The 57355-nt window shown below is 64.4% G+C and carries 51 protein-coding genes (1 of these 51 cut by a window edge); 33 read left to right on the top strand and 18 right to left on the bottom strand.

What is annotated here, in order from left to right:
• Positions 1-715: the 3' portion of a ribonuclease PH gene (gene rph / locus BI344_RS11550; protein ID WP_071113101.1), read on the top strand. Its footprint begins 2 nt before the window's first position; only the last 715 of its 717 coding nucleotides appear in the window; only part of the start codon is in view: it crosses the left edge, with 1 base visible at position 1; the stop codon is at positions 713-715.
• Positions 716-763: 48 nt separating this feature from the next.
• On the opposite strand, the gene BI344_RS11545 is transcribed toward rph, so the two are convergent.
• The 14 genes from BI344_RS11545 to ffh all read right to left on the bottom strand — a co-directional run bounded on the left by BI344_RS11545 (position 764) and on the right by ffh (position 22174).
• A complete protein-coding gene (locus BI344_RS11545; protein ID WP_071113100.1) occupies positions 764-1582 on the bottom strand; it encodes a trypsin-like serine peptidase in 819 nt (272 codons plus the stop codon).
• A gap of 88 nt (positions 1583-1670) precedes the next feature.
• Positions 1671-2603 (bottom strand): hypothetical protein, encoded by a 933-nt coding sequence (locus tag BI344_RS11540; protein WP_071113099.1) that lies wholly within the window; start codon positions 2601-2603, stop codon positions 1671-1673.
• A 133-nt stretch (positions 2604-2736) separates the two neighbouring features.
• Positions 2737-4011, bottom strand: coding sequence for a two-component system sensor histidine kinase RstB (gene rstB, locus BI344_RS11535; protein WP_071113098.1), 1275 nt, complete (start codon positions 4009-4011; stop codon positions 2737-2739).
• Between the two features lie 6 nt (positions 4012-4017).
• A complete protein-coding gene (gene rstA, locus BI344_RS11530; RefSeq protein WP_071113097.1) occupies positions 4018-4737 on the bottom strand; it encodes a two-component system response regulator RstA in 720 nt (239 codons plus the stop codon).
• A gap of 100 nt (positions 4738-4837) precedes the next feature.
• A complete protein-coding gene (fdhE, locus tag BI344_RS11525) occupies positions 4838-5728 on the bottom strand; it encodes a formate dehydrogenase accessory protein FdhE domain-containing protein (RefSeq protein ID WP_071113096.1) in 891 nt (296 codons plus the stop codon).
• A gap of 25 nt (positions 5729-5753) precedes the next feature.
• Positions 5754-6371: a formate dehydrogenase subunit gamma gene (locus tag BI344_RS11520; protein WP_071113095.1), complete on the bottom strand. Its 618-nt coding sequence runs from the start codon at positions 6369-6371 to the stop codon at positions 5754-5756.
• On the bottom strand, positions 6368-7246 hold the full coding sequence (fdxH, locus tag BI344_RS11515) for a formate dehydrogenase subunit beta (RefSeq protein WP_071113094.1): 879 nt from the start codon (positions 7244-7246) through the stop codon (positions 6368-6370). Before fdxH ends, BI344_RS11520 begins: the two co-directional genes overlap by 4 nt.
• A 12-nt stretch (positions 7247-7258) precedes the next feature.
• Complete coding sequence (gene fdnG / locus BI344_RS11510) at positions 7259-10315, bottom strand: formate dehydrogenase-N subunit alpha (RefSeq protein WP_083370185.1); 3057 nt, start codon at positions 10313-10315, stop codon at positions 7259-7261.
• Between the two features lie 310 nt (positions 10316-10625).
• The gene (locus BI344_RS11505; RefSeq protein ID WP_158021062.1) at positions 10626-12041 is read right to left on the bottom strand and encodes an efflux transporter outer membrane subunit; all 1416 of its coding nucleotides are present in this window, start codon (positions 12039-12041) and stop codon (positions 10626-10628) included.
• 5 nt (positions 12042-12046) lie between these two features.
• Positions 12047-13204 carry an efflux RND transporter periplasmic adaptor subunit gene (locus BI344_RS11500; RefSeq protein WP_071113092.1) on the bottom strand — a complete coding sequence of 386 codons (1158 nt, stop codon included), beginning with the start codon at positions 13202-13204 and terminating at the stop codon, positions 12047-12049.
• Position 13205: 1 nt separating this feature from the next.
• Positions 13206-16397 carry an efflux RND transporter permease subunit gene (locus BI344_RS11495; RefSeq protein ID WP_071113091.1) on the bottom strand — a complete coding sequence of 1064 codons (3192 nt, stop codon included), beginning with the start codon at positions 16395-16397 and terminating at the stop codon, positions 13206-13208.
• A gap of 398 nt (positions 16398-16795) precedes the next feature.
• Complete coding sequence (locus BI344_RS11490) at positions 16796-18973, bottom strand: hypothetical protein (RefSeq protein ID WP_095210814.1); 2178 nt, start codon at positions 18971-18973, stop codon at positions 16796-16798.
• A gap of 286 nt (positions 18974-19259) precedes the next feature.
• Positions 19260-20630: an adenylosuccinate lyase gene (gene purB / locus BI344_RS11485; protein WP_071113089.1), complete on the bottom strand. Its 1371-nt coding sequence runs from the start codon at positions 20628-20630 to the stop codon at positions 19260-19262.
• A gap of 188 nt (positions 20631-20818) precedes the next feature.
• Positions 20819-22174, bottom strand: a complete 1356-nt coding sequence (ffh, locus tag BI344_RS11480) for a signal recognition particle protein (RefSeq protein ID WP_071113121.1) — start codon at positions 22172-22174, stop codon at positions 20819-20821.
• 111 nt (positions 22175-22285) lie between these two features.
• Here ffh and BI344_RS11475 point away from each other — a divergent pair, with 111 nt between their 5' ends.
• The 9 genes from BI344_RS11475 (at position 22286) to yacG (ending at position 30828) form a co-directional block, all read left to right on the top strand.
• A complete protein-coding gene (locus BI344_RS11475) occupies positions 22286-23107 on the top strand; it encodes a cytochrome C assembly family protein (RefSeq protein WP_071113088.1) in 822 nt (273 codons plus the stop codon).
• Between the two features lie 56 nt (positions 23108-23163).
• Positions 23164-23463: a ComEA family DNA-binding protein gene (locus BI344_RS11470; protein WP_071113087.1), complete on the top strand. Its 300-nt coding sequence runs from the start codon at positions 23164-23166 to the stop codon at positions 23461-23463.
• Between the two features lie 414 nt (positions 23464-23877).
• The gene (locus BI344_RS11465; protein ID WP_071113086.1) at positions 23878-25107 is read left to right on the top strand and encodes a porin; all 1230 of its coding nucleotides are present in this window, start codon (positions 23878-23880) and stop codon (positions 25105-25107) included.
• A 208-nt stretch (positions 25108-25315) separates the two neighbouring features.
• A complete protein-coding gene (gene pilB, locus BI344_RS11460) occupies positions 25316-27022 on the top strand; it encodes a type IV-A pilus assembly ATPase PilB (RefSeq protein ID WP_071113085.1) in 1707 nt (568 codons plus the stop codon).
• Positions 27023-27092: 70 nt separating this feature from the next.
• Entirely contained in the window at positions 27093-28316 is a 1224-nt protein-coding gene (locus BI344_RS11455) for a type II secretion system F family protein (protein WP_071113084.1), read from the top strand.
• A complete protein-coding gene (locus BI344_RS11450; RefSeq protein WP_071113083.1) occupies positions 28316-29236 on the top strand; it encodes a prepilin peptidase in 921 nt (306 codons plus the stop codon). Before BI344_RS11455 ends, BI344_RS11450 begins: the two co-directional genes overlap by 1 nt.
• Positions 29221-29874 carry a dephospho-CoA kinase gene (coaE, locus tag BI344_RS11445; protein WP_071113082.1) on the top strand — a complete coding sequence of 218 codons (654 nt, stop codon included), beginning with the start codon at positions 29221-29223 and terminating at the stop codon, positions 29872-29874. Before BI344_RS11450 ends, coaE begins: the two co-directional genes overlap by 16 nt.
• The gene (zapD, locus tag BI344_RS11440) at positions 29871-30629 is read left to right on the top strand and encodes a cell division protein ZapD (protein ID WP_071113081.1); all 759 of its coding nucleotides are present in this window, start codon (positions 29871-29873) and stop codon (positions 30627-30629) included. Before coaE ends, zapD begins: the two co-directional genes overlap by 4 nt.
• Positions 30630-30633: 4 nt before the next feature.
• A complete protein-coding gene (gene yacG, locus BI344_RS11435) occupies positions 30634-30828 on the top strand; it encodes a DNA gyrase inhibitor YacG (RefSeq protein ID WP_071113080.1) in 195 nt (64 codons plus the stop codon).
• Positions 30829-30895: 67 nt separating this feature from the next.
• On the opposite strand, the gene BI344_RS11430 is transcribed toward yacG, so the two are convergent.
• Together BI344_RS11430 and tsaE are read right to left on the bottom strand one after the other, a co-directional pair.
• Entirely contained in the window at positions 30896-32137 is a 1242-nt protein-coding gene (locus tag BI344_RS11430; RefSeq protein ID WP_071113079.1) for an N-acetylmuramoyl-L-alanine amidase, read from the bottom strand.
• The gene (gene tsaE / locus BI344_RS11425) at positions 32095-32583 is read right to left on the bottom strand and encodes a tRNA (adenosine(37)-N6)-threonylcarbamoyltransferase complex ATPase subunit type 1 TsaE (protein ID WP_420837173.1); all 489 of its coding nucleotides are present in this window, start codon (positions 32581-32583) and stop codon (positions 32095-32097) included. The genes BI344_RS11430 and tsaE overlap by 43 nt, the downstream gene beginning before the upstream one ends.
• Positions 32584-32587: 4 nt before the next feature.
• On the opposite strand from tsaE, the gene queG reads away from it, so the two are divergent.
• Positions 32588-33664, top strand: a complete 1077-nt coding sequence (gene queG / locus BI344_RS11420; RefSeq protein WP_071113077.1) for a tRNA epoxyqueuosine(34) reductase QueG — start codon at positions 32588-32590, stop codon at positions 33662-33664.
• Between the two features lies 1 nt (position 33665).
• Here queG and BI344_RS11415 read toward each other — a convergent pair whose 3' ends face one another.
• Complete coding sequence (locus tag BI344_RS11415) at positions 33666-34082, bottom strand: MaoC family dehydratase (protein WP_071113076.1); 417 nt, start codon at positions 34080-34082, stop codon at positions 33666-33668.
• Positions 34083-34319: 237 nt separating this feature from the next.
• Between BI344_RS11415 and BI344_RS11410 the strand changes: the two genes are divergently transcribed.
• The 20 genes from BI344_RS11410 (at position 34320) to BI344_RS11315 (ending at position 55484) form a co-directional block, all read left to right on the top strand.
• Complete coding sequence (locus BI344_RS11410) at positions 34320-35069, top strand: electron transfer flavoprotein subunit beta/FixA family protein (protein ID WP_071113075.1); 750 nt, start codon at positions 34320-34322, stop codon at positions 35067-35069.
• A 3-nt stretch (positions 35070-35072) separates the two neighbouring features.
• Entirely contained in the window at positions 35073-36005 is a 933-nt protein-coding gene (locus BI344_RS11405; protein WP_071113074.1) for an electron transfer flavoprotein subunit alpha/FixB family protein, read from the top strand.
• A 153-nt stretch (positions 36006-36158) separates the two neighbouring features.
• Positions 36159-37940 carry an acyl-CoA dehydrogenase gene (locus BI344_RS11400; RefSeq protein WP_071113073.1) on the top strand — a complete coding sequence of 594 codons (1782 nt, stop codon included), beginning with the start codon at positions 36159-36161 and terminating at the stop codon, positions 37938-37940.
• A 294-nt stretch (positions 37941-38234) separates the two neighbouring features.
• Positions 38235-38858: a hypothetical protein gene (locus tag BI344_RS11395; RefSeq protein ID WP_071113072.1), complete on the top strand. Its 624-nt coding sequence runs from the start codon at positions 38235-38237 to the stop codon at positions 38856-38858.
• A gap of 9 nt (positions 38859-38867) precedes the next feature.
• Positions 38868-41003 (top strand): type II secretion system secretin GspD, encoded by a 2136-nt coding sequence (gene gspD / locus BI344_RS11390; protein WP_071113071.1) that lies wholly within the window; start codon positions 38868-38870, stop codon positions 41001-41003.
• A complete protein-coding gene (gspE, locus tag BI344_RS11385; protein ID WP_071113070.1) occupies positions 41000-42460 on the top strand; it encodes a type II secretion system ATPase GspE in 1461 nt (486 codons plus the stop codon). Before gspD ends, gspE begins: the two co-directional genes overlap by 4 nt.
• Position 42461: 1 nt before the next feature.
• Positions 42462-43673, top strand: a complete 1212-nt coding sequence (gspF, locus tag BI344_RS11380) for a type II secretion system inner membrane protein GspF (RefSeq protein WP_071113069.1) — start codon at positions 42462-42464, stop codon at positions 43671-43673.
• Positions 43674-43784: 111 nt separating this feature from the next.
• Positions 43785-44228: a type II secretion system major pseudopilin GspG gene (gene gspG, locus BI344_RS11375; protein ID WP_071113068.1), complete on the top strand. Its 444-nt coding sequence runs from the start codon at positions 43785-43787 to the stop codon at positions 44226-44228.
• Between the two features lie 24 nt (positions 44229-44252).
• Positions 44253-44726, top strand: coding sequence for a prepilin-type N-terminal cleavage/methylation domain-containing protein (locus tag BI344_RS11370; protein ID WP_071113067.1), 474 nt, complete (start codon positions 44253-44255; stop codon positions 44724-44726).
• On the top strand, positions 44723-45103 hold the full coding sequence (gene gspI, locus BI344_RS11365) for a type II secretion system minor pseudopilin GspI (RefSeq protein ID WP_071113066.1): 381 nt from the start codon (positions 44723-44725) through the stop codon (positions 45101-45103). Before BI344_RS11370 ends, gspI begins: the two co-directional genes overlap by 4 nt.
• Positions 45100-45684, top strand: coding sequence for a type II secretion system protein GspJ (locus BI344_RS11360; protein ID WP_071113065.1), 585 nt, complete (start codon positions 45100-45102; stop codon positions 45682-45684). The genes gspI and BI344_RS11360 overlap by 4 nt, the downstream gene beginning before the upstream one ends.
• Positions 45681-46670 carry a type II secretion system minor pseudopilin GspK gene (gene gspK / locus BI344_RS11355; RefSeq protein WP_158021061.1) on the top strand — a complete coding sequence of 330 codons (990 nt, stop codon included), beginning with the start codon at positions 45681-45683 and terminating at the stop codon, positions 46668-46670. The genes BI344_RS11360 and gspK overlap by 4 nt, the downstream gene beginning before the upstream one ends.
• Positions 46627-47817: a type II secretion system protein GspL gene (gspL, locus tag BI344_RS11350; protein WP_071113063.1), complete on the top strand. Its 1191-nt coding sequence runs from the start codon at positions 46627-46629 to the stop codon at positions 47815-47817. The genes gspK and gspL overlap by 44 nt, the downstream gene beginning before the upstream one ends.
• On the top strand, positions 47817-48326 hold the full coding sequence (gspM, locus tag BI344_RS11345; protein ID WP_071113062.1) for a type II secretion system protein GspM: 510 nt from the start codon (positions 47817-47819) through the stop codon (positions 48324-48326). Before gspL ends, gspM begins: the two co-directional genes overlap by 1 nt.
• The gene (locus tag BI344_RS11340; RefSeq protein ID WP_083370183.1) at positions 48323-49072 is read left to right on the top strand and encodes a type II secretion system protein N; all 750 of its coding nucleotides are present in this window, start codon (positions 48323-48325) and stop codon (positions 49070-49072) included. Before gspM ends, BI344_RS11340 begins: the two co-directional genes overlap by 4 nt.
• 205 nt (positions 49073-49277) lie before the next feature.
• Positions 49278-50405, top strand: coding sequence for a glutamine-hydrolyzing carbamoyl-phosphate synthase small subunit (gene carA, locus BI344_RS11335; RefSeq protein ID WP_071113060.1), 1128 nt, complete (start codon positions 49278-49280; stop codon positions 50403-50405).
• A 13-nt stretch (positions 50406-50418) separates the two neighbouring features.
• Positions 50419-51072: a leucine efflux protein LeuE gene (gene leuE / locus BI344_RS11330; protein ID WP_071113059.1), complete on the top strand. Its 654-nt coding sequence runs from the start codon at positions 50419-50421 to the stop codon at positions 51070-51072.
• A 72-nt stretch (positions 51073-51144) separates the two neighbouring features.
• A complete protein-coding gene (carB, locus tag BI344_RS11325; RefSeq protein WP_071113058.1) occupies positions 51145-54354 on the top strand; it encodes a carbamoyl-phosphate synthase large subunit in 3210 nt (1069 codons plus the stop codon).
• 144 nt (positions 54355-54498) lie between these two features.
• On the top strand, positions 54499-54975 hold the full coding sequence (gene greA / locus BI344_RS11320) for a transcription elongation factor GreA (RefSeq protein ID WP_071113057.1): 477 nt from the start codon (positions 54499-54501) through the stop codon (positions 54973-54975).
• Positions 54976-55052: 77 nt separating this feature from the next.
• The gene (locus BI344_RS11315) at positions 55053-55484 is read left to right on the top strand and encodes a DUF4149 domain-containing protein (protein WP_071113056.1); all 432 of its coding nucleotides are present in this window, start codon (positions 55053-55055) and stop codon (positions 55482-55484) included.
• Positions 55485-55560: 76 nt separating this feature from the next.
• Here the strand turns inward: BI344_RS11315 and yhbY are convergent, their stop codons facing one another.
• Positions 55561-55881, bottom strand: a complete 321-nt coding sequence (yhbY, locus tag BI344_RS11310) for a ribosome assembly RNA-binding protein YhbY (RefSeq protein WP_071113055.1) — start codon at positions 55879-55881, stop codon at positions 55561-55563.
• 157 nt (positions 55882-56038) lie between these two features.
• Here yhbY and BI344_RS11305 point away from each other — a divergent pair, with 157 nt between their 5' ends.
• Both BI344_RS11305 and BI344_RS11300 read left to right on the top strand, forming a co-directional pair.
• Positions 56039-56656, top strand: coding sequence for an RlmE family RNA methyltransferase (locus BI344_RS11305; RefSeq protein ID WP_071113054.1), 618 nt, complete (start codon positions 56039-56041; stop codon positions 56654-56656).
• Between the two features lie 81 nt (positions 56657-56737).
• The coding region (locus tag BI344_RS11300) for an ATP-dependent metallopeptidase FtsH/Yme1/Tma family protein (RefSeq protein WP_193430976.1) at positions 56738-57355 on the top strand (618 nt) is incomplete at its 3' end.

Here is a 57355-nt window from a genome sequence, read left to right as displayed (position 1 = left end):
GCGACCTTCCCAACGTAATCCCGACGCGATGCGCGTCGTGCGTCTGACCCGTGGCTACACCAAGCATGCCGAAGGCTCGGTGCTGGTGGAGTTTGGCGACACCAAGGTGATCTGCACCGCCAGCGTGGAGGAGACGGTTCCGTCCTTCCTCAAGGGCAAGGGCCAGGGCTGGGTGACGGCGGAATACGGCATGTTGCCGCGCTCGACCGGTAGCCGCATGCGCCGCGAGTCGGCGGCCGGCAAGCAGTCCGGCCGCACCCAGGAAATCCAGCGCCTGATCGGCCGCTCGCTGCGCGCGGTGATAGATCTGGCCAAGCTGGGAGAGCGCCAGATCGTCATCGACTGCGACGTGATCCAGGCCGATGGCGGCACCCGCACCGCCAGCATCACCGGCGCTTACGTGGCGCTGGCCGACGCCATCGCAGGCCTGATCCGCGCCGGCAAGCTGGACGCCAGCCCGCTGCGCGACCAGGTGGCGGCGATTTCCGTCGGCATTTATCAGGGCCAGCCGGTGCTGGATCTGGATTATCCGGAAGATTCCGCCTGCGAAACCGACATGAACGTGGTGATGACCGGCAGCGGCCGTTTTGTCGAGGTGCAGGGCACCGCCGAGGGCGAGCCGTTCAGCGAAGAGGAGATGCTGGCGATGCTGGCGCTGGCGCGCAAGGGCATAGGTGAGCTGTTGCAGCTGCAGCGCCAGGCGCTGGCGGGCTGACGCCGCCTGCTCGACGCATGAAACAAAGCCGCCCATCGGGCGGCTTTTTCATTTCCTGGCAGGTTTGCCGGACTTGGCGATGAAGGCCTGCAAGGCCTGGCGGAACATGGGCGCGGACACGCTCATATTGTCTTCCTGCTTGCGGCGCGCCGCCGGCGGCGCCGAACTTTGCACCGCGACGATGGTGGCTTGGCCCTTGGCGTCGATGATGAAGATCGGCGAGCCGCTATTGCCTTCCAGCGTGTCGCAGCGGTGGGTCAGGCGGCCGTCGTCGCGCAGCTTGGTGGCTTTGCAAGCGTGGTGCACGCGCAGGTGGCGCTGGTCGTCCACCGGGTAGCCGCCCTGGGTGACGGTCCAGTTCTGCCGGGCCAGCAACTGGCCCAGTTGCGCGCGGTCGCCGGAGAATACGGGAATGGTGCCCTGACGGTTGCCCAGCGGCGTGGCCAGCCGGACGAAGGCGAAGTCGCGCGGCGCGATGCGCGGCGGGATGTACAGTCCGTCGCGCTTATGGATCAGTCCTTTCAGGAAGGCCTTGTCCACCTGGACTTCCTTGACCCGGCTGAGCGCCTGGTATTCATTGCCCCACAGTCCAACGGTGAAGCTGACGGCGGGGTCGAAGCGGCCTTTTTCATCGACGAAGCAGTGGCCGGCGGTCAGCACCACGTCGGGCGCCACCAGGGTGCCGGTGCAGATGGTCTGGGAGCGGGTTTCCAGCTGGCCGACGGTCTGCCACGGCATGTGGTCGGGGCGTTCCAGCACCCGGTCGTCCTTGCCGAAGAACAGGATGCGGTGTTCCTTGCTGAGGGGGGCTGCATGGGCGAGGGTGGACAGCAGGGCAAGACAGAGGGCAATGCGTGGCAGCTTCATCGGATGGCACCTGGCAATGAAAACGGGGCGCATAGCGCCCCGTGCAATACAATGCCGCAGCTAGTAAGCCGCGGCGTCCGCGCCTGAATTACTTGGCGGCGGAAGCAGCGGCTTTCTTGCCAGCGTGCTTTTTAGCTTTCTTGGCCGGAGCGGAAGCGTCTTTCTTGGCTGCTTGGGCTTTCTGAGCAGCGGAAGCTTCTTTCTTGGCTACGTGCTTTTTAGCGTGCTTGTGGGCAGCTTTTTTAGCCGGAGCGGAAGCGTCGGCCTTGGCGGCTTGGGCTTTTTGAGCAGCGGAAGCTTCTTTCTTCGCAGCGTGCTTTTTAGCGTGGTGCTTGTGAGCCTTCTTGGCTACCGGAGCGGAAGCGTCGGCCTTGGCGGCTTGAGCTTTCTGAGCGGAAGCTTCTTTCTTGGCTACGTGCTTCTTGGCTTTTTTAGCCTTCGGAGCGGAAGCGTCGGCCTTGGCGGCTTGAGCTTTCTGAGCAGCGGAAGCTTCTTTCTTGGCAGCGTGCTTTTTAGCGTGGTGCTTGTGAGCCTTCTTGGCTACCGGAGCGGAAGCGTCGGCCTTGGCGGCTTGGGCTTTCTGAGCGGAAGCTTCTTTCTTGGCTGCGTGCTTCTTGGCTTTTTTAGCCTTCGGAGCGGAAGCGTCGGCCTTGGCGGCTTGAGCTTTCTGAGCAGCGGAAGCTTCTTTCTTCACGGCGTGCTTTTTAGCGGCGTGCTTGTGAGCCTTCTTGGCTTTCGGAGCGGAAGCGTCGGCCTTGGCGGCTTGGGCTTTTTGAGCAGCGGAAGCGTCTTTCTTGGCTACGTGCTTTTTAGCGTGCTTTTTGGCAGCTTTTTTAGCCGGAGCGGAAGCGTCGGCCTTGGCGGCTTGAGCTTTTTGAGCAGCGGAAGCTACTTTTTTCTTTTCAACTTTTTTGGCCTTGTGGATGGCCGGAGCGGAAGCAGCAGCTTTTTCAGCGGCGAAACCGTTGGCGGATACCAGGCTGAAAGCAGCGGTCAGGGCGAGCAGAGCCAGCTTTTTCATTTACGAAACTCCTAAGTTTCTTTCGATTGGGGTGAAACGGACCCGTAAAAGTCCTAATTCAGGCCGTGATGCTATCGGTGGCAAGGGGGGAGCGTCTAGGGGAGGCATGTATCTCAATGTTACAAAATGTACATCAGGCTGTTGGCCAACGCAGCAGGAAGCGCGCGCCGCCCATTGGCGAGCTCTCCACTTTGACGCTGCCGCCGTGGGCGCGGGCAATGCCGGCGACGATGGCCAGGCCCAGCCCGTGGCCGCCGGTCTTGCGGCCGCGGCTCTCGTCCAGCCGCACGAAGGGGTCGAATACCCGATCGCGGTCTTCCTCCGGAATGCCGGGGCCGTCGTCGTCGACGATGATGCAGTAGTCCTGCTTGTCGATCAGGATATGGGTGGCGACGATGGAGTTGGCGTGGCGGCGGGCGTTGGATAGCAGATTGTCCAGCGCGCGGGTGATCAGGTGCTCGTCGGCTATGATTTCCAGCGCTCCGCCCACCGGTTCTATCCAGTGGATTTCTTGCGCCAGCGCAGCCTGGCCGGCGATGCGGTCCAGCGCCCACGGTATCGCGTTGAAGCTGGCCAGCCTGAGCGGCGCTTCGGGTCGGTCCAGCTTGGCGTGGAACAGCAGCTCTTCCACCAGTTTGTCGATGGCGGTGAGGTCGCGCTCTATCGCCTGGCGCTCCGGCGACTCCTCATCGCCGTCCAGCAGCGCCATTCGGTAGCGCAGGCGCGCCAGCGGCGTGCGCAGCTCGTGCGCCACGGCATTGGTCAGCGTCTTCTTGCTGTTGAGCAGGATGGAGATGTTGTCCGCCATGTGGTTGAAGGCTACGCCCAGATGGTGGACGCCGGAGTGCGGCGGCAGGTTGACGCGGGCGCTGAGGTCGCCGTTGGCCAGCCGGCCTGCGCCGCGCTCCAGCGCCACTAGGTCGCGCCAGTGCGGCCGCATCCACAGGAACACCGGTATGGCCAGCGACAGGCCCAGCAGGCCCAGCAGCGCATAGTCGAACCACTTCAGCCGGTGAAGGAAGAACAGGTAGCGTAGCGGGCCGGCCACCAGCAGGTAGTTGCTGTCCTGCAGCTTCTGCAGGAACAGGTACTTGTCCTCCAGCATCACGATCTCGCCGCGGTCCAGCGCCTGGCGCGATTCGTCGTCCAGGATGTAGTTGCTCATCTTTTCCACTTTGACGCGGAAAGTGAAGCCGTAGTCGGCGTTGGCCAGCGTCTCGCTCCAGCGGTCCTCCGGCACGCCGCGCAGATCGGCCTCGATCAGCGACAGCGTGGTGCGCAGCAGGTCGGCCAGATAGCGTTCGCCGACGTCGTCCACCGCCTGCTTGTAGACCACGCCCACCATGATCACCGCCACCAGGAAACAGGACATCAGCAGCAGGTAGAACTGGATGAAAAGACGGCGCATCCGCGCTTACTCCCAGCCGGACAGCGAGAACAGATAGCCGCGGTTGCGCACGGTCTTGATGCGGAACGGTTCACTGGGGTTGTCGCCCAGCTTTTTGCGCAGCCGCGAGATCGCCACGTCTATGCTGCGGTCCAGGCCGTCGTAGCTGACGCCGCGCATTTCCTTCAGCAGCACGTCGCGGTTCAGCGTCTCGCCGGCGTGGCTGGCCAAGAGCCACAGCAGGTCGAAATCGGAGGTCGACAGGGGAATCTTTTCGCCTTCCAGCACCACGTCGCGGCTGACCGGGTCTATCGACAACTGGCCGAACACCGCCTTGCGCGAAGCCTTGGAGGCCTGCTGGGCGTCCGCCGCCGGCTGCGCCGGGCGCAGATTGCGCAGCTGGGCCCGCAGCCGCGCCACCAGCACCGACGGCGGGGTGGTCTTCAGGATGTAATCGTTGGCGCCCAGCTCCAGCCCCAGGATCTGGTTCATGTCGCTGTCCAGCGAGGTCAGCATGATGATGGGGCCGTCGAACTTGGGCCGTAGCTCGCGGCAGATCGACAGGCCGTCCTTGCCGGGCAGCATGATGTCCAGCAGCACCATGTCCGGCGCCTCGCGGGCGATGGTGTCCAGCGCGGCGTCGCCGCGCGGCTCCACCACCACTTCCATTTCATGGCGCGACAGGAAGTCGCTGATCAGTTCCGCCAGATCGGCGTCGTCTTCTACAAATACGATGCGGTGGGTCATGCGTGGGTCCATGCGATTGATTACCGGTTTGCCGGCAAGTATCTCGCGCCCAAGGCCGCGGCTCAAGTGCGGCGGCCCACGCTGTGGATCGGCAAGCGGCTTAGCCTGGGGCGCGGCCGGGCAGGAACAGCGGATTGAAGCCGATGCGCGCGAAGCCGGCTTCGCCGGCCAGCAGGTCCAGCGCCAGGCTGGCCAAGTCGTCGGCGCCGGCCTCCGCGCCGGCGTCCAATAGCTGCGATATCTGCTTGAGCGCGCCATGGCACTCGCCGCAGGCCTCCACTTCCCGCGCGCCGCGCGCCTGGTGCGGCTGCTGATGGTCGGGTTCGGCGGGGGCGCGGTCCTGCGCCGCCAACGAGTAGTAGAGGAGGTCGCGGCTGTTGCCGCAGGACAGACAGCGCACCCGGCCCACCGGCCAGGCGTGGCTGCACATCGAACAGACCACGTAGCGCTGGGCGTGGCCGCTGTCGCCGCGCTGCAGCAGCGAGGCCAGCGGCAGGCCGCCGCAGCATGGGCAACGCGCGCCCTGGCTTTGCGGCGCGGGCAGCGGCCGCTGGCGGATGCTGCGGGTGGCCTGCGCCTGCAGCGCGGCGCCCAGCAGCGGCAGCGCGGCGAACAAGGGGCCGTCCGCCGGATAATCGCCATTGAGCAGATTCTCCGCCAGCCGGCTGAGCGCGACGGTTTCCAGCGCCAGCACCGCGGTCAGCGCGGACTGCACCGGCGCTGGCAGCTGCAGGCCAAGCGACTGGGACAGCCGCAGCATGGCCGAATGCGGATCTAGCCGGGAGGCGTCGTGCAGCGCCTGTTGCTGATGGCAGACCGCGGCGCACAGCCGCAGGAAGTCGGCCATGGCGTGGCCTTCCGCCAGTTGCCGCAGGCGGTCGGCGCGGCGGGAGAAGATGTCGGCGGCGGGCCGCAGGATGTCCGGGTGGAGCAGGGGAGCGTGGTCGGCCTGGATTTCCGCCGCCGGCAGCATCGGTTGGCTGTGGTTCATGTGGTGGATGGGCGGAAGAAGGATTTCATTTGCGGCCCATCATCTGCTTGTACCAGCCGGGATGGTGTTTTTTCGCCCAGGCATGGGTGACCATGCCCTCCACCATTGCGCGTATGGTGCCCTTCACCCACAGCGCGGCGTAGATGTGGACGATGATGCTGGCGATCAGCAAGGTGGCGGCGCAGGCGTGCAGCAGCAGCGCGATCCGGATCAGCGGGATGGGGAAATAGCCGGCGAAATAGGGCCGCCAGGCGATGACGCCGGTGATCAGCATGGTGGCCACGCACAGCGTCATGATCCAGAACATTGCCTTCTGGCCGGCGTTGTACTTGCCGGTTTCGCCCACCTCGCGGCCCTTGAGCACGCTTTTCACCGCCCGCAGCCATTTGAGGTCCTCGCCGTTGAACAGGTTGTGGCGCCAGTAGCGGAAGAATTGGCGGAAAAAGCCCAGGAACATCAGCACCCCGACGAAGGGATGGATCATCCGCGCCAGCTGCGGCGTGCCGAACACGCCGGTCAGCCAGAAGAAGCCCGGATAGAACAAGCCCAGGCCGGAGAGGGTCAGCAGGATGAAGCAGGCGGCGACTATCCAGTGATTGATGCGCTCGGCGACATTGTAGCGTTGAATCAGCTGTTCTTTCATGACTTATCCTCCGGATGATCTTCTTCTTCATCGGCGCGGTTGGGGCCGACGCTGAGGTAGTGCAGGAAGCCGAACAGGCCGGCGGCGGCGATGCCCAGGGTGGCCAGCGGCTTGAGCCAGCCCTTCCACAGCTGCACGGTGGGGCTGATCGCCGGGTCTTTGGGCAGGCCGGAATACTGTTCCGGTTTGTCGGCGTGGTGCAGCACGTACATCACGTGGGTGCCGCCGACGCCTTGCGGGTCGTACAGGCCGGCATTGTGGTAGCCGCGCTGCCTGAGGTCGACGATCCTCTCCTCGGCCACTTCCTTCATGTCTTCCTTGGAGCCGAACTGGATGGCGCCGGTGGGACAGGTCTTGACGCAGGCCGGCTCCAGGCCGACGGCGACGCGGTCGGAGCACAGCGTGCACTTGTAGGCTTTGTTGTCTTCCTTGCTGATGCGTGGAATGTCGAACGGACAGCCGGCGATGCAATAGCCGCAGCCTATGCAGTTTTCCTGGTGGAAATCGACGATGCCGTTGCTGTACTGCACGATGGCGCCGGGCGACGGGCAGGCCTTCAGGCAGCCGGGGTCGGCGCAGTGCATGCAGCCGTCCTTGCGGATCAGCCACTCCAGCTTGCCGTTGCTTTCCTCCTCGGCGAAGCGCATCACCGTCCACGCCTTGGCGGACAGGTCGACGGGATTGTCGTAGACGCCGACGTTGTGGCCCACCTCCTCGCGGATGTCGTTCCACTCGGAACAGGCCACCTGGCAGGCCTTGCAGCCTATGCAGGTCGTCACGTCGATCAGCTTGGCCACTTCCAGGGTCTGCCGCGCCTTGGGGCTCTCGGTGGGGCTGGCGGAGCGGCGGTGGATGTCCAGCGATTGCAATGGCATGGCCGTGGCTCCTTACAGTTTTTCCAGTTTGACCAGGAAGGCTTTGTATTCGGGCGTCTGGGTGTTGCAGTCGCCCACCGCCGGCGGCAGCGAGTTGGTCAGGTAGCCGGGCCGCGCTACGCCCTCCCAGCCCCAGTGCAGCGGGATGCCGATCTGGTGCACGGTCTGGCCGTTGACCTTCAGCGCCATCAGCCGCTTGGTGACCACCGCCTTGGCCTTGACGAAGCCGCGCTTGGAGCTGACTTTGACCATATCGCCCTGGACGATGCCTTTTTCGCGGGCCAGCGCCTCGCCGATCTCGACGAACTGCTCGGGCTGGGCGATGGCGTTGAGCAGCACAGACTTGGTCCAGAACTGGAAGTGCTCGGTCAGCCGGTAGGTGGTGCCGACATAGGGGTAGTCCTGGTGGGTGCCCAGCCGTTCGCGGTCGGTCTTGAAGATGCGCACCGCCGGGCTGCTCACCACCTTGGGGTGCAGCGGATTGGTGCCTATCGGGCTTTCCATCGGCTCGTAGTGTTCGGGGAAGGGGCCGTCCACCAGCTTGTCGGCCGAGAACAGCCGGCCCACCCCTTCCGGATTCATGATGAAGGGCTGCATGCCGGAGTCCGGCGCGGCGTCTATCTTGAAGTCCGGCACGTCGCCGCCCACCCACTTCTCGCCGTTCCAGCTGATCAGCTTGCGCTTCGGATCCCAGGGTTTGCCGGAGGGGTCGCAGGAGGCGCGGTTGTACAGGATGCGGCGGTTGGCCGGCCACGACCACGACCAGCCCGGCGTGTTGCCCAGGCCGGTGTCGGTGTTGTCGCGGCGCGCCATCTGGTTGCCGGCCTGGGTCCAGCAGCCGGAGAAGATCCAGCAGGCGCAGGCGGTGCGGCCGTCGTCCTGCAGCAGCGCGAAGCCGGGCAACTGCTCGCCCTTCTTCACCGCGATCTTGGCCGGATCCGCCGGGTCGGGCAGGTCGGAGAGCGCCTTGCCGTTCATCTCCATCGCCAGCTCGGCCGGGGTGGGCGAGGCCGGGTCGTGGTAGTTCCAGTTGACCTTGAGGATGGGGTCGGCCAGCTTGCCGCCTTCCTTGCGGTACAGCTCGCGCACGGCGACGAACAGCTCGCCGATGATCTCGTTGTCGCCCCTGGCTTCGCCGGGCGGTTCGGCGCCTTTCCAGTGCCACTGCAGCCAGCGCGCCGAGTTGACGATGGAGCCGTCCTCTTCGGCGAAACAGGTGGACGGCAGGCGGAACACTTCGGTCTGGATCTTGGCGGGATCGACGTCGTGGGCGTCGCCGTGGTTCTGCCAGAAGGTGGAGGTCTCGGTGGCGATCGGGTCGATGATCACCATGTATTTGAGCTTGGAGAAGGCCTCGGTCACCTTGGCGACGTCCGGGAAGCTGGCCAGCGGGTTGAAGCCCTGCACGATGAAGCCGCTGATCTTGCCCTGGTGCATCAGTTCGGCGATGTGCAGCACGTCGTACATCTTGTCCCACTTGGGCAGCCAGCCGTAGCCCCAGTCGTTGTCTTTTGTCGCGTTGTCGCCCCACATCCATTTCATCAGGCTGACGAAGAACTTGGGGGTGTTGCTCCAGTAGTTGAGCTGGCCGGCCTGCAGCGCCTTGGGGGTGGTCTTGGCCAGATAGGTGGCCAGGTCGGGGTGGTCGGCTTCGCTGGGCAGCGTCAGGTAGCCGGGCAGGCTGGTGGACAAGAGGCCCAGGTCGGACAGGCCCTGGATGTTGGAATGGCCGCGCAGCGCGTTCACGCCGCCGCCGGGCATGCCGATATTGCCCAACAGCAGCTGGATCATCGCCATGGTGCGGATGTTCTGCGAGCCGGTGGTGTGCTGGGTCCAGCCCAGCGCGTACAGGATGGTGCCGGCCTTGTCAGGTTTGGCGGTCTCGCCCAGCTGCCTGCACACTTCCAGAAAGCCGTCGGTCGGCGTGCCGCAGATATTGTTGACCGTTTCCGGCGTATAGCGGGAATAGTGCTGCTTCATCAGCTGCCACACGCTGCGCGGGTGTTGCAGCGTGGGGTCGGTTTTGGCCAGGCCGGCTTCGTCCAGCTCGTAGCTCCAGCTGGACTTGTCGTACTTGCTCTTGGCCTCGTCGTAGCCGGAGAACAGGCCTTCGTCGAAGTGGTAATCCTCGCGCACGATCAGCGCGGCGTTGGTGTAGGCCTTGACGTATTCCCACTGGATCTTGTCGTTCTTGATCAGCCAGTTGATCACGCCGCCCAGAAAGGCGATGTCGGTGCCGACGCGGATCGGCAGATACAGGTCGGAGACCGAGGCGGTGCGGTTGTAGCGCGGGTCCACCACAATCAGCTTGGTGCCGCGCGTCTTCTTGGCCTCTATCGCCCACTTGAAGCCCACCGGGTGCGCCTCGGCGGCGTTGCCGCCCATCACCAGGATGAAGTCGGCGTTCTTGATGTCCACCCAGCTGTTGGTCATCGCGCCTCGGCCGAAGGTGGACGCCAGCGCCGATACCGTGGGGCCGTGGCAGACCCGGGCCTGGGCGTCGGTGGCGACGATGCCCAGGCTGCGGATGAATTTCTGCGAGATCACGCCGGTTTCGTTGGAGCCGGCCGAGGCGGTGAGCATGGCGGTGGACAGCCAGCGGTTGATCGGCACGCCGGCGGCGTTTTTTTCCACCACGTTGGCGTCGCGGTCGTCCTTCATGTGGCGGGCGATGCGGCGTATCGCCTCATCCCAGCTGATGCGCTTCCACTCGTTGCCGCCGGCTTCGCGCACTTCCGGATATTTCAGCCGCTTGGGGCTGTGGATGAAATCGAGCAGGCCGGCGCCCTTGGGACAGAGCGAGCCGCGGCTGACCGGATGGTCCGGGTCGCCCTCGATATGGTAGATCGTTCCGCTGGCGTTCTTGGCGCCGTCGCCCAGCCCGTAAAGGATCAGGCCGCAGCCGACCGAACAATAAGTGCAGGTATTGCGGGTTTCGCGCGCGCCCATCAGCTTGAACTGGCGCACTTCGGCCAATGCCTGCTGCGGCGCGAAACCCATGGCGACCAGGCTGGAGGCGCCCAACTGCGCCGCGGTCAGCTTGAACAGCTGGCGTCGGGTGACTTCCATCGTCCATCTCCTCAAGGGTATCCGCACGCTTGGGAGGACGGATATCCAAAACTGATAGCTTTGTTGCTTTTGCTATTTTTTATGCTACTCCGATGCGGAGGCTATGACCATTTATCAAAAGTGGTTTTGTCTCGTGACGCGCGGAAGCCGGCAGCGGCGGCGATTGGCGGGGGATACTGCAGGAGGGAAAGGGGAAGCCAGCCGCTACAAGGCCGGCCGACCAGCCCGCGGGAGGCTGATCGGTCTGTCTGAGCTTATTTGTAGCAGTTTGTTGCAATTCTTACTGTTCTAATTGCGAATAAATATGAATTTATCGGCTACCCTGCCAGCCGCCGCCCAGCGCCTTGAGCAGGCTGACGCTGGCGATCAGCTGGCTGCCGCGCAGCTGCGCCTGCGTGCGCTGGGCGGTCAGCTGGTTTTGTTGGACGATGGCCAGGGTCAGCGCGTTGTCCAGGCCTTCGCGGTAGCGCAGCTTGGCGATGGCGTAGGCCTTGTCCTGGTTGCGCACCGCCTCGTCCTGCTGCCGGCGCGCGGCATCCAGGCCATGCAGCGTGCCCAGCGCGTCCTGCGCCTCCTGCACCGCCTGCAGCACGCTCTGGCGGTAGTTGGCCAGCGCGGCGCGGTAGCCGGCCTGGGCGTAGTCGACATTGGCGCGGGTGCGGCCGTTGTCGAACAGCGTCTGGGTGGCCTGCAGGCCTATGGACCAGATCAGCGCCGGTGTGGAGAACAGGTTGGCCAGGCTGGAGGATTCGCTGCCGGCGTAGGTCGGCATCAGGGTCAACTGCGGGAAATAGGCGGCGCGGGCCACGCCGATCTGGGCGTTGGCGGCGGCCATCGCCCGCTCGGCGGAGGCGATGTCCGGACGGCGCTGCAGTAGCAGGCTGGGCGCGCCGGCCGGAATCTGCGGCGCGCTGGCCGGCAGCGCGCCGGGCGCCAGGCGGAAGCCGGCGGCCGGAGTCCCGCTGAGGGTGGCCAGCAGGTCCTCGTTCTGGCGGCGCTGGTTGAGCAGCAGCTCGCGCTGGGCGCGGTTGGCGGCCACGGCGGCGGTTTGCAGCGCCTCGTCGCCGGCGGCGTCCAGCCCGTTCCGGCGGCGGATGCGGGTCAGCTCCAGCACCCGCTGCTGCGCGGCGACGATGCCGTCCAGCAGGCGTATCTCCTCGTCCTGCTGGCGCAGTTGCAGATAGACGCTGGCCAGCTGCGCTGTGAGCAGCAGCTGCACATTGGCCTGTTCGGCGGCGGCCTGTTCGGCGCTGGCGCGCGCGCTTTCGATGTCGCGACGCACCCGGCCCAGCCAGTCGATTTCATAGCTGACGCCCAGCGTGGGTTTCAGATCGTTTTGCACCACGCTGCTGTTGCTGGAGCCGTAGGCCGACAGCGGCCGGTCGGCGGAGATGCGGCTGCGCGACGCCGCGGCGCCTAGACTGACCGCCGGCAGCGCGGCGGCGCCGTGGACGCGGCTTTGCGCCTCGGCCTGGTCCAGCCTGGCCAGCGCGGTCTGCAGCGTCGGGCTGCGCGCCAGAGCGTCGGCTTCCAGCCGGTTCAGTTCGGCGTCGCCGAAGGCGCGCCACCATTCGGTCTTGGGCTGGCTGTCGGCGGGAGAGGCCGGCTGCCAGTCGCCATCGCTTTTCCATTGCGCCGGCAACTCGCTCGCCGGGCGGACGTAATCCGGGCCGACGGCGGCGCAGGCGCTGAGGCCTAGCGCGATAAGCAGGGTAAGGGCGCGCATCGCCATCATTCCCCCCTGGCGGCGGCGATGGCCACCGCCTGGCCGTTGTTGATCGAGTCCGGCGGGTTGATGATGACCTTGTCGTCGGCCTTCAGCCCGGCCTTGATCTCAACTTCGTGGCCATAGTCGATGCCGACGGCCACCGCTTGCAGCCGCACCTTGTTGCCGGCGTCCACCAGCGCGACGCGGCTGCCCTTGGCGCCGAACTGCAGGGTGTTGGTCGGCAGGGTCAGGCTGTTGCCCTTGGGCAGCTTGAAGGACACGTCCACGTATTGTCCGGGCAGCAGGCCGTGGCCGGGGTTGGCCACCGTCACTTCCACCTGCAGCGTGCGGGTGGCGGGGTCGATGGCGCCGGCGGTGCGCGCCACCTTGCCCTTGACCGGCCGGCCCGGCGCTTCCTGGCGCAGGATGTCGACCTTCTCGCCGACGCGGATGTCGCCGGCCTGCGCTTGCGGCACGTAGACATACAGATGCAGCTTGTCGATCTGCGCGGTGGCGAACAGCGCCTGCGCGCTGCCGCCGTTGCCGGCGTTGACCAGGCTGCCGGTATCGATGTTGCGGCGGGTGACGATGCCGTCGAACGGGGCGGTGACGCGGGCGAAGTCCTGCTGGTCGCGCAGCCGCTTGAATTCAGCGTCGGCCTGCTTGTAGGCGCTTTCCTTCTCGTCCAGCTCCTGCTGCGATACGGCGTCCTGGGCGCGCAGCGTCTTCCAGCGCAGCCAGGCGGTTTTGGCCAGCTCCAGGTTGGCGCGGGCTTCCTGCACCTGCTTGTCGATGTCGGGGATGTCCAGTTCGGCCAGGAGATCGCCTTTTTTCACCGGCTGGCCGATGTCCTTGTACCAGCGCTTGATGTAGCCACTGGTGCGGGCGTAGATCTGCGCCTCGGCCATGCCTTGCAGCGTGGCCGGCAGGGTGAGGCGGGCTTCGGCGTGGCCCGGGGCGGGCGTCACCACGCTGACGACCAGCGTCGCATGGCTGGCGGCGTCGCTGGCCAGCGCTTCGGTATTGGCGCGGCGCACCAGCAGCGTGCGGGCCAGGCCCGCCAGCAGCAGGATCAGGATGATCGCGGCGGCGATGCGTGTCTTGCGCACCACCGCGCTGCGGCTGGTGTGGTGCAGATGCAGTTCGGGCAGGCCCTGATGGGTGTTGCGTGGTTCAGTCATGTCAAGCGTCCTGTGCGGGAGTCCGGGCGTTGGCCGCCGCGTCTGCCGCGTGTTGTTTGCGTTTTGCCAGGTGGCGGTGGAAGCTGGCGAACACCACCGGCACGAACAGCAGCGTGGAGACAGTGGCGAACAGCAGGCCGCCGATCACGGCGCGGCCGAGCGGGGCGTTCTGCTCCGAGCCTTCGCCGATGCCGATGGCCATCGGAATCATGCCTATGATCATCGCCAGCGCCGTCATCAGCACCGGGCGCAGCCGGGTGGCGCCGGCCTCCAGCGCGGCGGACAGCGGCGGCAGGCCTTCGTGCAGCCGCTGGCGGGCGAAGGAGACCACCAGGATGCTGTTGGCGGTGGCCACCCCCATGGTCATGATGGCGCCGGTCAGCGCCGGCACGGAAAGGTCGGTGCCGGTGAGGATCAGCAGCCAGGCGATGCCGGCCAGCGCCGCCGGCAGCGCGCTGATGATGATGAAGGGGTCCAGCCAGGACTGGAAATTCACCACGATCAGCAGGTAGACCAGCACGATGGCGCCGAGGATGCCGACGCCGAGGCCGAGGTAGGACGACTGCATGGTTTCCACCTGGCCGCGCATGTGGATCTGGCTGCCCTTGGGCAGATGGACCTGCTCCTCGGCGATGATCTGCTGGATGGCGCCGGCCACCGAACCCAGATCGCGGCCGCGCGCGCTGGCGTAGAGGTCGATCGAAGGCAGGATGTTGTAGCGGGTGACGATGGCGGCTTCGCGTCCCGGCGCGGCGCTGACCAGATTGCCCAGCGTCTGCTGGCTGGCGGCGCGGCCGCCGGCCGGGTTGATCGGCAGCTGCATCAGCTGGTCCAGCGTGCTGATCTGGTATTGCGGCGTCTGCGCCTGCAGGTTGTAGACGATGCTGTTGGCCGGATTCAGCCAGAACGCCGGCTGGGTCTGCTGGCTGCCGGACAGCGGCAGCAACAGGTTCTGCGCCACGTCGAACGGCGCGATGCCCATGCCCTGCATCCGCGCCCGGTCCATGGCGAGCTGGATCGACGGCGAGTCCAGCCGCTGGTGCACATGCACGTCGGCCGCGCCCGGCACCGCCTTGATCCGCGACAGCAGCCGGCCGGCGAAGGCGGCGTTGTCGGCCTGGCTCTTGCCGACGATCTGCACGTCGATGGCGGCGGGTGAGCCGAAGTTGAGAATCTGGGTGATGATGTCGGCAGGCTGGAAGAAGAACTCCACGCCTGGGAAGCGTTTTTCCAGCACCTTGGGCAGGGCGTCGATATAGCCGCTGCTGGGCTGGTGGCCGGGTTTGAGCGAGATCAGCACCTCGTCGTCCAGCGTGCCTATGGTGCCGGAGTTGCTGTAGGACAGGTTGATGCCGCTGTACGGCAGGCCGATGTTGTCGATGATGGAGTCCAGATCGGCGGGCGGAATCACGCCGCGGATGACGGCGTCGACCTGGTCGGCCAGGACTGCGGTGTTCTCGATGCGGATGCCGGTGGGCGCGCGCACGTGCAGCTTGATCTGGCCGGTGTCCACCTCCGGAAACAGGTCGCGTCCCAGCAGCAGGTACAGGCCGCAGGAGGCCAGGCAGAAGCCCAGGAAGCCGGCGATGAAGCTCTTGCGGTGGGTCAACAGGTGGCTGAGCAAGTGCACGTACAGCTCGCGCAGCCGCTCGAAACGGGCGTTGAAGCCTTCATGCACATGGTGTATCCACCGGTCGACGCGGCCGTTGCCATGGCGGTGGCCCATCAGCAGCAGCGCCAACGTCGGCACCAGGGTCCGCGACAGCACGTAGGAGGCCAGCATGGCGAAGACCACCGCCTCGGCCATGGGCACGAACAGGTAGCGGGCGACGCCCTCCAGGAAGAACATCGGCACGAACACGATGCAGATGCACAGCGTGGAGACGAAGGCCGGAATGGCGATTTCGCCGGCGCCGTCCAGGATGGCGGTATACAGCGGCGAACCCATGTGCAGGTGGCGCTCGATGTTTTCTATCGTCACCGTGGCGTCGTCCACCAGAATGCCGACCGCCAGCGCCAGGCCCCCCAGCGTCATCACGTTGATGGTTTCGCCTATCGCGTGCAGCGCGACGATGGACGAGAAGATGGACAGCGGGATGGAGATGGCGATGATGGAGGTGGTGCGCCAGTTGCCCAGGAACAGCAGCAGCATCACCGCGGTGAGCACCGCCGCCACCAGCGCCTCGTGAATCACGCCGCTGACCGCGGTCTTGACGAAGATCGACTGGTCGGCCAGCAGGCTGATCTGGATGCTCTTGGGCAGCAGCGGCAGCAGGCTGGGCAGCTTTTCCTTCAAGTGGTTGACCACGTCCAGCGTCGAGGCGCCGCCGTTCTTGTAGATCGACATCATCAGGCCGCGCTGGCCGTTCTGCTTGACGATGTTGGTCTGCGGCGAGAAGCCGTCGCGCACGTGCGCCACCTCGCGCAGGAATACCGTGGCGCCGTTCACCGTCTTCACCGGGATGTTGTTGAGGCCGGCGATGGTGTCGGGCGAGCCGTTCAGCTCCACATTGTATTCGGTGCCGCCTATCTTGGCGGTGCCGGAGGGCAATGCCAGGTTCTGGCTGTTGACGGCGTTGACCACGTCGGCCGGCGTCAGGCCCTTGGCGGCGATGGCGCGGGTGTCCAGGTCTACCGACAGCAGGCGCACCTTGCCGCCGTAAGGATAGGTGATGGCGATGCCCGGTATCGTCACCAGCTGCGGTCGGAGAATGTTGACGGCGGTGTCGAACACGTCCTGTTCCGACATCGATTTGCTGGACAGCCCCAACTGGATCACCGGCACGCTGGAGGCGGTGTACTTGATGATCAGCGGAGCGGTCGCGCCCGGCGGCATCTGCTTCACCACCGCCTGCGATACTGCCACCACCTGCGCGATCGCGGTCTGGATGTTGACGTTGGGCTGGAAGAAGATCTTGATGATGGAAATGCCGGACAGCGACTGCGACTCGATGTGTTCGATGTCGTTGACGGTGGTGGTCAGCACCCGCTCGTGGGTCTGGGTGATTCGGTCGGCCATCTGCTGCGGCGCGAGGCCGCCGTAGCCCCAAATCACGCTGATCACCGGAATGTCGATTTCCGGCAGCACGTCCACCGGCGTGCGCATGATCGCCAGCGGGGTGGCCAGCAGGATGATGATGGCCATCACGATGAAGGTATAAGGCCGTTTAAGGGCCGTTTCGACAATCCACATGTGGACGTGTTGCCTCTTGATTACGGTGCGCGAATGAGCGGAAGCGAGGTTGGGAAAGGCGCGGAGCCGACCGACCAGGCCGCCGCCGCATGAGCGGGCCAATGGTGTGCTTATTGCAATCCAGACACGGCCTTGTTGCAGCTTATGCCAGCTTTGGGGCGATTTGTGGCCGGATTGTGCTTGGGGACGCCGCGGTTTTTGTTAACGATTGATGCGTTTCACGGCATCAGCGCGCCGGCATATCTCCGGGTGTCCAAGCTGCATTAACTGGTCAAGAGACCATGTCGTTGACACTTTTGGCCGGCGCAGCAAAAAAATAATCTACTTTACTATTCTAGGCAGTAAAAACCCCGCGACGCGCAGGGCGAGGCGGGGCGCTTGACGCAAAGACTGCCGGGTCAGGCGTGCTTGCTGCGGGCGAAGGTGTTGAGTGACACCACCCGGGTCTTGCCGATGCGGTGGCGGTAGATTTCGCGCAGATAGCACACCGCCTTCTGCACATGCTCGCGGGTCAGGCGGATGTCGTTGATCGAGACGAACTTCTTCGAGTCGCGGATCAACTCGCGGTATTTCTTCTCGTACATCGGCTTGATGGCGAACCAGTTGGTGTCGAGGATCTTGGCTGGGTTCTCGTAATCGTTCAGCAGCCTCTCCAGCACCGTTTCGTCGAAATGCTCGGCGGTGATCAGCTCCAGTATCGTCTTGTCCAGACTGTCGTCGAAGCGGTGGTTGCCGTGGGCGAAGCAGCGCTTGATGAAGGCGACGATCAGCGTCAGGAAGTCGTCGCTCAGGCAAGGGCTTTTCGCCACCAGCGTGGTCAGCGACAGGTTGGTGGAGGCGCCGATCACCAGCGCGTAGCGCTTCAGCGTGGTGCTGGGGAACAAGTCGTTGAGGTGGCGCTTCAGGCGGTTCAGATCCAGGTAGGACAGCTTGTAGCCCTTGGGCAGAGACAGGATGGCGACGACCGACGAGCAGTTCTGGAAAAAGAACAGCTGGTTCAGTTTTTCCGGCGCGTAGCCGGACTGCTTGTAGTCGGCCAGCGCGGCGCGGTAGCTGGCCGATTCTATCGGCAGCAGGCTGATGCCTTCTATCGCCTGGGTCTGCTGGTTGAAGTGCGGCAGGTCTATCGAGCGGAAGAACAGGTCGTCGATGTCCAGCTTGTTGACGAAGCCGTCCGAGCCCAGCGGGTCGGACACCACCGATTCGGCGTAGGCTACCGCCACCGGGCCTGCCAGGCTCATGAACAGGTCGTTGGCGTCCAGCCGTATCGTCTCGCCCATGTCGATCCCGGCGCGCAGGAAGTAGTTCTCGTCGTAGTCGCTGGTGACGGCCTGGGCGGTGAGGATGTTGAAGATCTGCTGCGAGATGTACTGGTTGGCGTGGCGCTCCATCGCGTTGACGTCCAGATTCTCGATGCTGCCGGCGTCGTTCTCCTCGGCGTAGCGCATGATGTCGTTGGAGATCAGCATCATCGCGTTCCACGGCCGGATGCGGCGCATCACGCTTTCGGCGCCGGCTTCTTCATTGTCGAAGTTGTAGGAGAAGTCCCATTCTTCCGACAGGTATTTGCACAAAAGGCGGCCGGCGTTGATGTGCAGCGCCTCCGAGCCCTCGGCGTGCTGGCCGGATATGTTGGGCAGGATGCAGATGCCGCTGGTGAAGATGGGCTCGAACACGAAGCTGTAGTCGTCGGCCTGCTCGGGCTTGCCTTCGCTGCGGGTTTCGAAGGTCTTGCTCATGTAGGCGTACTGCTGCGCCAGGCCGAACTCCGACGCCATGCCGGAGCCGGTGCCGCCGCCGGCGCTGAAGATGTAGAAATACAGCCGCGACTGGTTGGCCTTGATGCCGCAGGAGTCCACCAGGTAGGAGTGGATCAGCGTCCAGTCCGGGTCGGAGAAGCTCAGCGTGTCTTTGTTGAGGATGATCTTGGCCAGGTACTGGCCCAGGATGGGCGCGTTGCCGGCGCCGCCGGCGTGGATCTCGGCCAGATCCATGATCTTCATCTTGTTGTAGCTGTTGAGGAAATCGCCCTGCTCGCCGCGGCGCGAGAAACGGATGCGGCCCTTGATGTCCTTGTCCAGGTCGCCCAGCATCACCATCGGTTCGATCAGGAAGGCCGGCTTGGCCGTCTTGTGGGTCGACAGCAGGTTGCGGCGTATCCAGCGCCGCGGCCGCTGCTCTTGTTCCGGCGCGCTCTTGTCGTCCTGATTGAACTCGTTCAGGTAGAACTTGCGGGCGTTGTACACCAGGGTGGCCACATCCAGCGCGATATTGGAGCCGCAACGGCCCAGGCCGATCAGGCAGACCGAGGGGAAGGGACGCTCCAGCGGATTGTCCTGGTCATCCTCTGCATCGCGGGTGAAGGCCATGCCGCGCAGCGTGTTCAGATGCTGCAGGATGCGATTGGTGTCGTGTTCGATGAAGTATTGGTACAGCCCGGCGTTGCCGCGTTCGTTCAGGCTGAGCAGATGGCGGGTGGACACCGGCTGCGGGGAGGCGGCGGCGGTGGTGTCGCTGTCGCTGTCGTCGGCGGAGGGGGTGTTCGAGGATTGGTCGTACATTGATTGCATGATCATCCATTCTCTATTCAGGTTACCCGGGTAAGGGGTGGTCGTGCCGGCACTGGGCCTTGCGTCCTGTTTGCAGCGAAGCGTATATGATAATTTTTGGTGTTATTCACACTCCATTGTCAGGGGCAATTACCTTTTTGACTACAAAATTCTGTGTTGCGGGCCGGGAGAGGGAAACCGTCTGCGGCGAACATGCCGCAAGCCGGAGAAATGGGGCGATGGCGGATTGGCGGGGAAATGAAAAACGCCGCCTGGAAACCGGCGGCGTTTGGCGGAGCGGGGTGGTGTCGCGTCAGATGCGGCGCGCCAGCTCTTCTGCCTTGCCCAGGTAGTTGGCGGGAGTCAGCTCCAGCAGGCTGGCCTTGACGCTTTCCGGCAACTCCAGGCTCTTGATGAAGGCGTGCAGCGTCTCGCGGGTGATGCCGCCCTTGCCGCGGGTCAGCTCTTTCAGTTGCTCGTACGGATTGGCCACGCCGTAGCGGCGCATGACGGTCTGCACCGGCTCGGCCAGCAACTCCCAGGCGTTGTCCAGCTCGGCGGCGATCAGAGCCGGGTTGATCTCCAGCTTGTTCAGGCCCTTCAGGCAGGATTTCAGGCCCAGAATGGTGTAGCCGAAGCCGACGCCCATATTGCGTAGCACGGTGGAGTCGGTCAGGTCGCGCTGCCAGCGCGACAGCGGCAGCTTCTCCGCCAGGTGGCCCATGATGGCGTTGGCCATGCCCAGATTGCCTTCGGAGTTCTCGAAGTCGATTGGATTGACTTTGTGCGGCATGGTGGAGCTGCCGACTTCGTCCTTCTTCACCTTCTGCTTGAAGTAGCCCAGCGAGATGTAGCCCCAGATGTCGCGGTTGAGGTCGATCAGAATGGTGTTGACGCGGCTCATCACCTGATACAGCTCGGCCATGTAGTCGTGCGGCTCGATCTGGATGGTGTAAGGGTTGAAAGTGATGCCCAGACCGGTGACAAAGCGGCCGCACAGGCTTTCCCAGTCGATGTCCGGGTAGGCCACCAGGTGGGCGTTGTAGTTGCCCACCGCGCCGTTGATCTTGCCCAGGATTTCCTGGTGGACCAGTTGCTCGCGCTGGCGTTTCAGGCGGTGCACGGCGTTGGCCAGCTCCTTGCCCATGCTGGACGGGGTGGCGGGCTGGCCGTGGGTGCGGCACATCATCGGCACGTTGGCCAGCTCGTGAGCCAGCTTCTGCAGCTTGTGGATAACTTCGTCCAGCGCCGGCAGCACCACGGTGTTGCGCGCGGTCTTCAGCATCAGCGCGTGGCTGAGGTTGTTGATGTCTTCCGAAGTGCAGGCGAAGTGGATGAATTCGCCGGCGGCCATCACTTCCGGATTGCCGGACAAGCGTTCCTTCAACCAGTATTCGATCGCCTTGACGTCGTGGTTGGTGCGCACTTCGATCGCCTTCACCTCTTCGCCGTGCTCGACGCTGAAGTTGGCGATCACGTCGTCGATCTCGCGGATGGTGGCGTCGGAGAACGGCTTGACCTCTTCGATGCCGGGCTCGGCGGCCAGCATCTTCAGCCATTCCAGTTCCACCTTGACGCGGCATTTCATCAAACCGAACTCGGAGAACAGGTTGCGCAGGGCTTCGACCTGGCTGGCGTAGCGGCCATCCAGCGGGCTCAGGGCGGTCAACGTAGTCAGATTCATGCGGGGTATTTCCAAACGTGGTTTGCCAAACAGCGGCAGGTTGCAATACAAACGGCGTGAAACCGGGTGTCGGGCATGGCTTGCCATGCCGTCGCTGCGTTCTCTCAATAGTAGAAGGTCGGCGCGCGCTTGCCGCCGAGCTGTCTTCAGCTCAAAACAAACGGGCGACTGGCGCCCGTTGTTTCCGCTTACATGCCGGGCATCATGCCCTTCATGCCGCGCATCATCTTCATCATCCCGCCCTTGGATGAGAACTGCTTCATCATCTTCTGCATCTGCTCGAACTGGGCCAGCAGGCGGTTCACTTCCTGCACCGTCACGCCGGAGCCGGTGGCGATGCGGCGCTTGCGGCTGGCCTTGATCAGTTCCGGTTTGCGGCGCTCGTCCGGCGTCATCGAGTTGATGATGCCCTCGATGCGGCGCATCGACTTTTCCGCTTCCGCGCCCTGGATGCCCTTGGCCATCTGGCCGATCTGGCCCGGCATCTTTTCCAGCAGGTTGCTCATGCCGCCCATCTTCTTCATCTGCTGCATCTGGGCCTTGAAGTCTTCCAGGTCGAAACCCTTGCCGGACTTCAGCTTCTTGGCCATCGCCGCCGCTTCGTCCTGGTCTATGCCTTTCTGCACTTCCTCGATCAGCGACAGCACGTCGCCCATGCCCAGGATGCGGCTGGCGATGCGGTCGGGATGGAAAGGCTCGATGGCGGCGACCTTCTCGCCGACGCCGATGAACTTGATCGGCTTGCCGGTGACGTGGCGCACCGACAGCGCGGCGCCGCCGCGCGAATCGCCGTCCATCTTGGTGAGGATCACGCCGGTCAGCGGCAGCGCCTCGTTGAAGGCTTTGGCGGTGTTGACCGCGTCCTGGCCCTGCATCGCGTCCACCACGAACAGCGTTTCGATCGGGTTGACCGCGGCGTGCAGCGCCTTGATCTCCTCCATCATCGCTTCGTCGATGGCGAGGCGGCCGGCGGTGTCCACCAGCAGCACGTCGAAGAAGTGGCGGCGCGCGTGGTCGATCGCGGCGCGGGCGATATCCACCGGTTTTTGCGCGGCGTCGGACGGGAACCACTCCACGCCCACCTGCGAGGCCAGCAGCTTCAGCTGCTCGATGGCGGCGGGACGGTAGACGTCGGCCGATACCACCAGCACTTTCTTCTTCTGGGTCTCTTTAAGCCTTTTGGCCAGTTTGCCGACAGTGGTGGTCTTGCCGGCGCCCTGCAGGCCGGCCATCAGTACGATGGCAGGGGGCACGGCGGCCAGGTTAAGCTCGTCGTTCTTGTCGCCCATCAGCTTGACGAGCTCTTCGTTGACCACGCCGACCAGGGCCTGGCCCGGGGTCAGGCTGCCCATCACATCCTGGCCCAGCGCGCGCTCTTTCACCTGGGCGATAAAGGTCTTGACGACGGGCAGCGCCACGTCGGCCTCCAGCAGCGCCATGCGCACTTCGCGCATCGCGTCCTGAATGTTCGATTCGGTCAGCCGCGCGTTGCCGCGCAAGGTTTTCATCACGCCGGACAGGCGGTTGGTCAGGTTGTCTAGCATGGTGCTGTCCTTACTGTCTGCCAACGGACGGCAGGTTGGTGTAGACTTTCAAACTGTCGATTTTACCACGAGCCGCCGGGTCAGCGCCCGGATTTGATCACACACCATAATATGACCAGCCTCCTGCTCGTTTTGTCCCTGTTCCTGATCCTGTCCTACGGGGCGTTCACCTGGCATTACTTCGCCAACTGGAAAGGCACGGCCCGCTGGCCGCGCAATCCCAGGGTGGAGCATAGTCTGCTCGGCATCCTGCTATTGATCCAGGCGCTGGTGGTGGTGGCGCCCTTGAGCGTCAGCGGCGGCCTGTCGCTGGGCGTCGGCCACGCGCTGGGGGTGATGGTGTGGATCATGTTGCTGATCTATTGGACCTGCAGCTTCTTCTACCGGGTGGAGGGCTTGCAGTTGTTCATGATGCCGCTGGCGATGGCCGCGCTGGCCTTCGCCATCGCTTTTCCCGGCCGCCACATGGTGAATGACCTGTCCAATCCGGCTTTCGTGCTGCACATCCTGGTTTCGATGCTGGCCTATAGCCTGTTCGCCATCGGCGCGCTGATCGCGGTGCTGATGCTGCTGCTGGAGCGTTCGCTGCATCACAAGCGGGCCTCGCTGCTGGCCAAGCAATTGCCGCCGCTGCTCACGCTGGAAAAGATGATGTTCCAGGTGATTGCCGTTGGTTTTCTGTTGCTGACCGTGGCGTTGGTGACCGGAGTGGTCTTTTCCGAAGAGGTGTTCGGCAAGGCTGCGGCGTTGACGCACAAGACCGTGTTCAGCGTGCTTTCCTGGCTGTTGTTTGCCGCGTTGCTGTTGGGCCGGCGGCTGCAGGGCTGGCGCGGCAGGGTGGCGATACGCTGGACTTTGGCCGGCTTCCTGTCATTGATGCTGGCATACGTGGGTAGCAAGGTGGTTTTAGAATTGATCCTGCAGCGCGGATAGCCGCCTGTCGCGTCAATGAAAACCTCTGTCTTGCACCTTCAATAAGGAGTTCTGCCATGAAGAAGCTGTTTGCTGTTTTTGCCGGCCTGCTGCTGTTGTGCAATTTCGCGCTGGCCGCCGTTAATCTGAACACCGCCACCGCGCCGCAGCTGGAGGCCCTGCAGGGCATTGGTCCGGCCAAGGCCAAAGCGATTATCGACTACCGCAGCAAGAACGGCCCGTTCAAGACGGTGGATGATCTGAAAAAAGTCTCCGGCATCGGCGACAAGACGCTGGAAAAGCTGCGCAAGGACCTGACCGTGGGCGGGGCGGCTCCGGCCGCCAAGCCGGCGGCGAAACCGGTAGCCGCCAAATAGTTACAATGATCCGCGCCTGGCGATGCCGGCACGGCAAGATAAACCGCCAATCCGCGAACCGCGGGTTGGCGGTTTTTTCATGCCTTTGGTGTTTTCGTGGTTTTCGCAATGGTGGCGTAGCGCCGCTTTTTTGTTGCTAAATTGAAACATTTTGTGGGATTTGTTGCTTTTGCACCGCATGCAAAGCAGGAGTGGGTGGGCGCAAACTGTTTGTTAACAATGATGTAGCTTAATGCTGTTGTTTTTTTGGTAATTTTTACCGGCCTGCGCCGGGTGATCTTTGTTTTTTTGCAACGTCGGTCTTATATTGCTTTCAGCGATCGACGGAATATACCGTCGGCACATAAATGTCCGGGCTGCCGGCCAGGCCGGTAAGTCAACAGGACACAATCAACTGACTTGAAAGGATCTGCAATGAACAAGAAGCTCATCGCATTGGCACTGGCCGCCCTGCCTGCCGCCGCCATGGCGGACGTCACCATCTACGGCACTATCGCCGGCGGCGTGGAGTCGCTGAAAACCTACAACTCCAACACCACTGCGTTCAATGGCGATTTACAGGCGGGGCGGTTACAAACCCGCACTGAAATCAACGACTGGGTTTCCTATCTCGGTTTCAAAGGCAATGAGGACCTGGGCAACGGCTTGAAGGCGATCTGGCAGGTGGAAAGCCGTTTGAACATCGATGGCAGCTCGTCGACGACCACGGTTAACGGCGTCTCCCGAAACAACAACACCGGTACGCTGGCTACCCGCGATAGTTTCGTGGGTTTGGCTGGGGATGGCTGGGGCAAGGTGCGTATCGGTAGGTTGTCCGACTACGCCAACTCCGACATGGAACAGGTTGATCCGGGCCACTACAGCAACAACGGCGGTGTCGGCAACAGCTCTACCAGCGTAGGCGGCTTGGCCATGTTTACCCGTATCGACGGTCGCCACAATAACGCCGTCCGCTATGACAGCGACAATTGGGCTGGTTTTAGCTTGGCTGTGCTGTATGCCGCCGATGAGGCCCGAGCCAACGTGAACGGCGTCACGACCAACAACCAGTTCTCCAACATCGGCCTGAGCTACGAAAATTCCGGCTTCTTCGGCAAGTACAACTACGGCAGCTATGGCGATTCCAGTCTGGTTAGCGGTGGTAGTCTGAAGGATTGGCACCGTTTCGAAGGTGGCTACAATGCCAACAATATCTACGTGGCTTTGGGCTTCCAACAGGCGCGCGGCTATGTCGGCGTGACTACTGCCGGGGGCGCGGTGACTGGCTTCACCGATAATGGCGGTGCCTACTATAACATCAACGCCTTGGTGGCCAATCTGAGCGGCTTGAATGCGCAGAATCCGGGTGCAGGCTCTCTCACCAGTGGTTCTTTGTATCTGACCCGCACGCGTGAGATTGCCCTGACTGGCGGTTACACCTTCGGCGCCTTCACGCCCTATCTGAGCTACGCCAAGGGCTATAACGCCAACGTGTCCGGTTTTGGCGATCTGAGCAATACGGGTTACGACCAGTGGGTGGTGGCGCTGGATTACGCGTTGTCCAAGCGTACCGACATTTACACTTCCTATGGCCAAGTGAACTGGAAATTCCAGGGTTCGCAGAACGAAAGCTCTTTCGGACTGGGCATGGTTCACCGCTTCTGATCCGGCACTTCGCCTGTCGTAAAAGGACTGCCTCGGCAGTCCTTTTTTCATGCGGTGTCGAATGATGCTGCTCCGAGACCGTGAAGTCATGCCGATACCGGCATCAAGGCAGGATTTGTGGCGGAGCGCTGACGGTATTTTGCATATACTATCGTCAAAGCCTGTCCCTGATCGTGACTACAACGTCAAAACTGGATCGATTTCGCTTATGGAAGCTTCGGCAGGGATTTCCGGCCTGGGTAGGGCCCTGGTTCAGCATAATATGCTGTTGCAGCAGGATGCGGATGCCATCCTGCGTCAGGCGTCGTCTTCGCATATCAGCTTTGTCGAGCAGTTGATACTCAGCAAGAAGATGAGCTCGCAAGAGATTGCCGTGTTCGCCTCGAAGATATTTGGCTATCCCTTGCTGGACATGGGCGCGCTGGATACCGAGCAGTTGCCCAAGGGCCTGGTCGACGACGAGCTGATCGCCAGCCGCCGCCTGCTGCCTTTGCTCAAGCGCGGCAACAAGCTTTACATCGGCACCTCCGATCCCACCCAGACCTCGGCCTATCATGCCATCACCTTCAAGACCGGCCTGACGGTGGAGATTGTCGTCGTCGAAGACGACAAGTTGACCAAGATGCTGGGACGCTATCAGGATAATTCCACCTCGGCGCTGAAGGAGCTGGAGAACGAGGATTTCGGCGATCTGGAGTTCGCCGATCCCGACGCGCAGGCCGACAGTTCGCCGCAGGTGGAGGTGGACGACGCGCCGGTGGTGAAGTTCATCCACAAAATGCTGCTGGATGCGATCGCAGGCGGCGCGTCGGACATTCATTTCGAACCTTATGAAAAATATTACCGAATCCGCTATCGGGTGGATGGGATATTGAAGGAGGTGGCGCAGCCGCCGCTGATCCTGAAGGAAAAGATCGCCTCGCGCATCAAGGTGATTTCCAAGCTCGACATCTCGGAGAAGCGGCTGCCGCAGGATGGCCGCCTCAAACTGGTGATTTCCAAGAGCCGCGCCATCGATTTTCGCGTCAGCACGCTGCCTACGCTGTATGGCGAAAAGATCGTGATGCGGATACTGGACTCCTCGGCCGCCTCGCTGGACGTCGAGCAGCTGGGCTTCGAGCCGGAGCAGAAGCAGCTACTGCTGACTGCGATCGCCCGGCCTTACGGCATGGTGCTGGTGACCGGGCCTACCGGCAGCGGCAAGACGGTATCGCTGTATACCTTTCTGAATATCCTGAACAAGTCGGACACCAATATCGCCACGGCGGAGGACCCGGTGGAGATCAACCTGCCCGGCATCAACCAGGTCAACGTCAACGAGCGGGCCGGACTGACTTTCGCCTCGGCGCTGAAGGCTTTCCTGCGGCAGGATCCGGATGTGATCATGGTCGGCGAGATCCGCGATTTTGAAACCGCCGACATCGCGATCAAGGCGGCGCAGACCGGGCACATGGTATTTTCAACCTTGCACACCAATAATGCGCCGGCGACACTGACGCGGATGCTGAATATGGGCGTGGCGCCGTTCAACATCGCCAGCTCGGTGCTGCTGATCATGGCGCAGCGCCTGGCGCGCCGCCTGTGCAGCCATTGCAAGAAGCCGCTGGAGATTCCGGAAGAGGCGCTGCTGCGGGCGGGCTTCCGCAAGGACGAGCTGGATGGCAGCTGGCAGCCCTATGGCCCGGTGGGCTGCGAGGAATGCCGCAACACCGGCTACCGCGGGCGTACCGGGATTTACGAGGTGATGCCCATCAGCGACGCGATGACGCGCCTGATCATGAAAAACGGCACCGCGGTGGATATCTCCGATCTGGCCTTGCAGGAGGGCATGGTCGATCTGCGCCACGCCGGGTTGCTCAAGGTGAAGCGAGGGGTGACGTCCTTGGCGGAAATCGAGGCGGTGACCAACGACTGAGCATGGGCGATCCTCAGGCCATGGCGCCGCTTTGGGCCGCCGGCCAGTTCAGACAGGGAAGGCTTGAGCTATGGCTACGACAGCGGGGAAAAAGACGAATCCCGGCTACATCTGGGAGTGGGAAGGCAAGGACCGGTCCGGCAAGGGGATACGCGGCGAATTACGCGCCGAGTCGGAGAACGTCGCCAAGACGCAGTTGCGGCGCCAAGGCATCAATGTGGTGAAAATCCGCAAGCGGCGCACCGGTTTCGGCAAGCGTATCACCGAAAAGGACATCGCGCTGTTCACGCGTCAGCTGTCCACCATGATGCGTGCCGGGGTGCCGCTGCTGCAGGCTTTCGACATCGCGGCCAAGGGCCACAGCAATCCGGCGGTGACGCGGATGCTGCTGGAGGTGCGCGCCGACGTGGAGACCGGCCTGTCGCTGGCCGAGTCCTTCCGCAAGCGGCCGCTGTATTTCGACAAGCTGTTCTGCAACATCATCGCCGCGGGGGAAACCGGCGGCGTGCTGGACACCTTGCTGGACAAGCTGGCGACCTACAAGGAAAAGGTGATGGCGATCAAGGCCAAGATCAAGTCGGCGATGATCTATCCGTCGGCCATTGTCGGCACCGCCTTCATCATCACCGCGGTGATCATGATCTACGTGATCCCGGCGTTCAAGGACCTGTTTTCCAGCTTCGGGGCCAACCTGCCGGCGCCGACGCTGTTCGTGATCTGGCTGTCGGACCAGTTCGTGCATTTCTGGTGGCTGATCTTCGGCACCCTGTTCGGCGGGCTGTTCGCCTTCTTCTACGCTTTCAAGCGCACGCCCAAGCTGCAGGAACAGATGGACCGCATCCTGTTGCGGCTGCCGGTGATCGGCGACATCATCCGCAAGGCCACCATTGCGCGCTGGGCGCGCACGCTGTCCACGCTGTTCGCCGCCGGGGTGCCGCTGGTGGAGGCGTTGGACTCGGTGAGCGGCGCGGCCGGCAACCAGGTATACGCCGAGGCGACGCGCCGGATCCAGGCGGATGTCAGCACCGGCTCCAGCCTCAATTACTCGATGCAGCGCACCGATCTGTTTCCCAATATGGTGCTGCAGATGACCTCCATCGGCGAGGAGTCGGGTTCGCTGGACCAGATGCTGGACAAGGTGGCCGACTTTTACGAGGAAGAGGTGGATAATGCGGTGGCCGCGCTCTCCAGCCTGCTGGAGCCGGCGATCATGGTGATATTGGGGGTATTGATCGGCGGTCTGGTGATCGCCATGTATATGCCTATCTTCAAAATGGGTCAGGTGGTGGGTTGATGCTGCAGGATATTTCGTGGCTGTTGGCCACGCATCCGGTTTATCTGACAGGCGTGGTCCTGGTGCTGGGGCTGCTGGTGGGCAGTTTTCTCAATGTGGTGATCCATCGTTTGCCAGCGATGCTGGAGGCTGAATTCCTGGCGGACAGCGTCGGCTATCTGGCGGAGAACCGCCGTTTTCCCGAACTGCAGTTGGCCGCGCAAGGCGCGGCGGCCGCGCTGGGGGGCGAGGCAAGCTGCAATTTGTGGCGTCCGGGCTCGCATTGTCCGGCGTGCCAGGCGCCGGTGCGGCCCTGGCAGAATATCCCGCTGCTGAGCTTTGTGCTGCTGCGCGGCCGCTGCCGTGCCTGCAGCGTTGCCATCAGCCCGCGTTATCCGCTGGTGGAGCTGCTGTGCGGCGCCTTGTTCGGCTTCCTCGCCTGGCAACTCGGTTGGGGCTGGCCGCTCGCCGGCGCCCTGCTGTTGACGGCGGCGCTGTTGGCGCTGACCTTTATCGACATCGATATTCAATTGCTGCCGGACTGCGTGACGCTGCCGCTGTTGTGGGCCGGCCTGCTGTTCAATTGGCACACCGGCTTGGTGTCGTTGTCATCCGCATTGCTGGGCGCGGTGTTTGGCTACCTGTCGCTGTGGCTGGTATTTCATGTGTTCAAGCTGCTGACCGGGCGCAACGGCTTCGGCTATGGCGATTTCAAGCTGCTGGCGGCGCTGGGCGCCTGGCTGGGCTGGGGCATGCTGCCGCTGATCATCCTGCTGTCGTCGCTGGCGGGCGCAGTGGCCGGAATGACGCTGCTGGCGCTGTCCAAGGTGAAGAGGGGGCAGGAGATTCCGTTTGGCCCCTATCTGGCGGTGGCTGGTTGGGTGGCGCTGGTGTGGGGGCCGCAAATCGTGGGCGGGTATCTGACATGGCTATCCCGGTAGTTGGCCTGACCGGCGGCATCGGCTCGGGCAAGAGCGCCGCGGCGGACCGGTTTGCCGAGCTGGGGGTGCCGGTGGTGGATACCGACCGCATCGCGCATCAATTGACTGGCCCCGACGGCGCCGCGATGGCGGCGATTGCGCGCGAGTTCGGCCCGGCGGTGGTGACCGAGGCCGGCGCGCTCGACCGCGCGGCGATGCGCGAGCTGGCGTTCGCCGATCCGGCCTGCCGGCACCGGCTGGAGGCTATCTTGCATCCGGCCATCCACGCCGAGAGCCTGCGCCAGCTGGAGGCCGCGCGCGGCGACTATGCGTTGCTGGTGGTGCCGCTGCTGTTTGAAAGCGACCGTTACGCTCCCTTGCTGGCGCGCAGCCTGGCGGTGGATTGCCGCGAGGATATCCAGCTGGAAAGGGTGATGCGGCGCAATGGCCTGAGCGAAAGCGCGGTGCGCGCCATCATGGCGGCGCAGCTGCCGCGGGAGAGAAGATGCCTTTTGGCCGACGATATCATCGACAACAACGGCAGCTTGGCCGAATTGAGGCTTCAAGTTGATGCCAAACACAGTTATTATCTGGCAAATCTTGTCAATGCATTGTATAAGGCTTCCCGCAAGCCATGGAGAAGGGCAGATCTGCCGTGATCAGTTTTGAATTTCCTGTCACCGAGCGCACCCGTATTCTGCTTCGCCTGGAATACCTGTATGGGCGGCTGGCCTACTTCGTCGGCAAGGATGACCCTTACGATCACCACGCCGCGTTGCAAGTGCTGTTCGAGCTGATGGAGACGGCGTCGCGCGCCGATCTGAAGGCGGATCTGTTGCAGGAGCTGGAGCGGCAGAAGCAGGTGCTGGAGGCGCTGCGCGAAAACCCGAATGTGGCCGAGGAAACGCTGGAGGGCGTGCTGGAGGAGATCGAGCGCGCGTCGGGCAAGCTGCTGGCGCTGACCGGCAAGTTCGGCCAGAACCTGCGCGAGAACGAATGGCTGATGGCGATCAAGCAGCGCGCCGGCATTCCCGGCGGCACCTGCCAGTTCGACTTGCCTTCCTACCACCTGTGGCAGCAACGCTCGGCCGAGACGCGCCGCCAGGACCTGCAGCGCTGGGCCGCCCCGCTGATGCCCACCGCCGACGCCTCTGACATCCTGTTGCGCCTGTTGCGCGACAGCGGCAAGACCCACCATTACGTGGCGCGCAAGGGCGCATTCCAGCAGATGTCCGGCGGCAAGGTGGTGCAGCTGATCCGCGTCGCCTACGACGACAATCTGGAACTGCTGCCTGAGCTGTCGGCCAACAAGTATGCGCTTAATATCCGTTTCATCAGCGCGGTCACCGGCGAAGCCCGGCCGCGCCAGATCGAACAGGATGTCGAGTTCTACCTCACCAATTGCAAATTCTGAGTCCATGTCCGAAACCGTCCGCATTGTCGCCTGTCCCACCTGCCGCGCCGAAGTGCGTTGGGAGCCGCAAAGCCGCTACCGCCCCTTCTGCAGCGAGCGCTGCCGTTTGATAGACCTGGGGCAGTGGGCCAGCGAATCCTACAAGGTGCCGGCTCAGGAGGAGTCGCCGCCAGGCGAAACCCTGCCGCCGACTCACTGAGCCATCCGCGTCAGCCATGAAAAAAACCGCCAGCGTCAGCCGGCGGTTTTGTTTTTGCCGGGGCGCTTCAGGCGCGTGCGGCCAGCGCGGCGCCCGAGGCGAAGTAGTGCTTGACGCCGCTGAAGATGGCATTGGCCATCTGCTGCTGGAAGTCGGCGGTCAGCAGCCGCTGCTCTTCGTCCGGATTCGAGATGAAGGCGGTTTCCACCAGGATGGACGGGATGTCCGGCGCTTTCAGCACCGCGAAACCGGCCTGCTCCACCGCGTTCTTGTGCAGTTTGTTAAGGCCGCCCAACTGGCCCAGCACCGTTTTTCCCAGTTTCAGGCTGTCGTTGATGGTGGCGGTTTGGGTCAGGTCCAGCAGCGTGTGCGCCAGATACTTGTCCTTGCTGGCTATCTTGACGCCGCCTATCAGGTCGGAATCGTTCTGCGTCTGCGCCAGCGCCTTGGCGAAGGCGCTGGTAGCGCCTTTTTCCGACAGCGCGAACACCGACGAACCGCGCGCGGCGCGGTTGGGCGCCGCGTCGGCGTGGATGGAGACGAACAGGTCGGCGTTCAGCTTGCGCGCCTTGGCCACCCGCACGCCCAAGGGAATGAATACGTCGTCGCTGCGCGTCATGTAGGCGCGCATATTGGGTTCCGCGTCTATCAGCTGCTTGAGCTGGTGGCCTATCTTCAGCACCACGTCCTTCTCGCGGGTGCCGACCATGCCGATGGCGCCGGGGTCTTCGCCGCCATGGCCGGGGTCCAGCATCACCACGATGGGGCGGCCGTTGTTCTTGGCTTTGGGCTTGATCTGCGCCGGCGGCTGCTCCAGCTTGCCCTTGTTGTAATCCTGCAGCAGCGCCAGCAGCGGGTCGTCCTGCTGGCCGCTGGCCGGATACAGGTCCACCACCAGCCTATGCTGGTATTCCGCCACCGGGGTTAGCGTGAAAGCCTGCGGCTTGACGTCGGTTTTTAGTTCCAGCACCAGCCGGACGGTGTCCGGGTCGAACTGGCCGGCGCGGGCGGTGGCGATGTAGGGATCGGCGGCGGCGATCTGGCCGCTGATGTCCTTGAGCACGCCGTTCAGCTGCACGCCTTGCAGATCGATCACCAGCCGGCTGGGATTGGCCAGCGTGAACTGCTTGAACTGGATGGCGGAGCTGGACTCCAGCGTGATGCGGGTGTAGGTGGACGAGGGCCAGATGCGCAGGGCGACGATCTGGCTGCCGGCGGCAAAACCATTGCGGCTGACGGCAAGCAAAAAGGTGGCGGCGGCTACGCCTAGCAGCGCGCGGCGTTTCGGGTCGAAAGTCGAAGCAGGCATGACTGTCCGGTTTGAGTCTGAGCTTGAAATTGATAAGTGCGACCCTCGCCGGCTACGGCAAGTTCCAGCACGATGTCGGCCGGGGGGAGCAGGCTGTCGGCCTTTTCCGGCCATTCCACCAGGCACAGACTGTGCTGGCCGAAATATTCGTTGAAGCCGGCGTCGTTCCATTCTTCCGGGTCGGCGAAACGGTACAGATCGAAATGGTGGACACTATATTCGCTAAGGGCGTAGCTTTCCACCAGGGTGTAGGTGGGACTTTTCACCTTGCCGGCGTGGCCCAGCGCGCGCAGCAGGCCGCGGGTGAAGGTGGTCTTGCCGGCGCCCAGGTCGCCCAGCAGATGCACGGTCAGGCCGGGCGCCGCGGCGGCTGCGAAGGCCGCGCCCAGCGCCAGGGTCGAGCTTTCGTCCGGCAGGCTGCCGCTATGAACGCTGGTATCATCCATCGCCATGACTGAGAATTCTCCTCAAAAACCGGATTATCCCGAATTGTCGCGCCAAATCAAGGCCTGGGCCGTCGAGGCCGGCTTTGCCGCGGCGCGCATCACCCGCGCCAGCTTGCCGGCCGAAGCCGAACAGCGGCTGCAGGCATGGCTGGCGGCGGGTTTTCACGGCGAGATGGAGTACATGGCGCGCCATGGCTCGCTGCGCCTGCGGCCCGCCGAGCTGGTGCCCGGCACGCTCTCCGTCATCTCGCTGCGGATGAACTATTGGCCGGCGGCGCGGGCCGCCGAGCAGGTGCTGGCCGACCCGTCGCGAGCCTACCTGTCGCGCTACGCGCTGGGGCGCGACTATCACAAGGTGCTGCGCAACCGCCTGCAAAAGCTGGCCGAGCGCATCCAGCAGCACATCGGGTCTTTCGGTTTCCGGGTGTTCACCGACAGCGCGCCGCTGGCCGAGGTGGCGCTGGCCTCGCAGGCCGGACTCGGCTGGCGCGGCAAGCACACGCTGTTGCTGACCAAGAACCAGGGCTCGCTGTTCTTCCTGGGGGAAATCCTCACCGATCTGCCGCTGCCGGCCGACGACGCCGAGGACGGCCATTGCGGCCGCTGCCGCAAGTGCCTGGATGTCTGTCCCACCGGCGCCATCGTCGAGCCGTACACCGTGGATGCCCGCCGCTGCATTTCCTACCTGACTATAGAACTGAAGGGCGTCATCCCCCAGGCGCTGAGGCCCTTGATCGGTAACCGTGTGTACGGCTGCGACGACTGCCAGCTGTTCTGCCCGTGGAACCGTTTCGCGGTGGAAACGGCGGAAACCGACTTTGCGGTGCGTCATGGTCTGGACGACGCCAGTCTGGTAGAACTGTTCGATTGGAGCGCCGACGATTTTCGCGAGCGCATGGCCGGCAGCCCGATCTACCGCATCGGCTACCACAAATGGCTGTCGAATCTGGCGGTGGGCTTGGGCAATGCGCCGACATCGCCCGAGGTGATCGCCGCCTTGCGGCGGCGGCTGGATTTTCCCGACGAGCTGGTGGCCGAGCCGGTGCGCTGGGCGCTGTCCCGGCATGGCGAGTCCTGTTGATTCAGCCGCGCGAGGGCGCGATCACCAGCGATTCTCCCTCCAGCACCACTTTGTCGCCCACCAGGCACTGGGTGGCGAGTTTGACCCGTTTCTTTTCCGGAAACAGCTCCACCACGCTGACGCGGGTGGTGACGGTTTCTCCCAGCCGGACCGGCGATTTGAAGCGGGTGGTTTGCGACAGATAGATGGTGCCGTAGCCGGGCAGCTGGGTGCCGATCACGCCGGAGATCAGGCTGGCGGTCAGCATGCCGTGCACGATGCGGGTTTCAAACTTGGTCGCTGCGGCGTAGACCTGGTTCAGATGCACCGGGTTGTTGTCGCCGCTGACGGCTGAGAACAGCAGCACGTCGGCCTCGGTGATGGTCTTGCCGGCTTCGGCGTTGTCGCCGACTGCGATGTCTTCGAAATAGACGGTCATGACGACTCCCGCTGGTTATGACAGGGAAATGCTGCGGTGCATTGTGACAGCTTCCGCCTGAAATGCAAACCACCGGCAAATGTCGTACTATCGACGCCGAGTTGCATTTTCACCACGCGTCATGCGCTGGCGTACAAACCAAACGCTCGTTTGAAATTTGCTTGGGGCATAATCAGGCTCAGCTGGCCGTCGTTGCCTTCCGCGTTCGATTAACCCACAGATGTTTGCTGGAGGAATATGAAAGTTCTAGTCGCAGTGAAGCGCGTTGTCGATTACAACGTGAAAGTCCGCGTCAAAGCCGACGGCAGTGACGTTGATATCGCCAACGTCAAGATGTCGATGAACCCCTTTGACGAAATCGCCGTGGAAGAGGCGGTGCGTCTGAAGGAGGCCGGCAAGGTCAGCGAGATCGTGGTGGTCTCGATGGGCGTCAAGCAGTGCGAGGAAACCCTGCGCACCGCGCTGGCGATGGGCGCCGACCGCGCCATCCTGGTGGAAACCGACACCGAGCTGCAGCCCCTGGCGGTGGCCAAGCTGCTGAAGGCGGTAGCCGACAAGGAACAGCCACAGCTGGTGATCCTGGGCAAGCAGGCGATCGACGACGACGCCAACCAGACCGGCCAGATGACCGCCGCGCTGCTGGGCTGGTCGCAAGGCACTTTCGCCTCCAAGGTAGACCTGGCGGCCGAGACCGTGGATGTGATCCGCGAGATCGACGGCGGCCTGGAAACCGTCAAGCTGCGCCTGCCGGCGGTGGTCACCGCCGACCTGCGCCTGAACGAGCCGCGCTTCATCAAGCTGCCCAACATCATGGCCGCCAAGAAAAAGCCGCTGGACAAGACCAGCCCGACGGATCTGGGCGTCGACGCCGCGCCGCGTCTGAAAACCCTGAAAGTGGCCGAGCCCGCCAAGCGTTCCGCCGGCATCAAGGTGGCAAACGCCGCCGAACTGGTGGCCAAACTCAAGAACGAAGCAAAGGTGCTGTAAGACATGGCTATCCTCGTTATCGCTGAACACGACAACCAGAGCCTGAAAGCAGGCACGCTCAATACCGTCACCGCCGCCGCCAAACTGGGCGAGGTGCATGTGCTGGTGGCCGGCCACAACGCCGCCGCCGCCGCCGACGCCGCGAAGAACCTGGCCGGCGTGGCCAAGGTGCTGCTGGCCGACGCCGCCCATTACGCGCACGGCCTGGCGGAAAGCCTGTCCGCGCTGGTGGTGGACCTGGCCAAGGGCTACAGCCATGTGCTGGCTCCGGCCACCTCCTTCGGCAAGAACCTGCTGCCGCGCGTGGCCGCCTTGCTGGACGTGGCGCAGATCTCCGAGATCGTCGCCATCGAGTCGGCCGACACCTTCGTGCGTCCGATCTACGCCGGCAACGTCCTGGCCACCGTGCAGTCGGCCGACGCCGTCAAGGTCATCACCGTGCGCACCACCGCGTTCGATTCCGCCGGCCAGGGCGGCAGCGCCGCCGTGGAGAGCATCGCCGCCGCTGCTGACGGCCAGCTGTCCGCTTTCGTCGGCCAGGAACTGACCAAGTCCGACCGCCCGGAACTGGGTTCGGCCAAGGTCATCGTGTCCGGCGGCCGCGCGCTGGGTTCGGAAGAGCAGTTCAAGGCGGTGATCGAGCCCTTGGCCGACAAGCTGTCCGCCGCCGTCGGCGCCTCGCGCGCCGCGGTGGACGCCGGCTACGCGCCCAACGACTACCAGGTGGGCCAGACCGGCAAGGTGGTGGCGCCGCAGCTCTATTTCGCCGTCGGCATTTCCGGCGCGATCCAGCACTTGGCTGGGATGAAGGACTCCAAGGTGATCGTCGCGATCAACAAGGACGAGGAAGCCCCGATCTTCCAGGTGGCCGATTACGGCATCGTCGGCGACCTGTTCACCGTGGTGCCGGAACTGATCGCCGAGCTGTCGAAGTAAGCGACAGCCGGGGGAGGGAAGGCTTCTCCCCCGACCGAGCAGGCAATATAGCCGCCGGAACACACAACAGCAGCCGGCGCCCAATTGATGAGCGCCGGCTTTTTCACGGCCCGGCCTTGCTGGGCCAACGCGAGAGAAACAGAGGAGAGGGCGATGATTTATCAAGCACCCGTCAAGGACATGCGTTTTGTATTGAACGAGCTGGCCGACCTGCCGGCAATCTGCGGGTTGCCCGGTTACGGCGAATGCTCGGTGGAGCTGGTGGACGCCGTGCTGGAAGAGGGCGCCAAGTTCGCCGAGGGCGTGCTGGCGCCGATCAACAAGGACGGCGACCAGGGCGCCAAGTGGCGCGATGGCGAGGTGACCGCCGCGCCGGGCTTCAAGGACGCTTGGCAGCAATATGTGGAGTCGGGCTGGGTGGGCCTGCGCGCGCCGGAAGCGTTCGGCGGGCAGGGCATGCCGGCGCTGGTGGCGGCGGCGGTGGAAGAAATGTGGTGCGCTTCCAACCTGGCCTTCTCGCTGGCGCCGCTGCTGACGCTGGGCGCGGTGGAAGCCATCCACCACCACGCTTCCGATGAGCTGAAAGCCATTTACCTGCCGCAGATGGCCAGCGGTCAGTGGACCGGTACCATGAACCTGACCGAGCCGCAAGCCGGTTCCGACCTAGCCCAGGTACGCTCGCGCGCGGTGCCGGCGGCGGACGGCAGCTACCGCGTCAGCGGCCAGAAGATCTTCATCACCTGGGGCGAGCACGATATGGCGGACAATATCGTCCACTTGGTGTTGGCCCGCCTGCCGGATGCGCCTGCCGGGGTGAAGGGCATTTCGCTGTTCATCGTGCCCAAGTTCCTGGTGAACGCCGACGGGTCGCTCGGCGCGCGCAACGACGTGCGCTGCGTGTCGCTGGAGCACAAGCTGGGCATCCATGGCAGCCCCACCGCGGTGATGAGCTTCGGCGACAACGATGGCGCGGTGGGCTATCTGGTGGGCGAACCCAACAAGGGCCTCAACTACATGTTCACCATGATGAACCATGCCCGCCTGGGCGTGGGCATCGAAGGCATGGCGGTATCCGAACGCGCCTACCAGAAGGCGGTGGAGTACGCGCGCGAACGGGTGCAGAGCCGCGCAGTGGGGTCGCCCGATCCGGCCGGCGTGCCCATCATCCAGCACCCGGACGTGCGCCGCATGCTGATGACCATGCGCGCCCAGATCGAGGCGCAGCGCGCGCTTACCTTCTACACCGCCGCGGCGCTGGACCGCGCCGGCCGCCACCCGGCGCCGGCCGAAGCGGCGCGCAACCAGGCGCTGCTCAACTTTCTGATTCCCATCGTCAAGGGCTGGAACACCGAGCAGGCCAACGAGATCACCAGCCTGGCGCTGCAGGTGCACGGCGGCATGGGCTTCATCGAGGAGACCGGCGTCGCCCAGTACTACCGCGACGCCCGCATCACCGCCATCTATGAAGGTACCACCGGCATTCAGGCGCTGGACCTGATCGGCCGCAAAACCGCGATGGACCACGGTGTCACCGCCCGCGCTCTGCTGGCCGAGGCCCAGTCCAGCGCGGACAAGCTGGCGGCGGCCGGCTTCGACAGCATCGCCCGCAATCTGGCGGCAGCCATCGGCGACGCGGAGCGCTGCGTGGCCTTCATCCTGGAAACCTTCGGCCAACAGCCGCAACTGGCCGCGGCCGGCTCGGTGCCCTTCCTCAAGCTGATGGGCATCGTGCTGGGCGGCTGGCAATTGGGCCGCGCCGCGCTGATCGCCCGGGAGCGGCTACAGGAGGCCGACGCCGACCAGGACTTCCTCAACGCCAAGCAGGTGACCGCGCGCTTCTACGCCGAGCATCTGCTGCCGCAGACGGCCGGCCTTGCCGCCGCCATCCTGCATGGCGCGGATAGCGCGCTGGCGCTGGCCGACAGCCAGTTCTGAGCGAAGAAAAAACCGTTTACGACGCCGCGGCCTTGCCGCGGCGTTTTTTTATGCGAAAATGCCAAAAGTTTGCTTTTACATGGTGGCGAATCCATTGCCAATGGGCGTAAAACCAAGAGTAGGGTTGTTTGTCTGTAAATATTAACAATGGCTAAATTTCTACCTGTCATCAAATCTACGGGCAAGCTATTGCAAAATGGCGCTCTTGCTGCTTAATCTAACGAGCCTGCAGCCGCAGTTGTTCTGCATAATTTTTATAACGGGAAGCCGATGGGTTCTGGGGATAAGACAAGATTGAGCCGCAAACCGGATTTCAGCCGCTGGAAGTTGCCGGGCCGGCAATGGCACAAGGGGTTGCCCGCCCTGGCCATGGGACTGGCCGCTTTCTGGCTGGGACAGCAACTGACGGCGCTGCTGGCGCCGTCAGCGCAGGCCTATCGCACTCTTGCCCCGGCCCAGCCGCAGACGGCCGCCGCCGGCACGGCCCAGGCCCACTGGTTTGGCGAGCCGCCGCAGCAGCCGGTGGCCGCGCCGCCGCCGGTGCGCCTGCTGGGCGTGTACGCGCCCACGCTGCCGGGCGTGGAAGGTTTCGCCATCATCGACAGCAACGGCCATGCCCAGGCGCTATTGCAGGGCAAGCAGACCATCGACGGCTGGGAACTGGTGAAGATCGTTCCCAACGGCGTCACCATGCGCTCCGGCGGCAATGAACAGTTTGTGCCGCTGCAGCCGCGCAACGGCGGCGGCGTCGCTGTCGGAGACGGCGATGCCGGCCAGGCCATGCAGCCTCCGCTGCAGCCAGGCCAGATGCAGCCCGCCGGCCCCGGCGCGATTCCGGTGCCCGTTCCAGGCCAGAATTCCGTACCCGAAGCCCCGCCACAACCAGCGGTAGATCCTGCCGCGATGATTCGCCAATAAGAGAGTGCAATGCGAATTTCCAAACTCGTCGCCACCCTGGCCCTGGCATACAGCTGCCAACTGCTGGCAGCCCCGCAAAACGACACGGTCATGCTCAACTTCGTCAACGCCGACATCGAGACCGTGGTCAAGGCGATAGGCGAAATCAGCGGCAAGAATTTCATCATCGATCCGCGCGTCAAGGGCACGGTCAACATCGTGTCCAGCCGGCCGGTGTCGCGGGCGATGTCCTATCAGGTGCTGCTGTCTTCCTTGCGCCTGCAGGGCTTCGCCGCAGTGGAGGGCAACGGCGTGGTCAAAATCGTGCCGGAGGCCGACGCCAAGCTGCACGCCAAGGCCAGCAAGGGTATTCCGCGCGGCGACGGCGACCGGCTGATCACCAAGGTGTTCGCGCTGAAGAACAGTAACGCCAACCAGCTGGTGCCGGTGATCCGTCCCATCGTGTCGCCCAACAACACCGTGGCGGCCTATCCGCAGTCCAACGCGCTGATCGTTACCGACTACGCGGACAATATCCAGCGCATCGAGTCCATCATCGAGTCGGTGGAGTCCGCCGCCGCCGGCGATACCGTGGTGCTGCCGGTGCTGTTCGGTTCGGCGGTGGAGCTGGCCAATACCTTGAACAAGCTGATGCAGGAAGGCGGCGCCGATGGCGGCAAGACCACCATCCTGGCCGATCCGCGCGCCAACGTGCTGATGGTGCGCGCCGACACGCCGGGCAAGATCGGCAAGATCAAGAGCCTGCTGAAGATGCTGGACCAGCCCAGCCAGGCTGGCTCCAACGTGCGGGTGGTGTATCTGAAGAACGCCGAGGCCGGCAAGGTGGCGCAGACGTTGCGCGCGCTGATGACCGGCGACCCCGGTCCGCTGCAGGGCCGCACCGCGGTCACCACCAATGGCGGCAACGCAGCGGGCGGCAGCGCCTTGAGCGGCAATACCTCCAGTTCCAGTCTGGGAAGCGGCAATAGCGCGCCCGGCTCCACCGCTAGCGGTAACGGCAATGCGCCGGCGACCTCCAGCCCCCTGGTCAACGACAGCCCCGGCAGCGGCGGGGGCGGGGCGGGTGGCGGCGGCTCGATGATCCAGGCCGATCCCACCAATAACGCGCTGATCCTCAACGTCCCCGACAGCATGTATCAGAACCTGCGCAATGTGATCGACATGCTGGACAAGCGCCGCGCCCAGGTTTTGGTGGAGGCCCTGGTGGTCGAGGTATCGGCTACGCGGGCGATGGAACTGGGCGTCCAGTGGCAGGCTGCCGGCGGTTCCATCGTCGGCGGCACCAACTTTGCCGGCGCGACCACCAGCGGGACGAGCGGCCCTTCCATCATCGGCACCGCCGCCGGGATAGCCGCAGGCGGCGTGACCGGAGGGCTCGCCAGCAATCTGATCAGCTCCGGCGGGGTCAATCTCGGCTGGATCCGCAACGGCAATATCGCGGCGTTGGCCAAGGCGCTGGAAAGCGAAAACGGCAGCAATGTGGTGGCCAGTCCCTCGCTGCTGGCGACCGACAACGAGAAGGCGCGCATCCTGATCGGCCAGGAAGTGCCGATCCCCATCGGCAACCAGAGCACTCCCAGCAGCAGCACTACCGGCCAGCCTGTGGTCACCACCAGTTATGATCGCAAGACTATCGGCTTTAATCTGGAAATCACCCCGCAGATTTCCGAGGGCGGCAGCATCCGGCTGAAGATTCTGCAGGAAACCGCCAGCCTGGTGGCTTCGAGCCCCAATTTGAACGCAGGCGCCAATGCCGGTCCCACCACCAACCGCCGCATGCTGGAAACCATCGCCAACGTCGACGACGGCAGCATCCTGGCGATTGGCGGCTTGCTGCAGGACCAGGTTGACGATACCGAACAGAAAGTGCCGTTGCTGGGCGATATCCCATGGCTGGGCGGGCTGTTCCGCTACAGCGCCAAGAGCCACAACAAGACCAATCTGATGATTTTCCTCAAGCCCACCATTTTGCGCGGCGAACAGGATGGCCGCATCATCGCGCAGGACCGTTACCAATACATTCTGGGCGATCTCAACCGCGATGCGAAAAAGCTGCCTTTGGATCTTCAGTCGGCGATTCAGTCGCTGCCGCCGGGCGGCATCAAGTCCAGCCTGGAGCGGGATCTGAAAGACTTGCCTAAATGAACAAGCCGACGCTGATGCCGTTGCTGGCTTTCCCCTTCGCCCGCGCCAACGGCGTGATTCTGCTGGATGGCGAAAGCGGCCGCCAGTTGCTGCTGCGCGAAGACGCGCGGCCGGCGGCCTGGGCGGAGGCCTTGCGCCTGCACGGCGGGATGCTGGCAGGAGTGGAAACCCTCAGCGCCAGCCAGTTTGACAAGCGCCTGTCCGAGCACTACGCCAGCCGCGACGGCGCGGCGGCGGAGATGGTGGACGACATCGGCCAGGACATGGACCTCAACCAGATGGTGGAGTCCCTGCCGACGGTGGAGGATCTGCTGGAGAGCGAGGGCGACGCGCCCATCATCCGCATGATCAACGCGCTGTTGACGCAGGCCTTGCGCGACGGCGCATCCGACATCCACATCGAAGCGTTCGAAGACCGTTCTGTGGTGCGCTTCCGCCTGGACGGCACGCTGCGCGACGTGGTCAGCCCGCACCGCGCGCTGCACGCGGCGATGGTGTCGCGGATCAAGATCATGTCCGGCATGGACATCGCCGAAAAACGCATCCCGCAGGACGGCCGCATCTCCCTGCGGCTGGGCGGCCGGCCGGTGGACGTGCGGGTGTCCACGCTGCCCACCAGCCACGGCGAACGGGTGGTGCTGCGTCTGCTGGACAAGGAAAACGCGCGGCTGGATCTGGCGACGCTGGGCATGGCTGCCGACACGCTGGCCTCGGTCGACAAGCTGATCAATCAGCCGCACGGCATCCTGCTGGTCACCGGCCCCACCGGCTCGGGCAAGACCACCACGCTGTACGCGGCGCTGTCGCGGCTGGACGCCAGCCACACCAACATCATGACGGTGGAGGACCCGGTGGAGTACCACCTGGACGGCGTCGGCCAGACCCAGGTCAACCCCAAGATCGACATGAGCTTCGCCAAGGCGCTGCGCGCCATCCTGCGCCAGGATCCGGACGTGGTGATGATAGGCGAGATCCGCGATCTGGAAACCGCGCAGATCGCGGTGCAGGCGTCCTTGACCGGCCACCTGGTGCTGGCCACCTTGCACACCAACGATGCCGCCAGCGCGGTGACCCGGCTCACCGACATGGGGGTGGAGCCCTTCCTGCTGGCGTCAAGCTTGCTGGGGGTGATGGCGCAACGCCTGGTGCGCCGCGTCTGCCCGCAATGCAAGGCGCCGCACCCGGTGCCGCTGGAGGACGAGCCGGACATCGTGCATTACCGCCCGGTGGGCTGCCCGGCCTGCAGCCAGTCCGGCTACAAGGGGCGCTATGGCGTGTACGAACTGATGCTGGTGGACGACACCATGCAGAGGCTGATCCACGACCGCGCCTCCGAGCAGCGGCTGCGCGACCACGCCGCCCGCCACGGCATGCGTAGCCTGCGCGACGACGGTCTGCGCTGGGTCAAGGCCGGCGAGACCAGTCTGGAAGAAATCCTGCGGGTGACGAGAAGCTGATATGGCCGCCTTCCGCTACACCGCCTACGACGCGGCGGGAAAAGAGCAAAGCGGCTTGCTGGACGCCGATTCCGCCCGCGCCGCCCGCGCGCAGCTGCGCGAGCGCGGCCTGCTGCCGGTGGCGGTGGACAGCGTCAACGCCAAAGCCGGCAACGCCGGCAGCAATGTGCTGCGCCGCGGCCTGCCGCGCGCCGAACTGGTGATGATCACCGAGCAGCTGTCCACCTTGCTCAACGCCGGCCTGACGCTGGAGAAGGCGCTGACGGCGGTGACCGAGCAGGCGGAGAGCCCCAAGACCCGCACCGTGCTGGCGGCGCTGCGCAGCGACATCATGGAGGGCAAGAGCTTCGCCCAGGCGCTGTCCGCCGCGCCCGGCGTATTCTCGCCCTTGTACCGCTCGCTGGTGCAGGCCGGCGAGCAGTCCGGCCACCTCGACATGGTGATGGCGAGGCTGGCGGAATATCTGGACAAGCGCCAGAACACCCAACAGAAAGTGACGCTGGCGCTGGCCTATCCGGCGGTGGTGACCTTCGTCGCCATCCTGGTGGTATCCGGCCTGATGACCTATGTGGTGCCGCAAGTGGTCAGCGTGTTCGCCCAGACCAAGCAGTCGCTGCCTTTTCTCACCCGCGCGCTGGTGGCTTGCAGCGATTTTCTGCGCCAGTGGGGCCTGCTGCTGCTGATCGCCGTCATCGCCGCGGCGGCGCTGACTGCGCGCGCGCTGCGCGCGCCGTTGCTCAAGCGCCGCTTCCACGCCTGGGTGCTCAAGCTGCCGGTGTTCGGCCGACTGTTCCGCGCGCTCAACACCGCGCGCATGGCCAGCACCATGTCCATCCTGGTGGGTTCCGGCGTGCCCTTGCTCACCGCGCTGGAGACCGCGCGCGGCCTGATGACCATGCTGCCGATGCAGGACGCGGTGGCTGACGCGATGAACAAGGTGAGGGAAGGCGTGTCGCTGTCGCGCGCGCTGCACGCCAGCCGGCAGTTCCCGCCGGTGCTGATCCACCTGATCTCCAGCGGCGAGGCCAGCGGCACGCTGTCGCAGATGTTGGACCGCGCCGCGCAGCAGCAGGAGCAGGAGGTGGAGCGCAAGCTGGCCACTTTCACCACGCTGATGGAGCCGCTGCTGATCCTGGTGATGGGCGGCATGGTGCTGCTGATCGTACTGGCGATCATGATGCCGATCATAGATATGAACCAGATGGTGCATTGATATGAACCAGATGGTGCATTGAGCGGTCTGTCCGGCAGGGCGCCGCTCATGGCGACGAATTGAAGCAACCCGGCATGGCTGAGGCCCGCCGGATCAAATGACGGAGATGCAATGAAACAGTTGAAACGCACCGCCCAGCGCGGGTTCACCCTGATCGAGATCATGGTGGTGATCGTCATCCTCGGCGTGCTGGCCGCGCTGGTGGTGCCCAAGGTGATGAGCCGTCCGGACGAGGCGCGCGTCGTCGCCGCCAAGCAGGATCTGGGCGCGATCAGCCAGGCGCTCAAGCTGTACCGCCTGGACAACGGCCGCTACCCCAGCACCGACCAGGGCCTGCAGGCGCTGGTGCAGAAGCCAGCCGCCGCGCCGGAACCCAAGAACTGGAAGCCCGGCGGCTACCTGGAGCGCCTGCCTAAAGACCCGTGGGGCAACGCCTACCAGTACGCCAATCCCGGCACCCACGGCGAGATCGACATCTGGAGCTTCGGCGCCGACGGCGAGCCGGGCGGCGAGGGCAACGACGCCGACATCGGCAACTGGGATAGCGGCAAATAAGCGCGCCGCTGCGTGGATCCCGGCATGACTAGCCTGCGCCAGCGCGGCTTCACGCTGATCGAGGTGATGGTGGTGATGCTGATTGTCGGCGTCCTCGCCACCACCGTTACGCTCAGCCTGCGGCCCGACACCCATCGCCTGCTGAACGACGAGGCCTACCGCTTCGCGCGGGTGCTGGAGCAGGCCGGCGACGCCGCCGAGATGGGAGACACGCTGGCCTTGAGCTATGGCGCCAAGGGCTATGTCTTCAGCCGGCTGGACGACGACGGCAACTGGGTAGCGGTGAGCGACGACTTGCTGGCCGACCACCCATGGCCGGACGGCATCCAGGGCGAGGGCGTGCTGCTGGATGGCAAGCCCTGGCCGGCCGGCAAGCCCCTGCTGCTGTGGCAGGACGGGCGGGCGGCGACGCTGGCTGTCCGCTTGGGCGGCGCCGGCAGGCTGCTGACGATATTGCAGTCGCCGCTGGGGCGGGTGACGGTGGCGGACGGCTCATGAAACGGCAAGAGGGCTTTACCCTGTTCGAAGTGCTGGTGGCGTTGGCCATCATCGCGGTGGCGCTGGGCGCGCTGCTGCGCGCCACCGGGCTCGCCGCCGACAACGCCGAGGGCATGGAGCGGCGGATGCAGGCCAATTGGGAAGCGCAGAACCAGATCGCGGTGCTGCAGGCGCTGCGCCAGTTCCCGGAGCCCGGACAGCAGGCGGGCGAGAGCAAGAGCGATGGCATGGAATGGCGCTGGGAACGCGACATCACCGCCACGCCCAATCCCAATTTCCGCAAGGTGGCGGTGCGCATCCTGGCGCCAGGCGCCGGGCATTACGTGCTGGCGGAGATGACCGGCTATTTGCGGCAGGCCCCGGGAGGCGGCGGTTGAGCGCGCAGCGGCAGGGCGGCATGACGCTGCTGGAAATCCTGGTGGCGATGAGCCTGTTGGCTATCCTGTCGGTGATGGGCTACAAGGCTTTCGGCTCGCTGCTGATCGCCCGCGAGCGGCTGATGCAGACCGGCGAGCAGTGGGTGGATGTGGCGCGGGCCTTCCGCCGGCTGGAGAGCGACCTCACTGGCCAGCAGCCGCAGCCGACGGCGGCGGATCAGCAGCAGGGCCTGACGCTCGGCGCTAGCAGCCTGACGCTGATGCAGGACGGTAAGGGGCAGTCGCTGGTGCTGGAGGCGGTTTCCACCCGTTATCCGGGCGGAGTGGAGCGCGTCTCCTACCATGCCGGCAATGGCGGATTAAGCTGGTCGGCCGGCGATGCCGGCGGCGGCGCGGCAATCAGCTACGCGTTGCTCGGGGCCGGCATGCAGGTGAGCTGGCGGGTGATGTTGAACGACGGAAGCTGGCAGGATGCCTGGCCGATAAGCGACGCCGCTCAGGGGCGGGTGGCGCGGGCGTTGGAGATGAGGGTGCTGATGCCGGGCAAGCAGCAGGCCCATCGCGTATGGGTGCTGCCATGAAACGGCGGCAATCGGGCATGGCGGTGATCATGGCGCTGCTGATCGTGGCGCTGGCCACCACCGCGGCCAGCCTGGTGCTGTGGCAGCAGGGCCTGTGGTGGCATCAGCTGGAAAACGACCGCAGCCGCGCGCAGCTGCGGCTGGTGGCCGATGCCGGCCTGGGCTGGGCGATGGAGATCCTGCGTTTCAACAACGGCGCCGCCGGCAACGGCGTGGTGGCCTTGTCGCAGCTGTGGGCGCAGCCGCTGCCGCAGACCGAGGCGCAGGGCGTGAAGGTGAGCGGGGGGCTCGGCGATCTGCAAGGCCGCTTCAATCTGAACTCGCTGGTGGTGAACGGCCAGACCAATACCCGCCAGGTGGTGTTCTACAAGCGGCTGCTGGTCAATCTGGGCTTGCCGAGCAAGCTATCCGAGCCGCTGCTCAAGTCGCTGCGCGGCGGCCGCGACGAGGGTGACAAGCCAGCCGGCGACAACGGCGCGCCAGCGGCGCCGCAGCCCAATCACCCGCTGGTGCGGGTGGAGATGCTGCGCTGGCTGCCGGGCTACACGCCAGAGGTCATGGACAAGCTGGCGCCGCATGTGGCGGCGCTGCCGCCCGGAGTCAGCCAGATCAATGTCAACACCGCGACCGACATGGTGATGAAGACGCTGCTGCCGGGTGTCGGCGACGGCAATCTGCTGGTGCTGATGAGCCAGCGCAAGAGCAATTATTTCAAGGACGCGGCCGATTTCAAGGCGCGGCTGCCGGGGCCGGGCATCATCGCCGATACCGACTACGCCGCGGCGTCCAATTACTTTCAACTGGAGAGCCGCGCCAGCTTCGGCAAGGCGCGGCTGCAGATCCGGGCGATGATTTACAGTAGCCAGAACGTCGTCAAGCTGTTGTGGCGGCAGGACGGCAATGATGGCCGCAGCCAGTTGGCGCGGCCGGGTGGGGAGAAACATGACGACGCTGCGACTCTATCTGCGGACGGGCTGGCCCGATAGCGAGCCCGGCTTGCCGTGGGCCCTGCTGGGCGCCCGTGGCGAGCTGAGCGCCCAGGGCGACAGCGCGCCGAGCGGCTGGCCCAGGGCCGACCACTGCGAGCTGGTGCTGCCGGCCGGCCGCACGCTGTTTGCCGAGGTGCGGCTGCCGGAAGCGGTGAAGCAGCCGACGCCGGCGGTGATGGGCTTCGCGCTGGAAGAGCGCCTGGCCAACGATCCGGCCGCCAATCTGTACGCGCTGGGCGCGACGCTGGCGGACGGCCGCCGCGCGGTGGCGGTGACCGAGGCGATGCCGCTGCGCCGCGCGGTGGCGATGCTGAAAAGCCTGGGCCGGCTGTGCGACCGCATTGTGCCGGAGGAGTGCCTGCTGGCGCCGCCGCCGGCCGATGGCTGGAGCGTGACGCGGCTGACCGACCGTTGGCTGGTGCGCGCCGCCTCGCCCTATGCCTCCAGCCTGCCGCGCGGCGGCAGCCAGGTGGAGCAGGCCTTGTTCGCCTCGCTGCTGGCGTTGGCGCCGCCTGCTCGCCTGCGTTTGAGCGGAGTGGACAGCGCCGATGAATTGCTGAGCCGCTTGCCGGGCTGGCAGGGCGAAAGCGTGCGCGGCGAAGCCTATGATTGGCGCCAGGGACGGCGCGAGGGCGGATTCGATTTCGCCCAGGGCGAACTGGCGGCCAACCGCCGCTGGCGCGATTGGGCGCCGTCGCTGCAGCGTTGCGGCTGGCTATTGGGCGGCCTGCTGGCGGCCCAGCTATTACTGACGCTTGGCCAGGCGGGCTGGTACGCCTGGCAAAAGCACAGCCTGTCGCAGCAGATCCGCAGCGCGGCGACGCCGTGGATCGGCGGCCAGGCATTGCCGGGCAGCAGCGCGCTGGCGATGATGCGCTCGGTGGACAAGCTGCGGCTTTCCCATGGCCAGCCGGCGCGCGACGACATGCTGGAACTGATGGGGGCGCTGGCGGCTGTGAGCGGACGCGATCTGCAGGTGCGCACGCTGGAGTACGAGGCCGGCAGGCTGAAGCTGCAGGTGGCCGAGGTGCCGGCGGAAAGCCTGGCGCGCTGGCGCAAGCTGCTGACGGCGCGGCAGATCATGCTGGACGCGTCCAGCAGCCAGCCCGGCAGCAAACAACTGGTGGTGGCGCGGGAGCCGTGATGAAAGCCTACACGCAACAATTTCTCGATTACTGGCGGCAGCGCAGCGTGCGCGAGCAGCGCCTGCTGGCGGCGATGGGGCTGGTGCTGGGCGTGGCCTTGCTCTATTTGGCGGTATGGGAGCCGGCCAGCAGCTCGCTGCAGCGCAACCGGACGTCGGTTGCCAGGCTGCAGGCGGAGCTGGGCGCGGTGCAAAGCCTGGCCGCCGAGGCCGACAAGCTCAAGCGCCAGCCGGCGCAGACCCCGCTGCCGGCCAAGGAACTGATCCCCTTGTTGCAGCAGACGGCCAAGAGCCAGGGCCTGACGGTGGCGGCCTTGCAGTTCAGCCCGGACGGCGAGTCCGGCGTGGACATGGAGGGCGTAGTGGGCTTCGACGCCTGGGTGCGTTTCGCCGGGGTGCTGGCGGCGCAACAGCAGGTGCGGGTGGTCAGTGTCCGGATGGACGCGCAGCCGGTGCCGGGCCAGGTCAAGATCAAGGCGTTGCTGGCGCATGCGGGAGCGGCGACATGAGGCAGCGCATGGTGAAATGGCTGTTTCTGGCGGCGCTGCTGCTGGCCGGGGTGGTGTCGGCATTGCCGGCCAGCCTGCTGGGCTTGCCGGTGGCGCGTTTGAGCGATGGCCGCTGGGGCGTCGGCGACGCCAGGGGCACGGTCTGGAACGGCGGCGCCCAGCTGGTGTACCTGGGGCCGGCCGGCGAAGTGCAGGGCATGAGCCCGCTAGCCTGGCAATGGCAGCCTAAGGCCTTGCTGTCCGGCCTGCTGGTCTGGCATCTGGACAGCGCCGGCCAGCCGGGTTTGCTGCAGCTTGGGCTGGGCAAGCAGGAAGTGCGCGGCCTGGCCTTGTCGCTGCCGGTGGCGGCGCTGGCCAATCTGTCCAAGACCTGGCAGGCGGCGCGGCTGGGCGGCGAGCTGCAGCTCTTGGTGCCGCAGCTTTCGCGCCAGGGCAAGGATCTGAGTGGCAGCGTGCAGCTGGCCTGGCGCGGCGCAGCTTCGCCGTTGACCACGGTGCTGCCTTTCGGCAGCTACCAGCTGGACGCCACGGGCACGCCGCAGGGGCTCAGTTTCAATCTGTCCACGCTGGAGGGGCCGCTGATGCTCAATGGCCAAGGCGGCTGGCCGGCGGGCGGCGCCTTCAGCATGGCCGGCACGGCGGACAGCCCGCCGGACAAGTACGACGCGCTCAAGCCTTTGCTGCTGATGTTGGGCCAGCCGGCCGGACCGACCAGCGTCAACTGGCAGGTGAAGCCGGGGATGTGACGATTTTTTTGCAAAATAGGCGACTGCCGTATTGTGCAAGCGCAATATGCGCGATATTATAGAAAGGTTTATCCAAACGGGACTGGCGCGAGGCGCCTAGTCCCGTTATTCACATAAGAAATTCGAAAATCCCCAGGGTGGGAAACGGAACCGGCGCAGCCGGTTTTTGTATAAGCGCCCGGGCAAATGCAACAGGAGCCAGCCAGTGTCAACCATCCCCGCAATCCTTGTCTTGGCTGACGGCACGCTTTTCAAAGGTAGTGCTATCGGTGCCACCGGCCATACGGTGGGCGAGGTGGTGTTCAATACCGCCATCACCGGCTATCAGGAGATTCTGACCGATCCCTCCTATACCAGGCAGATCGTCACCCTGACTTATCCCCATATTGGAAACGTCGGCGCGAATTCGGAAGACACCGAATCCAGCGCCGTTTTTGCATCCGGCCTGATCATCCGCGATCTGCCGCTGTTGCACAGCAACTTCCGCGCCGAAGATTCGCTGTCCGATTATTTGAAGAAGCACAAGGTCGTCGCCATCGCCGACATCGACACCCGCCGCCTGACGCGCATTTTGCGCGAGCGGGGCGCCCAGGCCGGCTGCGTCATGGCCGGCGACATCGACGAGGCGCGCGGGCTTGAGCTGGCACGCGGCTTCGGCAGCATGGCCGGCCAGGATCTGGCCAAAGTGGTGAGCTGCAAGAAACCCTATGCCTGGACCGAACGCCAGTGGAAGCTGGGCGCCGGCTACCAGGTGCAGTCGTCCACCCGTTTCCACGTGGTGGCCTACGACTTCGGCGTCAAGCACAACATCCTGCGCATGCTGGCCGAGCGCGGCTGCCAGTTGACCATCGTGCCGGCCCAGACGCCGGCCAAGGACGTGCTGGCGATGAATCCGCACGGCGTGTTCCTCTCCAACGGCCCCGGCGATCCGGAACCATGCGACTACGCGATCGAGGCGATCCAGCAGATTCTGGACAGCCGGCTGCCGGTGTTCGGCATCTGCCTCGGCCATCAGCTGTTGGGCCTGGCCGCCGGCGCTAAAACCTCGAAGATGAAGTTCGGCCATCACGGCGCCAACCACCCGGTGCAGGACTTGGACTCCGGCCGGGTGATGATCACCAGCCAGAACCACGGCTTCCAGGTGGACGAGACCAGCCTGCCGGCCAATGTCCGCGTCACCCACCGTTCGCTGTTCGACGGCACGGTGCAGGGCATCGCGCTGACCGACCGTCCGGCATTCTCGTTCCAGGGCCACCCGGAAGCGAGCCCAGGGCCGGAGGACGTGGCCTACCTGTTCGACCGCTTCATCGGCGCGATGGCCGAGCGCAAGTGATCCGGAGCACAGCATGTTAGGCATTACCGACCTCACCACCTATCTGATCGGCGCGCTGATCATCGTCCTCTTGCCCGGCCCGAACATGATGTTCGTGTTGTCGGTGGCGGCGCAGCGCGGCATCCGCGCCGGCTTCGCCGCCGCCGGCGGCGTGATGAGCGGCGACCTGACCCTGATGACGCTGGCCGCGTTCGGCGCCGCCGGCCTGCTGCAGGCCAATCCGGCGCTGTTCGCGGTGGTCAAGTACCTGGGCGGCGGCTATCTCGCCTGGTTGGGCTTCAATATGGTGAAAGGCGCCATCGTCGCCTGGCGGCGGATGCGGCGCGGCGAGGAGGCCTCGGCGACGCCGTCGGCGCTGGCCAGCGGCCACCCCTACCGCAAGGCGCTGCTGATCAGCCTGATGAATCCCAAGGCCATCCTGTTCTTCGTGTCCTTCTTCGTCCAGTTCGTCGATCCGGGCTACCCGTATCCGGCGCTGACCTTTGCCGGCCTGGGGCTGATCGTGCAGTTCTTCAGCCTGAGCTACATGACGCTGCTGATCCTGGCCGGCAACCGGCTGGCCGCGGCCTTCCGCCGCCGACGCAAGCTGTCGGCGGCGCTGGGCGGCTCGGTGGGCGCGCTGTTCGTCGGCTTCGGCGCCAAGCTGGCGGCGGCGGGCCTGGGTTGAGAGTGAGTGCGCCGCGCGCGCAGCAGCGCCGCGCGGCCAGACCGAATTGATTATTGAAATAGAGTTAAGACCATGCCAAAGCGTACCGACATAAAAAGCATCCTGATCATTGGCGCCGGCCCCATCGTCATCGGCCAGGCCTGCGAATTCGACTACTCCGGCGCCCAGGCGTGCAAGGCCCTGCGCGAGGAGGGCTACAAGGTCATCCTGGTGAACTCTAATCCGGCCACCATCATGACCGATCCGGACATGGCCGACGTCACCTACATCGAGCCCATCACCTGGAAGGTGGTGGAGAAGATCATCGCCAAGGAGCGTCCGGACGCCATCCTGCCGACCATGGGCGGCCAGACCGCGCTGAACTGCGCGCTGGACCTGGCCAAGCACGGCGTGCTGGAAAAGTACAAGGTCGAGCTGATCGGCGCCAGCGAGGACGCCATCGACAAGGCGGAAGACCGCGGCCGCTTCAAGGAGGCCATGGCCAAGATTGGCCTGTCCTGCCCGCTGTCCTTCGTCTGCCACAGCATGGAGGAGTCGCTGGAGGCGCAGACCAAGGTGGGCTTCCCGACGCTGATCCGCCCGTCGTTCACCATGGGCGGCTCCGGCGGCGGCATCGCCTACAACAAGGAAGAGTTCCTCACCATCTGCGAGCGCGGCTTCGAAGCCTCTCCCACCCATGAGCTGCTGATCGAGCAGTCGGTATTGGGCTGGAAAGAGTACGAGATGGAAGTGGTGCGCGACAGGAACGACAACTGCATCATCATCTGTTCCATCGAGAACTTCGACCCGATGGGCGTGCACACCGGCGACTCCATCACCGTGGCCCCGGCGCAGACGCTGACCGACAAGGAATACCAGATCATGCGCAACGCCAGTCTGGCGGTGCTGCGCGAGATCGGCGTGGATACCGGCGGCTCCAACGTGCAGTTCGCTACCAATCCGGCCACCGGCGAGATGATCGTCATCGAGATGAACCCGCGCGTGTCGCGTTCGTCGGCGCTGGCGTCCAAGGCCACCGGCTTCCCGATCGCCAAGATCGCCGCCAAGCTGGCGGTGGGCTTCACGCTGGACGAGTTGAAGAACGATATCACCGGCGGCGCCACCCCGGCCTCGTTCGAGCCGTCCATCGACTACGTAGTCACCAAGATTCCGCGTTTCGCCTTTGAAAAATTCCCGCAGGCCGACGACCGCCTGACCACCCAGATGAAGTCGGTGGGCGAGGTGATGGCGATGGGCCGCACGCTGCAGGAATCGATGCAGAAGGCGCTGCGCGGCCTGGAGACCGGCCTGTCCGGCTTCGATCCGGTCACCCGCGACGAATCCGCCATCCGCCACGAACTGGGCACCCCCGGACCGGAGCGCATCCTGTACGTGGCCGATGCCTTCCGCATCGGCATGAGCCGCGACGACATCCACGCCGTCAGCAAGATCGATCCGTGGTTCCTGGCGCAGATCGAGGATCTGATCGGCGAGGAAAAGGCCCTGTCCGGCCGCAGGGTAGAAGAGCTGGATTACGCCGAGCTGCGCCGCCTGAAGCGCAAGGGCTTCTCCGACCGCCGCCTGGGCGAGCTGTTGGGCACCGATCAGGCTGCGGTGCGCGCCAAGCGCTGGGCGCTGCGGCTGCACCCGGTGTACAAGCGGGTGGACACCTGCGCGGCGGAGTTCGCCACCAATACCGCCTATATGTACTCCACCTATGAGGAGGAGTGCGAATCGCAGCCCACCGACCGCAAGAAGGTGATGGTGCTGGGCGGCGGACCCAACCGCATCGGCCAGGGCATCGAGTTCGACTACTGCTGCGTGCACGCCGCGCTCAGCCTGCGCGAGTCCGGTTTCGAGACCATCATGGTCAACTGCAACCCGGAAACGGTATCGACGGACTACGACACTTCCGACCGCCTGTACTTCGAGCCGCTGACTCTGGAAGATGTGCTCGAGATCTGCCGCATCGAGAAGCCGTTCGGCGTTATCGTGCAGTACGGCGGCCAAACTCCGCTGAAGCTGGCGCGGGCGCTGGAGGCCAACGGCGTGCCCATCATCGGCACCACTCCGGACATGATAGATGCCGCCGAAGACCGCGAGCGCTTCCAGAAGCTGCTGCAGGAACTGGGCCTGAAGCAGCCGCCGAACCGCACCGCCCGCGCCCCGGCCGAGGCGATGAAGCTGGCCGAGGAAATCGGCTATCCGCTGGTGGTGCGCCCGTCTTATGTATTGGGCGGCCGCGCGATGGAAATCGTCCACGAGCCGGCCGACCTGGAACGCTATATGCGCGAGGCGGTGAAGGTGTCCAACGACAGCCCGGTGCTGCTGGACCGCTTCCTCAACGACGCCATCGAGGTAGACGTGGACTGCGTGTCGGATGGCAAGGACGTGGTGATCGGCGGCATCATGCAGCACGTCGAACAGGCCGGCGTCCATTCCGGCGATTCGGCCTGCTCGCTGCCGCCGTACAGCCTGTTCCCGGCGCAGCAGGACGAAATCCGCCGCCAGACCGTGGCGATGGCCCGCGCGCTGAACGTGGTGGGTCTGATGAACGTGCAGTTTGCCATCCAGGGCGAAACCATCTACGTGCTGGAAGTGAATCCGCGCGCCAGCCGCACCGTGCCCTTCGTCTCCAAGGTGACCTCCGCGCCGCTGGCCAAGATCGCCGCCCGCGCGATGGCCGGCATCGGCCTGGCCGAGCAGGGCTTCACAAGTGAGGTGATCCCGCCGTTCTACGCGGTGAAGGAAGCGGTGTTCCCCTTCATCAAGTTCCCCGGCGTCGATACCATCCTGGGGCCGGAAATGAAGTCCACCGGCGAAGTGATGGGCGTCGGCAAGACCTTCGCCGAGGCCTACGTCAAGGCGCAACTGGGCGCCGGCGACCGCTTGCCCAAGACCGGCAAGGTGTTCCTGTCGGTGCGCGATTCCGACAAGAACGGCGCGGTGGATGTGGCGCGCGAGCTGCAGCGGCTGGGCTTCGGCATTTGCGCCACGCGCGGCACCGCCAAGCATCTGAGCGAGGCCGGCCTGATCGTGCAGGTGGTCAACAAGGTGAACGAAGGCCGTCCGCACATCGTCGACATGATCAAGAACGGCGAAGTGGATCTGGTGGTCAATACCGTAGATGAAAAGCGCCTGGCGATCCAGGACAGCCATTCCATCCGCCGCTCTGCCTTGCAGGCGCGCGTGCCGCAGTACACCACGCTGTCCGCTGCCAAGGCGGTGTGCGTGGGCATGAGCCATGCCGAGGCCTTCGATGTCTACAGCGTGCAGGAGCTGCATGCGCAGATCGGCGGCTGAAGAAAGGGTGATTGACCGGTAGGCTTTGATGCGGAGGCGATTTGCCGTTACAATTCCGCTCAAACCCGCTTGTGCAAGCCGCCGTCCCGTACGGCGGCTTGTGCTTTTGATGAAGGCGGATAACCGCCTGTGGAGAATACTGTAATGATCAAAGTCCCGTTGACTGTACGTGGCGCCGAGCTTCTGAAGGAAGAACTGCAACGCCTGAAGAGCATCGAGCGTCCGGCGGTGATCGAGGCCATTGCCGAGGCGCGTTCGCATGGCGACCTGTCGGAGAACGCCGAGTACGACGCCGCCAAGGAGCGCCAGGCTTTCGTGGAGGGCCGCATCGCCGACCTGGAAGGCAAGCTGTCCAATGCAGTGATCATCAATCCGATGGAACTGGACGCCGACGGCCGCGTGGTGTTCGGCGCCACCGTCGAACTGATGGACCTGGAAACCGAAGAGAGCGTCACCTACCAGATCGTCGGCGACGACGAAGCCGACATCAAGGTCAGCAAGGTGTCGGTTAATTCGCCGATCTCGCGCGCGCTGATCGGCAAGGAAGCCGGTGACGTGGCGGAAGTGGTGGCGCCCGGCGGCATCCGCGAATACGAAGTTCTGGACGTCAAATACATCTGAGTCCGACCTGAACAACGCGCGGCGCCTGGCATCGCGCGTTTTTTCCGGTTGCGGTCATTGCTGAGTTTGGGGGAACGATGGACGGCTTGCGTGCTCTCGCCAAAACCTTCTGGATTGGCGGCTTGTGGGTGATCGGCATCATAGTGGCGCCGGTCTTGTTCAAATCGTTGGATGCGGCCACGGCCGGGATGGTGGCGGGCAGGCTGTTCGCCGTCATCGCCTGGGTGGGGCTGGTGTGCGGTGTGATCCTGCTGGTGGACCAGATCTGGCGCAACGGCGTCGGCGGCGTCAAGCACGGCGGCTTCTGGCTGGTGGTGGGGATGCTTGTGTGCACGCTGATCAACCAGTTCGGCGTGGCGCCCATCATCGTCACCCTCAAGCAGCAGATGAATCATGCTGCGGAAGGGCTGTTCGGCGGCGGCTTCGCCACTTGGCACGCGATTTCCAGCCTGATCTACCTGGCGCAGAGCCTGCTGGGCCTCGCCTATGTCTGGCAGGACCGGGCTTAGCCGCTGGTCGCAAGCGGGCAAAGAGAAAGCGGTGGCCTAGGCCACCGCTTTCTCACATCCGGCACACAGGCTGGACTCAGCCCTTGAGCGCCTGCTTGTTCTTCGGCAGCGCGATGCGCTGCTTGTCGCTGGGGCGCCACAGCACCAGCAGCTTGCCAATGTGCTGCACCGGAGCAGCGTCCAGTTGCTCGCAGATCTGCTCGAACATGGCGACGCGGGCTTCGCGATCGTCGCCCTGCACGCGGACTTTGATCAGTTCATGGGCGTCCAGGCTGATGGCGATTTCGCGCACAACGGCCTCGGTCAGGCCGTTGTTGCCTACCATCACCACCGGGTCGATGCCGTGCGCCAGACCTTGCAAGTATTTGCGCTGGAACGGCTTGAGTTCAATTTTCATGGAAACAGGGAATTCAAAGCAAAAGCCGATTCTACTAGAATTTGGCCCCATACCCAAAGTCCGGGCCTGAAATAACCGAAAAACAACAGGATAGCGCCATGCGAGCCGCGTAATTCGGCTATCCTGACGATTGAACCGATAGAAAGCATTCGCCACGATGGCAAGAAGCAAGAGCAGCAACAGCTGGTTGCATGAACACGTCAACGATCAATATGTGCAGATGGCGCAAAAGGACGGCTACCGCGCCCGCGCCGCCTACAAGCTGCTGGAAATCAACGACAAGGACAAACTGATAGTGCCCGGCACCGTGCTGGCCGACCTGGGCTCCACCCCGGGCAGTTGGTCGCAGGTGGCCGCGCGCATCGTCGGCGACGCCGGCAAGGTGTTCGCGCTCGACATTCTGCCGATGGACCCGGTGCCGGGCGTCAGCTTCATCCAGGGAGACTTCCGCGAAGAGGAAGTGCTCGGACAGTTCGAGGCTTTGCTGGATGGCAGGTCGCTTGACCTTGTAATTTCCGACATGGCGCCCAATATGTCAGGAATGAGCGCCATCGACCAGGCCAGGAGCTTCCTGCTTTGCGAACTGGCTCTGGATTTTGCGCGCGATCATTTGAAACCCGGCGGACACTTTCTCGTCAAAGTATTCCAGGGCAGCGATTTTCAGTCCTACCTCAAGGCCATGCGCGAGCTGTTCGACGAGGTGGTCACCCGCAAACCCAAGGCATCGCGCGACCGTTCCAGCGAAATCTACCTGCTGGGCAAGGGTCGCCGCTGACACAAGTTGCCGCGGGGCGTACAATCGTAGCAATTTACTACAAGCAACCAAAAAGTCAGGGCACAGAGGAGTCCGCTACTCGTGAACAATATCGGCAAAAACATCGCCATCTGGGTGATCATCGGTCTGGTACTGATGACAGTGTTCAACCAGTTCAACAAGCGCCAGGACACCCAGAACCAGCTCGAATATTCGCAGTTCGTCAGCGATGTCGAGTCGGGCAAGGTGCAATCCCTGACCATCGAGGGGCATCCGCTGCGCGGCCAATGGCTGAAGGGCAAACTGACCGACGGCACGGCCTTCTCCACCTATGCGCCTTATGATCCGCAGCTGGTGGACGACCTGATCAAGAACAACGTGCGCTTCTCAGCCAAGCCGGAGGAGGAGCCTTCGATGCTGATGAGCATCTTCATCAGCTGGTTCCCGATGCTGCTGCTGATCGGCGTGTGGGTGTTCTTCATGCGCCAGATGCAAGGCGGCGGCAAGGGCGGCGCGTTCTCGTTCGGCAAGAGCAAGGCGCGCATGCTCGACCAGGACGCGAACACCGTGATGTTCACTGACGTGGCCGGCTGCGACGAGGCCAAGGAAGAGGTGAAGGAAATCGTCGATTATCTGCGCGATCCTTCCCGCTACCAGAGCCTGGGCGGCCGCATTCCGCGCGGCATCCTGCTGGCCGGTTCGCCGGGCACGGGTAAAACC

This window comes from Chromobacterium sphagni (assembly GCF_001855555.1).
Taxonomy (GTDB): Bacteria; Pseudomonadota; Gammaproteobacteria; order Burkholderiales; family Chromobacteriaceae; genus Chromobacterium; species Chromobacterium sphagni.
Note: the sequence above shows the minus strand (reverse complement) of the source record. Positions and strands in the feature narration are given on the sequence as shown.

What these genes read in the sequence shown, in the direction of transcription:
- BI344_RS11545 (WP_071113100.1), bottom strand. Translation starts at nt 1,582, where the DNA reads ATGAAGCTGCCACGCATTGCCCTCTGTCTTGCCCTGCTGTCCACCCTC.
- BI344_RS11540 (WP_071113099.1), bottom strand. Translation starts at nt 2,603, where the DNA reads ATGAAAAAGCTGGCTCTGCTCGCCCTGACCGCTGCTTTCAGCCTGGTA.
- rstB (WP_071113098.1), bottom strand. Translation starts at nt 4,011, where the DNA reads ATGCGCCGTCTTTTCATCCAGTTCTACCTGCTGCTGATGTCCTGTTTC.
- rstA (WP_071113097.1), bottom strand. Translation starts at nt 4,737, where the DNA reads ATGACCCACCGCATCGTATTTGTAGAAGACGACGCCGATCTGGCGGAA.
- fdhE (WP_071113096.1), bottom strand. Translation starts at nt 5,728, where the DNA reads ATGAACCACAGCCAACCGATGCTGCCGGCGGCGGAAATCCAGGCCGAC.
- BI344_RS11520 (WP_071113095.1), bottom strand. Translation starts at nt 6,371, where the DNA reads ATGAAAGAACAGCTGATTCAACGCTACAATGTCGCCGAGCGCATCAAT.
- fdxH (WP_071113094.1), bottom strand. Translation starts at nt 7,246, where the DNA reads ATGCCATTGCAATCGCTGGACATCCACCGCCGCTCCGCCAGCCCCACC.
- fdnG (WP_083370185.1), bottom strand. Translation starts at nt 10,315, where the DNA reads ATGGAAGTCACCCGACGCCAGCTGTTCAAGCTGACCGCGGCGCAGTTG.
- BI344_RS11505 (WP_158021062.1), bottom strand. Translation starts at nt 12,041, where the DNA reads ATGCGCGCCCTTACCCTGCTTATCGCGCTAGGCCTCAGCGCCTGCGCC.
- BI344_RS11500 (WP_071113092.1), bottom strand. Translation starts at nt 13,204, where the DNA reads ATGACTGAACCACGCAACACCCATCAGGGCCTGCCCGAACTGCATCTG.
- BI344_RS11495 (WP_071113091.1), bottom strand. Translation starts at nt 16,397, where the DNA reads ATGTGGATTGTCGAAACGGCCCTTAAACGGCCTTATACCTTCATCGTG.
- BI344_RS11490 (WP_095210814.1), bottom strand. Translation starts at nt 18,973, where the DNA reads ATGATCATGCAATCAATGTACGACCAATCCTCGAACACCCCCTCCGCC.
- purB (WP_071113089.1), bottom strand. Translation starts at nt 20,630, where the DNA reads ATGAATCTGACTACGTTGACCGCCCTGAGCCCGCTGGATGGCCGCTAC.
- ffh (WP_071113121.1), bottom strand. Translation starts at nt 22,174, where the DNA reads ATGCTAGACAACCTGACCAACCGCCTGTCCGGCGTGATGAAAACCTTG.
- BI344_RS11475 (WP_071113088.1), top strand. Translation starts at nt 22,286, where the DNA reads ATGACCAGCCTCCTGCTCGTTTTGTCCCTGTTCCTGATCCTGTCCTAC.
- BI344_RS11470 (WP_071113087.1), top strand. Translation starts at nt 23,164, where the DNA reads ATGAAGAAGCTGTTTGCTGTTTTTGCCGGCCTGCTGCTGTTGTGCAAT.
- BI344_RS11465 (WP_071113086.1), top strand. Translation starts at nt 23,878, where the DNA reads ATGAACAAGAAGCTCATCGCATTGGCACTGGCCGCCCTGCCTGCCGCC.
- pilB (WP_071113085.1), top strand. Translation starts at nt 25,316, where the DNA reads ATGGAAGCTTCGGCAGGGATTTCCGGCCTGGGTAGGGCCCTGGTTCAG.
- BI344_RS11455 (WP_071113084.1), top strand. Translation starts at nt 27,093, where the DNA reads ATGGCTACGACAGCGGGGAAAAAGACGAATCCCGGCTACATCTGGGAG.
- BI344_RS11450 (WP_071113083.1), top strand. Translation starts at nt 28,316, where the DNA reads ATGCTGCAGGATATTTCGTGGCTGTTGGCCACGCATCCGGTTTATCTG.
- coaE (WP_071113082.1), top strand. Translation starts at nt 29,221, where the DNA reads ATGGCTATCCCGGTAGTTGGCCTGACCGGCGGCATCGGCTCGGGCAAG.
- yacG (WP_071113080.1), top strand. Translation starts at nt 30,634, where the DNA reads ATGTCCGAAACCGTCCGCATTGTCGCCTGTCCCACCTGCCGCGCCGAA.
- BI344_RS11430 (WP_071113079.1), bottom strand. Translation starts at nt 32,137, where the DNA reads ATGCCTGCTTCGACTTTCGACCCGAAACGCCGCGCGCTGCTAGGCGTA.
- tsaE (WP_420837173.1), bottom strand. Translation starts at nt 32,583, where the DNA reads ATGGATGATACCAGCGTTCATAGCGGCAGCCTGCCGGACGAAAGCTCG.
- queG (WP_071113077.1), top strand. Translation starts at nt 32,588, where the DNA reads ATGACTGAGAATTCTCCTCAAAAACCGGATTATCCCGAATTGTCGCGC.
- BI344_RS11415 (WP_071113076.1), bottom strand. Translation starts at nt 34,082, where the DNA reads ATGACCGTCTATTTCGAAGACATCGCAGTCGGCGACAACGCCGAAGCC.
- BI344_RS11410 (WP_071113075.1), top strand. Translation starts at nt 34,320, where the DNA reads ATGAAAGTTCTAGTCGCAGTGAAGCGCGTTGTCGATTACAACGTGAAA.
- BI344_RS11405 (WP_071113074.1), top strand. Translation starts at nt 35,073, where the DNA reads ATGGCTATCCTCGTTATCGCTGAACACGACAACCAGAGCCTGAAAGCA.
- BI344_RS11400 (WP_071113073.1), top strand. Translation starts at nt 36,159, where the DNA reads ATGATTTATCAAGCACCCGTCAAGGACATGCGTTTTGTATTGAACGAG.
- gspD (WP_071113071.1), top strand. Translation starts at nt 38,868, where the DNA reads ATGCGAATTTCCAAACTCGTCGCCACCCTGGCCCTGGCATACAGCTGC.
- gspE (WP_071113070.1), top strand. Translation starts at nt 41,000, where the DNA reads ATGAACAAGCCGACGCTGATGCCGTTGCTGGCTTTCCCCTTCGCCCGC.
- gspF (WP_071113069.1), top strand. Translation starts at nt 42,462, where the DNA reads ATGGCCGCCTTCCGCTACACCGCCTACGACGCGGCGGGAAAAGAGCAA.
- gspG (WP_071113068.1), top strand. Translation starts at nt 43,785, where the DNA reads ATGAAACAGTTGAAACGCACCGCCCAGCGCGGGTTCACCCTGATCGAG.
- BI344_RS11370 (WP_071113067.1), top strand. Translation starts at nt 44,253, where the DNA reads ATGACTAGCCTGCGCCAGCGCGGCTTCACGCTGATCGAGGTGATGGTG.
- gspI (WP_071113066.1), top strand. Translation starts at nt 44,723, where the DNA reads ATGAAACGGCAAGAGGGCTTTACCCTGTTCGAAGTGCTGGTGGCGTTG.
- gspK (WP_158021061.1), top strand. Translation starts at nt 45,681, where the DNA reads ATGAAACGGCGGCAATCGGGCATGGCGGTGATCATGGCGCTGCTGATC.
- gspL (WP_071113063.1), top strand. Translation starts at nt 46,627, where the DNA reads ATGACGACGCTGCGACTCTATCTGCGGACGGGCTGGCCCGATAGCGAG.
- gspM (WP_071113062.1), top strand. Translation starts at nt 47,817, where the DNA reads ATGAAAGCCTACACGCAACAATTTCTCGATTACTGGCGGCAGCGCAGC.
- BI344_RS11340 (WP_083370183.1), top strand. Translation starts at nt 48,323, where the DNA reads ATGAGGCAGCGCATGGTGAAATGGCTGTTTCTGGCGGCGCTGCTGCTG.
- leuE (WP_071113059.1), top strand. Translation starts at nt 50,419, where the DNA reads ATGTTAGGCATTACCGACCTCACCACCTATCTGATCGGCGCGCTGATC.
- carB (WP_071113058.1), top strand. Translation starts at nt 51,145, where the DNA reads ATGCCAAAGCGTACCGACATAAAAAGCATCCTGATCATTGGCGCCGGC.
- greA (WP_071113057.1), top strand. Translation starts at nt 54,499, where the DNA reads ATGATCAAAGTCCCGTTGACTGTACGTGGCGCCGAGCTTCTGAAGGAA.
- BI344_RS11315 (WP_071113056.1), top strand. Translation starts at nt 55,053, where the DNA reads ATGGACGGCTTGCGTGCTCTCGCCAAAACCTTCTGGATTGGCGGCTTG.
- yhbY (WP_071113055.1), bottom strand. Translation starts at nt 55,881, where the DNA reads ATGAAAATTGAACTCAAGCCGTTCCAGCGCAAATACTTGCAAGGTCTG.
- BI344_RS11305 (WP_071113054.1), top strand. Translation starts at nt 56,039, where the DNA reads ATGGCAAGAAGCAAGAGCAGCAACAGCTGGTTGCATGAACACGTCAAC.